Below are 57,671 nucleotides of genomic sequence, written 5' to 3' on the forward strand. Positions count from 1 at the left end.
AAAGGAGTGGGTATGCGCTGGAGTGAGGAAGGGTTCAACCATCTACTTCACCTACGTTTGGATTGGGTAAACGGAAGATTTGATGACCAACTCTTCTCCCCCCAATAACTAAATACGCCCGGTTGGATGCAGCGAGTACCATCAGTTCACTAACGGAATCCCGAGGAATATCATCGGGATCAAACACGACCGGAACCTTAATTTTACTATGTGGCGGAACTTGTACAAGCACAGGAACCCCCGACGCCGACACTTACCTGTAATCAAGCAACACGATCACAGCAAACCTAGTGCTCGTACCGGTCGGGTTGTTCAGATACATATTGAAGCGAATGCTTCCATGAGCATCTTGCTCTAGGATGGTAAACCCAGGTTCAGGTGCATCACTGTCATCCGAACCAAGAAACAGGAAGTTGCTCCAATTATCTGATTCCTCTAAAACGCAATCGATTGGCTGCGTGAAAACTACCTGCCGAGTAGCCCGTCAACTCGGCAGGTAGCGATTTGAAGCAATTCACAGCACGGATGAAATACTTTAAGAAAGTTAAGGGTTTCGCTTTTTGCTACGGCCGGCCTGGTGTGGGCAAATGACATGTATTCGTGCCTTCTCAAGCCAAATCAATGCGCAATTGTTTCATGTGGTCTATCTTGTTGTTTCTCCGATCTGATGGTGATGGACTTCAATTGCAACTTGTGTATCGGCCTTGGTCTTGCGCCGAAGAACAAGAAGGTGAACATGTTTCATAGCCTCCGGGACCATATCGTTAACCTCATATGTCATAAAAGCCAGACCCCATTCATTATTTTGGATGAGGGCCAGTTTCTGGGTGGGGCCATTTTGAATGAATTACGGATGCTCTTCAACTTCCAGATGGACTCTTAAAACTATGCCATGGTTCTTTTGTGCGGACAGCCGTTGATCCTAAACCAAATCAACCTGCAGCATGTTCACGAACCACTTCGGCAAAGGATAGTGGTACATCACAAGTTTAGGGGTTTGGAACCCGGCGAAATTGAGGAGTTTTTAACCGCTCTACTTATGTTAGGCACCACATTATTTGAGACAAAAACTGCATGATTCAAGCACATTAAATGCCATACTCGGAGTAAGACCTAAGTCGTTTAGACGCGGGTCTTTTTTTGTTTGCTGGACAAGGAATAACGAGATAGAGTGCGGAATTACTAGCAAATTGGAATCGGAGCATGGGGCACCGCGGAAAAAGACAAAAAGACGTTGGCTACGCTATCTTTTTCCGCCACAAGACCCCACTCCCCTAAGGGAGATGATACATCTTGAAAATACCAAATATAAAAGGCCAGGTCAAGTACTACGAGGATGAAAAATTCAGCCAGATACGGAACAAGAAGTGCATCTGCTGTGGTATCCCTATGTATAGGCACGGTACGTACAAGCGTTTCGCTGCTATCGGAGGGAAAAAGGTAAGAGTGCTTGTCGCGCGGTTCTATTGTCGTGTTTGCAAAAAGAAGTGTTCCGCTTTACCCAGCTTTCTTCGTGCTTACAGTATTATACCGGAAGTGGTAGTGGAATTCGTCCGAGAGCAATACCAGCGATATGGCCAATCAATTAGGTCTTTGGCGAGGGAACTGGGGTTTGCTAGAACCACGATCCGATGATTTGTGCGCGTTTAGAGTTGACCTGAATGGGACCGATGAACAGATTTAACTAACGCACCAGCCACCCATAGTCCCGTCTGCAATCAATGACATAATCCACGTATACAGTCTGATCTCTGATCTGATATAGAACTAGATACCATTTCTCCACAAACATCTTGTGGTACTTATTCGAAGGAATAAACTCCGCCTCGAAAAACGGAAAACGATCTGGCATTGTATACAAGGAACGAATGGCGTTCATAAGGTCAGTTCTCGTTTTATAGGCGGCTCTGGGACTTTTTTGTGCCAGAAAGCGAACATGGGCTGCTAACATCTGACGGGCACGGTCCGAGACAAGTATCCTATACTTAGGTTGTTTTTCCATGTTCCACCTCAGCAATAATGCTTCCTAGGTAATCATCTAGTTCGTCCGGTGTACTCCCCATACGACCCGCTAGACGATCTTCCTCAACGGCCAATAGCTCCTCCCTCAATCTTAGCATTTTCTCGCGTCTGCTAAACGCCTCTATATCCATAACCACAAGATCACCCACGCCGTTCTTCGTTAGATATACCGGTTCACCAGATGACTTACATAAAGCCGCAATTTCATTATAGTTCTGCCGGATGCTTGCGGATGGTCTAATCTGCATGGTATCAGCTCCTCATAGTAGTATTCTAACTATATTATACTCATTGTATGCCATGATATCAACCGGTACCCCACTGTACAGCTACCCCTCTTTGTCATTACTTTTACCCGTAAATCCTTTCTAATGTGCTATTCCAAAGGACGGGGGAACTGACCGCCACGGACTCTGAAATCATCCAGGGGAAAGTCTTGCGGACTACTACTACTGAAATGAATCCATAAGACTAGTATACCTCCTGTGCCTAGCAAGGTATCTGAATTGACCGGAATACGCATTTACAATACCTTATCCAAGGAAACCAAGGCCAAATATGATGAAAAGGCATTATGTGTTAGTGTCGGAAGTCCTCGTTACGGACCAGTGAGGACGCTCTTGCTGGCTGCCGGAAGGTGCGGAACTCACGGAGTCAGTGCAAACCTGGCCTAATGGTCTAGATACGCCATTAGGTCGTCTGTTTGGTGACAGCGAGTTGTCCCCTGGGCAGTGGCAGAGGGTGGCCCTTGTTCGTGGTCTATGAGGGATGCGGCGACTACGGTTCTGGATGAACCCACTGTTTCACTGGACCCACTTATGGAGGCTGAGATCTTCCGCAAGTTCATGGATATAGGTGAGGGTAAGACCACCGTGATTGTCTCGCATAGAATCGATTCGGCAAGGCTTGCCGATCAGATCATGGTGCTTACTAAGGGTTAGATCGCTGAACAGGGTACGCGTACCGAGCTTTTCCACTAAAAGGGTAAGTACGCCAAACTGTATCATTTACAGGCCAGCTGGTACGTACTAGAACCTTTGGTGCAACACCATTGAGGGCGACTAGTTTTTACGGATATTGGGCCTGTCCAATGGTTATTAGGGCAATGCTTTACTCTTGTTTGGTGCGGTGCTCGGTGGAGCGGAATTCCACCTCTTCTTACTAAGTCGCTCCTTACATGATTCTCCAATCAAAAGCATCCTAACGACCTCTCGAACTCTGCGTTGCGAACGCAGCGCTCTAATCTGCCGCACCCTGGACAGGATTTGTCATTTGGCGCCATGACATGGGCACTTTCCGGAACTTGGATAGGAGAAGTTGCCGGGGACGTGGGCAAGCTAAAGGATAGACCACTGGGAACCTGCTAGGAGGAAGCCATGTCCAAGACCATTGATGAAGGGCTAATCTCAACTCTGATCCGTCGGCTGGAGAAATTGGCCACATCCATGGAAAAGGCTAGTGTTGCTGAGTACATAGAACTGTACCGTAATCCACGACGTATCATGTATCTTAACTTCGTTGCGGGAGTTGTGCGGGGTTTTGGAATTGCAGTCGGCTTTACGGTAGTGGGAGCGGTTTTTCTCCTGTTACTTACTCGTCTTGCTTCCTTAAATCTACCAGTGATCGGAGATTATATTGCGCAGCTTACTAAGATCGTCATGGAAAGACTAGCTACAGCACCGTAAAACAGGAGGTATCTGTCATGAATCAACTATCTCATGAGGAATTGATGAAACTAAAGAGTCAATTGGTTGCCTACCAACACCAACTGCAGAACAGAATTGCGGGAATTCAAGCCGGGCTAACACAGAGTATGACCCAATCGGTGGGTGAGCTTTCTGCCTACGACCAACATACCTCGGATTTAGGAGCAGAAATGTTTGAACGGAGTAAGGATTTAGGACTAAAGGATAACCTAAACGTGCTTGCCGGAAAGGTGCAAGATGCCCTAGAGGCCATAGAAGAGGGTTCCTATGGGGTTTGTGATGGTTGCGGTCAACCGATTGATTCCGATCGGCTCCGGGCCATTCCCTATACTACCTTGTGTTATGGGTGCAGTGAGAGATTGCCCGATGGAGACAGACGTCCTGTAGAGGAGGAAGTGCTAAAACCTCCCTTCGGGAGAAGTTTCAAGGATGGACAAGACTATACTGGGTACGATGGAGAAGACGCCTGGCAAGAGCTTGCCCGGTGGGGTAATGCCAACTCGCCCCAGGATGTACCCCCAGCGGTAGATGTCAGTCAGGCCTATGTAGATGCTGACGAACTCCAAGGTATAGTGGAAGAAGTCGAAGGACTAAGCAGAAGGCCCCAGCATTGAATAAGCTAGGAATATGTGCTAAAATATTTTAGGCCTGTACTGGCTATTCCAACATTGTTTGGGCATCTTCACCGAAATTACTTTGCCGGGGGTAGGGGATATGCTATATGCGGTTATTGGGGCAATGGTAGTCATTTTGGATCAGGTGACTAAGCTTTTGGTGCAGTCCAAGATGCATGTGGGGCAGTCCATCAAAGTGCTCCACCCGGTACTATATTTTACCTATGTGAAGAATCCAGGAGCAGCCTTTGGTATTTTCCCCGCTGGCTCCTTTTTATTTGTGATTATTACCTTCGTGGTCCTTGCAGGCGTCCTTTGGTATCTATACCGAGCCCGACCTAAAGATCCGCGTCTTCTCTGGGGGATTGTTTTTTGTGCCAGCGGTGCTTTGGGAAACGTGATTGATCGTCTGCGAATTGGCAAAGTAGTAGATTTCATTGATGTCCGGATTTGGCCAATTTTCAATGTCGCAGACATGGCGATTGTTCTCGGGGTTATTCTTGTACTCCTATATACCTTAAAGCAGCCTAGCAGTAAGGCTACTGTAGAATGAACGGTGGTGAGACGGTAATTTGCACGATCTTGATCCTGCGGTAATGATTGTTTCTACTTCAGACAGCAACAAACAGCGTCTGGATATTTTTTTGACCAGGCACCCCCAAATTCCGTCTCGTTCCGTGGCACGGCGGCTGATCGATGAAGGCAAAGTGTTAGTCAACGGCGCAGTTTGCAAACCGAGTTACCGAACGAGTTACGGGGACCAGGTGGAAGTGTACATTCCCCGGGCCCGGGTGGTGGAGTTAGAGCCCCAAGATATCCCATTGGATATTATCTATGAAGATGAGGATTTGTTGCTAGTTAACAAACCAGCAGGGATGGTGGTACACCCAGCTCCGGGTAATGAGACGGGGACTTTAGTAAATGCTTTGTTGGCCCACTGCCAAGAGCTATCGCAAATAGGTGGTATAAAACGCCCAGGGATCGTACATCGTCTGGATAAAGACACCTCGGGACTCTTGATTGTGGCCAAGAACGATAGGGCCCATATGGGCCTGGCGGAGCAGATGAAGTTGCGCACAGTACGCCGTGTGTATTGGGCATTGGTGCAAGGACAGGTCAGTTTAGATCAAGGGAAGATCGAAGCACCCATTGGACGACACTTCCTTGATCGCAGGAAGATGGCAGTAAGGTATGCCGGGGGACGAAACGCGATTACATACTATTACGTTAAAGAACGATTCTGTCATTTTACCCGGATAGATGCGCAGATCATCACCGGACGGACCCACCAAATCCGCGTGCACCTGGCCTTCATCAACCATCCCATCGTGGGGGATACAAAGTACGGTGGAGGGGTGTTTAATTTGGGCCTGCAAAGGCAGGCGCTCCATGCAGCTGAACTTGAGTTTACCCATCCCTGTACGGGAAAACTGCTGCGGTTTAATGCTCCCTTACCCGAGGATCTTAAGGGTGTGATGGGGATTTTGCGCGGGCCAAGGTCAAAGGAGGAGCAAGGATGTTAAGATTTAAGAGACAAGTCTTAGATGAGAGGGAAATGGATCGGGTCTTAGATCGCATTACCCATCAGATCCTAGAGCGAAGCGGTGGGGTGGAGAATCTTGTGGTGATAGGGATTCGCACTCGGGGCGTGCCCTTAGCGAAGCGTTTAGTGCAAAAGCTGGAAGCTGTGGAGGAAAGAGAGGTTCCCTTCGGGATCCTAGACATTAACCTTTACCGTGATGATCTTTCCCTAGCATCGGCCCAGCCAGTTATTCGCACCACCGATGTGCCCTTCGATATTAATGGTAAAGTTGTAGTATTGGTGGATGATGTGCTGTTCACCGGTAGAACCGTGCGCTCAGCCCTTGATGCTCTAATTGATTTAGGTCGGCCTCGGGCAATCCAATTGGCCGTGCTTGTTGATCGGGGCCACCGGGAGCTACCGATTAGTGCTGACTTTGTAGGAAAAGAAGTACCGACTGCTAAAAATGAGGTTGTGAAGGTCTGCTTAGCCGAGATCGATGGTCAAGATGCGGTAAACTTGATGGAAAGATGCTGAAGGAGGGGTTGGTGTGGGATTACGCGGTAAGGATCTGCTCGGGTTACAACCTTTGACACCGGAGGAGATCCAGTTAATCTTAGAAACAGCCAAACCTTGCAAACAGATTCTAACCAGGGCTGTCAAGAAAACACCAGCCCTCCGAGGAAAGGTGGTCGCCAATCTGTTCTATGAACCTAGCACCCGGACTCGGAATTCCTTTGAGATGGCGGCAAAGGCCATGAGTGCCGATGTGATTAACGTGGCCGTGGCCCAAAGTAGTGTGCAAAAGGGAGAAAGCCTTCTTGACACAGCGAAAACGCTATGTGCCCTAGGAACAGACGTGATCATTTTGCGCCATTATGCGGCGGGTTCTTCCACTTTTTTGGCCCGGGAGGTGGATGTTAGTGTGATCAATGCCGGAGATGGCTGGCACGAACATCCTACCCAAGCCCTACTGGACCTATTTACGATTCAGGAACACAAGAAGCAGATTGAAGGCCTGCGGGTTCTAATCATCGGGGACATTTTACATAGTCGGGTGGCCCGATCAAATATTTGGGGGTTGTCTAAGCTGGGTGCTGATGTTTTTATAGCTGGTCCGCCCACCCTGATCCCTGCGGATATTGGAAAACTAGGTGTTAAGGTCGTCTATGATTTGGACAAGTTCTTGCCTAGTATGGATGTAGTTAACCTGCTCCGGGTACAAAAGGAGCGGCATCATCGGGTGGCCTTTCCGTCTATACGGGATTATGTCAGTACCTTTGGCCTACACCGGGAACGTCTAGATTTCTTGCGTGATGATTGCTTGATTTTGCATCCCGGACCAACTAATCTGGGGGTAGAACTGAGTCCTGTTGTGGCAGACGACCCCCGGGCAGTGATTACCGAGCAGGTTACCAATGGTGTAGCGGTACGTATGGCCCTTTTGTATTTGCTTTTGGCGGGAGGTAGAATAGATGAGCCTGTTGATTAAAAACGCCTTGGTCATTGACCCGATTACAAATCTGGATCGGGTTTTGCTAGACATTTACATTGAGGATCAACAGATTGTGCAGATTGCACCTAGGATTGAGGAAATACCCGGGATGGAGGTATATGATGCTCATGGTCTTTGGGCGGCACCGGGGCTTGTGGATATCCATGTGCATCTGCGTCAGCCCGGGCGAGAGGATAAGGAGACCGTAAGAACCGGTACCTTGGCCGCAGCGGCGGGTGGGTTTGCTGCTGTTGCCTGTATGCCTAACACTCACCCAGTTCTTGACGGGGAGACCGTCTTAGGGTTTTTGCAGCAGGTTATTCAACAAGACGCCGTGGTTGATGTATACCCGATTGGTGCTATTAGCAAGGGACTCCAAGGTGAGGAACTAGCAGAGCTTACGGAGATGGCTAAAGCCGGTGTTCGGGCCTTCTCCGATGATGGACATTGTGTTAACGATGGTTTCTTGATGCGCCAGGCGCTGGAATATGCCAAAATGCTAGATGTGCCCTTGATCTGTCATGCGGAGGATGCGAAACTAGCCGATGGTGGAGTGATGCACGAGGGGTATTGGTCTACGGTATTGGGTTTACCACCCATTAGTCCCGTTGCGGAGGAAGCCATCATTGCCCGGGACTTGCTTTTGGCAGAGAAGATCGGCGCACGATTACATATTGCCCATGTGAGCACCGCAGGCTCTGTGGACTTACTCCGCTGGGGGAAGGCGCGCGGAATCAGAGTTACTGGAGAGGTGACCCCCCATCATTTGACCTTGACCGACGAGGCGGTCAGTACCTTTGATACTAACACCAAGGTCAATCCGCCCTTACGATCTATTGAGGATGTACAGGCTGTACGTCGGGGACTGGCCGATGGGACTATTGATTGTATTGCATCGGACCACGCACCCCATACCAGAGAGGAGAAGGAGCAGGAGTACATTCATGCACCCTTCGGCCTGATTGGTCTGGAGACAACGGTACCGGTGGTGATGTCTGAACTGGTGGGTCGGGGACATTTGGCGCCGCTGCGGGCGGTTGAAGCCCTCTCGACGAAACCGGCCAGTATTTTAGGCTTGGAGCCCTTTTCCATTGCGCCGGGTAGGATTGCCAACATCACACTGATTGATCCTAACCTGGAGAAGACCGTAAAGCCCGATGAATTCTACAGCAAAAGCTGTAATACCCCCTTTGCCGACAAGAGACTAAAGGGCTGGCCCAAGGCTTTGATCTATCATGGACAGATAATTATGCGGGATGGTGTTGTGGGTGATTAGTTTCTCAGATCGTCTAGATCAGAAGATTACGGAAAAGCAAAGCCATGTGGTGGTGGGACTGGATCCCCGCTGGCACTTGATTCCTGAGTATCTTAAGCAGGAGGCAACCAAACAGTTTGGTCAAGGACCGGAAGCGATCAAGGAGGTCTTGTTCCAGTTCGGCTTGGGGATTATGGAAGCTGTGGCTGAGTATGCTGTGGCTATTAAACCCCAGTTTGCCTTTTTTGAACAGTTCGGTCCCTGGGGGATGCTCGCCTTGCAGGAGTTAGTCTTGGAGGCGGGAAAGCTCGGACTTCTGGTAATTGGTGATGGAAAGAGAAACGATATTGGTTCCACAGCAGAGGCCTATGCCAATGCCTACCTCGGGAAGGTAGACATCTTTGAACAGAAGACCCAAGTATGGTCTATGGACGCATTAACGGTTAACGCTTATCTTGGGGTAGATGGAGTACGCCCCTTTATTAATGTTGCCAAAGAACATGGTAACGGCCTATTTGTTCTGCTTAGAACCTCGAACCCCTCTGCCAGTGACTTTCAGGATCTCACCTGTGCCAAAGGAAAGGCCTATGAGGCGGTGGCAGCAAAGGTGGCAGAATGGGTGGTCGGGGAAGAAATGGGCCAATGCGGTTACAGTTTTATTGGTGTAGTGGTTGGGGCTACCTATCCTGATGATGCAAAGAGACTACGAGAGTTATTGCCCCATTGCATCTTTTTGGTGCCTGGATATGGAGCCCAGGGGGCCGGTGCTTTGGAGGTATTGCCCTGTTTTGATGAGAACGGGAAAGGTGCTGTGGTAAACTCAGCCCGGGATATCATTTTTGCTTATACGAAGCCTGCCTATGCTGAATATGGGGAGCGCAACTTTGCTGATGCGGCCCGCCAGGCAGCAAAAACTATGCGGGATGACTTACTACGGGTTGTGGGTTAAGTGGGGGATGAACTGATGCAAAGGGAATACTCAGGACTGCTTGTGGAAAATTACAAAGTGGCTGAAGACTGCCATCTGTTTACGATTGAAAGTAGAGATCTTAAAGATGCAGAACCGGGGCAGTTTATCCATGTATTGCCACGGGCAGGGCACCAAGTACCTGTATCGAGTGATCCCCTGCTACGGCGTCCAATTAGCATCTACGATATAGACGAGGAACAAAAGACCCTAAAGATCCTGTTTCGGGTGGTGGGAAGGGGAACCAAGGCTTTAAGTATGCTATCTCCTGGGGAACTCATTGATTTCCTTGGACCCATCGGTAGAGGTTTCGAACTCCCCACCACAGGGGGATGCGAACTGGCCCTTGTGGGAGGCGGAATCGGTTTGGCCCCATTATTTTTGTTGGCCCGTCGGTTGATCCAGGCCGGTCACCGGGTGCGGGCATTCTTTGGCTTTCGAAGCCAAGCCGATTGCATCGATGTAGGTCCCTTTAGTGAAATTGGCTGTGCTGTAGAGGTATTCACGGAAGATGGTTCCCTCGGTGTTCAAGGATTCCCCACGCAGGGGTTAGTCGAAGCCCTACCGGGTCTAGATGGCGTTTACGCCTGTGGTCCTGTGGGCATGTTGGCCGCGGTGGCACGATTTGCGAGGGACCTGCCTTGCCAAGTCTCCATGGAAGAACGAATGGGATGTGGGGTAGGTGCGTGCCTTGCCTGTGCCTGTAAAGTCAAAGGTCAAAAGGGCTATGTACGGGTATGTGTGGACGGTCCTGTATTTAATGCGGCCGAGATAGACTTTGATCACTTACTGGGAAAACAGCGTTGAAGGAGGGATGAACGGATGCATCCTTAAGGGGGCATCCGTTTGATTGCATGAAACCTGATTTGTCTATTCAGATCGGCGCGCTATCCTTGATTAATCCGGTAATGCCAGCATCGGGTACCTTTGGTAGTGGGCGGGAATATGGCCAATACTTCCCACTGGATCTTTTGGGGGCAATTGTGGTCAATGGGGTAACCTTAGAACCAAAGGAAGGTAATCGGCCGAGGCGGATCACCGAAACCCCCAGTGGGATGCTCAATGCTATCGGACTGCAAAATGCGGGTGTGACCTCCTTTATTGAAGAAGACCTTCCCTTTCTTAGAGAATGGGATGTACCGGTGGTTGTTAATATCTCGGGCAATACCGCAAGGGAGTATGGTCAGTTGGCCGAGATGCTCAGCGATGCAGCTGGGGTTGCGGGAATTGAAGTTAACATTTCCTGCCCCAACGTGAAGGCCGGGGGTATGGCCTTTGGCACCAGTGCCAGTATGGCAGCTGAAGTGACAGAGCTTGTGCGTAGATCCACTAAGCTGCCGGTTATTGTGAAACTATCGCCCAATGTAACCAGTGTGAAAGAGATTGCCCGAGCGGTGGAGGAAGCCGGTGCCGATGCCGTCTCTTTGATCAATACCCTCTTAGGGATGCAAATTGATCTTAAGTACCGCCGTCCAGTGCTGGGTAATACCATGGGGGGACTTTCCGGTCCGGCGGTTCGACCTATTGCAGTAAGGATGGTCTATGAGGTGTATAAAGAGCTCTCGATCCCGATTATTGGTATGGGAGGCATTGACAGTACCGAAGCAGCTCTGGAGATGATTTTGGCCGGGGCCAGTGCTGTTGCCGTTGGTACGGCGAATTTCGTAGATCCCTTCACTATGCCGAAGATTATTGCGGGTTTGGAGAAATACTTGCAAGATCACGGCATAGATAATATACGAGTGCTAATTGGTGCAGCACATCAAGAAGGGGGTTAGCAAAGTGAATCTAAAGGTATTTTTTCTTGCTTTTGGCACGCTTTTCCTAGCAGAGTTAGGGGACAAAACACAACTAGCGGTATTTACCCTTGCCGCCCAATACAAATCGCCCTGGCTCGTATTCGCCGGTGCTTCCCTAGGACTTTTGACGGTAACTCTAATTAGCACATTCATTGGGCAGACGATTGTCAGATACATTCCTGCAGCGTATATTCAATTGGCGGCAGGTATCTTGTTTGTGGTTTTGGGAGTCGGTATCCTCTTGGGTGCCGCCCGGGACATGTTCGCATAAGGGGGACTTACAGTGGGGATCGTATTCCAGATCTTTTGGATTATCATTGTCGTCTCTGCATTTTTACCGATGTTCAAGCAGCGCCGGCTGGAGAGGGCTCGGCTTACGCTGCATCGGTCCATCGAAAAGGAGCGGGGAAGTCGCCTAATTACTCTAATTCATCGTCAGGAGTCTATGAGCTTTCTGGGATTTGCCCTCCGACGGTTTATTGATATAGAGGACTCGGAGCAGATTCTGCGGGCGATTCGTTTTACCCCGGCCAATATGCCCATTGATTTAATACTACATACACCGGGCGGTTTAGTGTTGGCCTCGGAGCAAATTGCCAATGCCATCAAGCGTCACCCGGGGAAAGTAACGGTGTTTATTCCCCATTACGCCATGTCAGGGGGAGTGTTAATCGCCCTTGCTGCCGATGAAATTGTGGTGGATGAGAACGCAGTCCTTGGTCCCGTTGATCCACAAATAGGGAGTTACCCGGCAGCATCTGTGGTTAAGGTATTGGAGCAGAAGGACGTCAACAGGATTGACGATGAGACACTGATTCTCATTGACGTGGCGAAGAAGGCCCTATCCCAAGTAGAGCAAACGGTGTTTGATATCCTCAAGGATAAACTCGATGAAGGTAAGGCTAAAGAGCTAGCGGCCTTGCTTAGTCAAGGACACTGGACCCATGATTATACGTTGTCCTGCCAGAAGCTGCAGGAACTGGGCCTGAATGTCATCTGTGGGCTGCCCCGTCGTATCTATGAGCTGATGGATCTATATCCTCAGCCAGCGCAAAGAAGATCTTCGGTTGAGTACATCCCTGTCCCCTACCGGGGGGGAGAATCGGAGTCCGCTGAGGGTAACTCGGATAGTTTAAGAGTCTGGTATAAGTAATATACTTGGGTGAACGTTGGAGGGAGTAGGATGACAAAGGAAGTTTTAGTAGGGATTGTAATGGGATCCGACTCGGATCTGCCTGTGATGGCTGATGCCGCATCTTTTCTAGATGAGGTAGGGGTAGGCTATGAAATGCGGATTATCTCTGCCCATCGCACCCCGGATTTGGCCTTGGAGTATGCCAGGACTGCTGCAGAACGTGGTTTGAAGCTAATCATCGCTGGAGCGGGTAAAGCCGCCCATTTGGCGGGGGTCCTTGCAGCCTATACCCATCTACCAGTGATTGGTGTGCCAATCCTAAGCAGTACCCTGGCGGGGACTGATGCGTTGTATTCCATCGTACAGATGCCCACCGGCATTCCCGTGGCGTGCGTTGCCATTAACGGGGCAAAGAACGCGGCGATCTTAGCTTGTCAGATTCTTGGTACCGCTGATGATGTCATGGCGGCGACGGTAAAGAGGTTTAAGCGGGGGCTAGCCGATGAGGTCAGGGCCAAGGATCAGAAACTGCAAGAGCGGGGTTGGCGTGCCTACACCGAGTAAAGGGTTCTTGTAGCAGGGAATCTTTCCTGATTTGTGGAATGACTGTCCTAAAGTCTCGTTGAGGTGGTGGACTTAATGGACTCAGGAGATCTTTCCTTGTGGGTAGCCTTTGGCGCGGGAGTAGCCTCGTTTTTCTCACCCTGTGTCTTACCTTAGTACCAAGTTATCTAAGCTATTTGACCGGCTATTCAGCCGGGGAACTGGCCTACAGCAAGAAGCTTGATCAGCTCTTCACCAATGCAGTTGCTTTTGTGGTTGGGTTTAGCTTTGTCTTTACGCTCCTTGGTTTTCCCATGAGTTTCATTGGCCAGTGTTTGCTTGTTAACCTTGTGACTTTTCGTAAGGTGGCTGGGGTATTCATCGTTGTTTTTGGGTTGTATACTGCGGGGTGTTTCGGCTTCATCCCCTCCTTAAAGAGAGGCGGGCTGGCTATGTTTTAAAGGGTATGAGCATCTTCAACTCCTTTCCCCTGGGGGTGGCCTTCTCCTTTGGCTGGACTCCCTGTGTAGGTCCTATCCTTGGTTCTATTTTCATGTTTGCGGCGATGGGTGGGGCCATATCTAGAGGGGGACTTCTACCTATTCCTTTGGGCTGGCACTACCTTTCTTGGTTACGGCCCTAGGGGCTTCTTTTTTGCCACCCCATCTGCGCCGCTTTCATAAGCATCTAAGAACCGCAGAGATTGTCACGGGTGCTAGTGGGGATTTTGGTTTATACGGATTACTTTGCAATTCTATCAGCAGGATGAGAGGAAGATAGACTGTTGGAGCATGCGCTAGCGGTTAAGGGGATCGGTAAAAGCTATGAAAAGCGCCGGGTGGTGGATGATATATCCTTTGAGGTTTACCCCGGTGAGATCATGGCCTTGCTTGGACCTAACGGAGCAGGGAAGACGACGATCATCCGGATTATCATGGGCATTGTGGGCCCGGATGAGGGAGACATCGGCTTTAGTTTGGGTTCGGGGGAGCGCTCAAAAACTATTGTGAAGAGCAAGGTTGGATATATGCCCGAGGAACGGGGATTGTATCGGGAATCCAAAGTCATGGATGTTTTGGTGTTCTTAGCCGGTTTGAAAGGGGTACCGAAGAACCTAGCAAGGAAGAGGGCACAGAGTTGGTTAGCCCGCTTTGGACTTGAGGACTATGCCGATGCCAAGGTACAGGAATTATCCAAGGGTATGGCCCAACGGATCCAGTTTATCGCTACTGTGCTGCATGAACCGAGTTTGGTGGTACTAGATGAGCCTTTTTCTGGCTTAGATCCCGTGAGCCAGGACATTTTCCTGGAGGAGATCCGGCGCCTAGCCCAAGGGGGTACCGCTGTGCTCCTTTGCAGTCACCAGATGAACCTGGTGGAGGCGGTAAGTCATCGCATTTTCTTGATTAATCGAGGCCAAAAGGTTCTCTATGGTCCCTTACAGGATATTAAGGCCCAATATGGGAACTACCGGGTCAATATGGTGATAGAAGGCGATAACAGTCAGTTATTCCGGCATCCTTTGGTAGCGGAGCACGACCAGAAGGATAATCGGTTGATGTTGTTGCTGCAGGATGGTGTCGAGCCGGCTGAGTTTGTCTCAACTTTGGATCCGGACCTTCCCATTGAGGAGATGTCCATTTCCCGCATTTCCCTCCACGATATTTTCGTTAGGATCGCCAGTGGGGAGGCGGCAATATGAACGGTACCCGACAAATCATGATGTGGGAGATCATGCGGAACCTACGGAACAAGCAGTTTCTACTAGGACTGATTCTCACCCCTTTGATTATCGTTGTCTTTGCTGGGATTCCCCTGCTGATAGAGAAGCTGGAGAAGCCAGAGATCGATACCTATGTTGTTTTTGATGAACTAGGCCTTCTCGGTACCCTAGTGCAGTTGACGGAAAGCAGTAACATCGAAGTGAAGGGTTATGACGGGGAGGACTTGGCTGGCTATGCAGAGGAGATAAAGGCAAAGGGCTATTTTACCCTGACAGAGTCCTTCATCGAGACTGGTAGTGTGACAGTGCATATGGAAAAACCCCAGGGTATCGAGAAGCTACAAGCTCTATTGACTGCCCTGCTGCAAAATACCCGGATCCAGCAATCCGGAATAGACCCAAACTTGATCCAAAGATTAAGTGCTCCCTGTCAGGTGATCCCGGCTTATCCTAACGGTGATGCCGCAAAGCAGGCGCGGAACATGCTTGTATCGATGGTGCTTACGATACTGGTCGTTATCTTGATTCTCGCTACCGGTGGTATGCTTCTATATAGTGCCCTACAGGAAAAACGGGACCGGATGGCGGAGGTGGTACTATCCTCGATTAGTCCCTTGGAGCTGATGCAGGGAAAGATCCTTGGCAACTTCGTACTGGGAGTTATTCAGTTTGGTCTATGGTTACTCTTAGGTGTGGGAGTAGCCAAATTTGGCTTCCACTTCCCTGTGGAGGAGTATATCGTGTGGCAACAGCTTCCAGTACTACTTGTCTTTGGACTGCTTGGTTATCTGCTGTACGCGTCGCTTTTTGTTGGGTTGGGTGCCACCATGGAGGATGTGCAAAGTGCAGGTAGCCTGCAAGGTCTGGCCTTTGCCTTGCCTAGTATTGGAGCCATCTTTATTGGCCCAGTAATCCAAAATCCCGATGGAATGATTGCGACGATAGTAAGCTTGTTTCCCTTTACTAGTCCGTGGATTGTGATGATGCGTTCCGGTTTAACGGTGGTTCCCCTTTGGGAGCTGCTATTAAGTGCTGGGATTCTGTTGATTACCACCGTGCTCGTGATGTTCGCCGCGGCCAAGATCTTTCGTGTGGGGATGCTTATGTATGGGAAGACCGCCACTCCTAAAGAGATCTGGAAGTGGTTTAGATATGAATAGACACAGACTGCCGATACCATGGGGTTTTGCCGGAGTAGTTTTGTTTGACAAAACTAGTAGTGTTTGCTAAACTGAAGGCGCCAAAGCTGGTTAGAATTCCGGCTTCGGGAGAAGAATAACTATGAAAGTGCATCTAGGGTTCCGCCTGTTTTAGGGACTGTGACCGAGTGATGCAGGCATGCTTTTTTAATGCCACACCTTAGCGGGATAAAAACCCTGGCGGGCAGGTTTCATGGAAATAGACCGTGCCTGCCTTTTTTTATATTAATTTTGCTAAAGGCCAATCCAACATGGTGTTTGGTAGATGCTAGTACTAAGAGTTGCTCCGGGACAACCCCGGTAGCATTCCTTTGTATCACTTAAACTGATTTACCCAAGATAATGGAGTGAGGGATATGAGCAGTATTGACAATTCAAAAAAGCTAACTTACAAAGACTCCGGCGTTGATATCCATGCGGGGTATGAGACGGTACGTAGGATCAAGGTCCATGCTAAATCAACCTATGGTCCTGAAGTGCTGAATGACCTTGGCTCCTTTGGTGGTCTGTTTGCCTTTGACCAAGGCAAGTTTGAGGAGCCTGTATTGGTATCAGGTACCGATGGGGTGGGTACAAAGCTTAAGATTGCTTTTCTCATGGACAAACATGATACCGTGGGTCTTGATCTTGTAGCCTATTGTGTCAATGACATTATTTGCCATGGGGCCAAGCCGTTGTTTTTTCTCGACTATCTGGCGGTGGGCAAGCTAGCCACCGATACCGCTGAACAGATCGTCGCTGGCATTGCCGCGGGATGCCGAAAAGCAGGTTGTGCTCTCATCGGTGGGGAGACTGCGGAGATGCCCGGCTTCTATGCCCCAGGGGAATATGATCTGGCCGGGTTTGCCGTAGGTGTAGTGGATAAGAGTAAGATTATCGATGGCAGTACTGCCGAGCCTGGGGATGTACTTGTTGGCATCGGCTCTACGGGACTACAGTCCAGTGGTTTTTCCTTGGTGCGCAAAGCCCTACTAGAAAAGTTCACCGTGGATACCTTCGTACCGGAGTTCGGCAGGAGTTTGGGTGAGGAACTTCTAGAGCCCACAGGTATTTATGCTAAGCAAATAAATAAGCTAGTGGAGAAATACCCGATTAAGGGTATTGCCAATATTAGTGGGGGTGGGCTTCCGGAAAATCTGCCCAGAAGCTTGGCCGATGGGTGTGGGGTGCTCATCAAGAAGGGAAGCTGGCCTGTGTTGCCTGTATTTGATCTGCTACAGCGGGAAGGTAATATCGATGAGGATGAGATGTATAACACCTTCAACATGGGTATTGCTATGGTTTTAGTTGTTTCCGGGGAGGACGTGGACTCAGTACAACAGGATCTGAAAAAGATGGGCGAGCAGAGCTTTGTCATTGGAGAGGTTGTCCGGGGTGAGAAAACAGTTGCATTCGCCAGATAATGGAAGGATGAAGTGCATTGCTTAACTTAGGCATCCTTGCCTCGGGCCGGGGCAGCAACCTGCAAGCCATTATTGATGCCATTGAAACTAGCCAGTTACAAGCGCAGGTTAGCGTAGTGATTAGTGATCGGACCGATGCCTTGGCCTTAGAGCGGGCAGAGAAACACGGAGTTGCCACCGAGGTCATCCTCAGGGAAGACTATCCGGACAAGCAGTCTTTTGAAGAAGCATTGTATAAGTGTCTGGTGGCTCATAAGGTTGAACTTGTAGTCTTAGCGGGGTATATGCGGTTAGTGTCGGGCTGGTTTTTGGATAGATTCAAATGGCGGGTGATTAACATTCATCCTTCCCTACTTCCATCCTTTCCGGGGCTAAATGCGCAAAGACAGGCCCTTGAATATGGAGTGCGGGTCTCGGGGTGCACAGTTCACTTCGTGGATGAGGGGATGGATTCTGGCCCGATTATCCTGCAGCGGACGGTACCTGTTTTTGACGATGATACGGAGGAGACCCTTTCTACCCGCATCCTTGAACAAGAGCATATTGCCTATCCGCAGGCAATCCAATTATATGCACAAGGAAGTTTGAACATCGAAGGCAGACGGGTGCGGATCCTAGAGGATCAGGACTCCCACTAAAGATACACCTACAAAAGGAGGGAACCGCGGTCATTCGCGGGAGTTAGATGATTAAGATTAGACGAGCTTTGTTAAGCGTCTCAGATAAGACGGGACTTGCGGAGTTTGGAAGTTCACTGAGCAGACTAGGTGTTGAGCTAATCTCCACCGGTGGTACTCACAAAACACTACAAGATGCTGGTGTTAATGTGGCATACGTCTCAGAGGTAACTGGCTTTCCCGAGATCCTGGAAGGACGGGTGAAGTCGCTACACCCTAAGATCCACGCGGGAATCTTGGCCCGCAGGGACAAAGAAGAGCATCTAAAACAGTTGGATGAGCTAGGCATTGGAACCATTGATCTTGTGGTGGTCAATCTCTATCCCTTTGAAGCGACGGTGGCCAAACCCGATGTAACCATGGAAGAAGCCATTGAGAACATCGATATTGGGGGGCCAACCCTCATCCGGGCCGCCGCAAAAAATCACGCGGGGGTTGCTGTTGTGGTCGACCCTAGCGACTACGCCAAGATCATCCAGCTGCTAAAAACCGAAGGAGGACTAACCGACGAGTTTTGCAGGGATCTAGCGCTGAAGGCCTTTAGGCACACGGCCCGCTATGATGCACTGATCGCCAGATTCTTAGGGCAGGATGCAGCGTTTCCTGAGACCTTGACCCTTCCTTGGGATAAGGTGGCAGACCTGCGTTATGGTGAGAACCCCCACCAGAAAGCGGCATTCTATCAAGAACCGGGTCATGGACCATATACCCTAGCTGCGGCAAAACAGCTTCATGGGAAAGAGCTGTCCTTTAACAATATCAATGACACCAATGGGGCCTTGGAATTACTGAAGGAGTTCACAAATCCCACGGTGGTGGCCAGCAAACATACAAATCCCTGTGGGGTAGCCTCGGCAGATGATTTGGCCACAGCTTTTCGGTTAGCCTACGAAGGTGATCCGGTGTCCATTTTCGGTGGGATTATTGCTGTTAATCGGGTGGTGGATGCCGAAACGGCAAAGCAGATGAGTGAGATCTTCTTAGAAGTTGTCGTCGCCCCAGGCTTCACGGCAGAAGCTTTAGAGATCCTCACCGTGAAGCCCAATATTCGCCTGCTACAAATTGAGGGATTAGACGAAGCCTGTGGAGCTAAGCAGAAACCTTGGTGGGACTACAAACGGGTGGCCGGGGGGCTTTTGGTACAGGCAGTGGACCTTGGAGATTTGGACCCGGACAAACTACAGGTTGTTACTAAAGTGACACCAACCCCACAACAGCTTGAGTCTATGTTATTCGGTTGGAAGGTAGTAAAACATGTAAAGTCCAATGCGATTGTCCTCGCCTCAGGCACACGGACGGTGGGGGTAGGGGCCGGGCAGATGAACCGAATCACCGCTGCAGAGCTTGCCATTGCGGGGGCCACAGATAAAGCCCAAGGCGGTGTGATTGCTTCCGATGCCTTTTTCCCCTTTGATGATGTGGTAAAGGCCGTGGCTAAGGCGGGCGTCAAAGCGATCATCCAGCCCGGTGGTTCGGTGCGGGATCAGGATTCCATTGATGCGGCTAACGAGCACGGTATTGCGATGGTCTTTACAGGAGTTAGGCATTTTAAGCACTAATACTGGTGGGAGTGACGGTAATTGAAGGTATTGGTAATCGGCAGTGGTGGCAGGGAGCACGCCTTAGTCTGGGCTATGTCCAAAAGCCCTAAGGTCAAGACGATTTACTGTTACCCTGGAAATGCCGGAATCGCACATCTAGCAGAGTGTCCAAAACTACCGTCAAGCAAGGTAGGCTCCATTGCTGATTGGGCGCAGGCTGAGCAGATTGACTTGACCGTTGTGGGACCGGAAGCTTACCTAGCCCAGGGGATCGTGGATGAGTTCGAAGGACGAGGGCTACGCATCTTCGGACCAAGTAAGAGAGCTGCCCAACTGGAATCAAGCAAGGTCTTTGCTAAAGAGCTCATGAGAAAATACGGTATTCCCACCGCGGATTACCGGGTTTTTTCGGATCTAGAAAAGGCCTTGGATTATGTAACAAGCGCCACCCTGCCTATTGTAATCAAGGCCGATGGTTTAGCTGCTGGAAAGGGTGTAATTGTTGCTGCTACCCGGGAGGTTGCCCAAGGGGCCCTGCTGGATTTGATGGCGGATAAGGTTTTTGGCCAGGCGGGAGAGCAGGTGGTCATTGAGGAGTTCCTTCAAGGGGAAGAGGCTAGTCTCCTAGCCTTTACCGATGGTAAGACCATTATTCCCATGGTTTCTGCCCAGGACCATAAGCAGATCTATGAGGGGGGACAAGGTCCCAATACTGGGGGCATGGGGGCCTACTCCCCAACACCGGTACTGAACGAGGCCTTGATCCAAGAAGTCTACAACCAGATCCTAGTGCCTACGGTGGCGGGCCTAAGGAAAGAAGGGATCCTTTATAAAGGAGTTATCTATGCTGGCCTGATGGTCCATCAAGGAAAGGCCAAGGTGGTGGAGTTTAATTGCCGCTTCGGGGATCCCGAGGCCCAGGTGGTGCTGACGAGATTGCTTACGGATCTAGTTGATGTGATGGATGCGGTAATCGATGAGTGCCTAGAGGAGATTGAGCTTCGCTGGGATCAGCGGGCTGCGGTTTGTGTTATTCTCGCTTCTGGAGGCTATCCGGGCGAGTATCGGAAGGGATATCCCATCAGTGGACTTGCCGATGTTGAAGGAATGCAGGATGTATATGTGTTCCACAGCGGTACTAGGTTTGAAGATGAAGACATGGTCACCGATGGGGGGCGGGTCCTCGGGGTAACGGCTTTGGATTTGGATGTGTCTGAGGCGATCAAAAGGACTTACGCCGCGGTGGAGCAGATCCAGTTTAAGGACGCGTATTACCGCAAAGACATTGCTAGTCGTGCTTTGGAATCTTTGGATTAACATTGATTGTACGGTAGTTTTCGTAGATAACAAAGCCTGGCCGTGCACCACTTGGTTTTCTGACGTATTTCACGAAGGTATAGTCCACGGGGATGTTTTGCCCTTGGCGGGCCTTACTAAAGTACGCGGCGATTTGGGCGGCATATACGAGCACATGTTCCGGGATCTCCGTCAGATCACCCATTTTACGCTCCGCGCGGATGATCACATGGGATCCTGGAATTTGCTTGGTATGGAGCCAAATATCATGGGGACGGGCCAGCTTTAAAGTTAGCTGGTCATTCTCCTTATTGTTCCGACCCACCTGGATGAGGACGCTATCTGGTCCCCGGAAGATGAGGGGTTGGGATCTTTTTCCCTCACGGCTCTTCTGGGAGGGTGTGGCAATGTATCCTTGCTCCATCAACTCGGCCTTAATTCGCTCAAGATCCTCCACTGTCTCTCCAAGTTCAATGTGGGTTTGTACCGTTAGCAGGTAATCTATCTCCTCGCGAACACTCTCTAGGTGTTCCTCGGTGATCTTTCTTCCCCTTTTCGCCTTTTGGTACATGCGGAAGTATTGTTCGGCCATGGCCGCCGGAGTAAACTTTGGATCCAATTCAATGGCGACTTCCCTTTGATTTGGATCATAATAGTCTGTGACTTTAATTATTGTTTGTCCCCGTTTGACTAGATGCAAATTGGCGGTAAGTAGTTCCCCTAGTTTACGAAACTCATCGGCATTTTCTGCCCGGGCTAAGGCATCGTTTAGATCAACTACTTTTCGCTGGCAATTTTTCAACTGGTTGGAGATTACCGACATCAACTGGGTTTGTAGCTGGGCGCATCTTCTTAGGTCTGCTTTTATCCGGAAATAGTCACTAACTAAGGCACTTGGACTCGTGTATGACTTCTTTGTTGTATGGGCTAGATGGTGAATTCGTGTTGCCGCGATGTCCAGTGGCTTTCCATCTTGATCCATAATCATTGTGGGGGAGAAGTGGCCCCCCGCTATTGCTTTTCCGAAAGATTCCAGCTCCTGGTGCAACCGCGTAATCATCGATTCATCAAGGGTATGGGCCGGAAGACTGGGACTAATCTCGCTCCGATAAAGAATTTCGGCGATAAGTAAGGGACTCAACCCCAATAATCCTTGCAGGAGCGCGTTATCAATTTGTTTGGAGCTATCTAAGCTGCTAGTTAGCTCCTGCTTACTTAATGGATAAAAAGGTCTTCTCTTTGCGGCTGGTGGTTGAATATATCGCAGGCCCGGTAGTACCTGCCGGTACCGGCTCATTCGCTCGGTTACGGGCTTTAAGACTGCCAAGATCTCCCTGGTCCTTGTATCGACCGCAATGAGGTTGCTGTGACGTCCCATGATCTCCGCCACCAGATCGATGGTTCCTTCTTCTGTCTCGACGCGCAGATGAAAAAGACGATCCCAATCTGGTTGCTTTGTGTCCACTATCTGCCCACCGATAAGTATTTTGCGAAGGGCAAGGCCAAAGGCATAGATCGACTGTTCAAAGGGCTGTTGGACCAGATGGAGGCGTGCATCAGTTGGTTCTGTGGAGAACAATAGCTGATACTCCTCATCGGGTCGCCGCAGGCCAAGGACCACCGTTGTCGGATCCGGTTGATAGATCCTGGCAATGCGCGCTCCTAAAATTGAAGGTGTAATCTCATGGCTAATTGCTGCTAGCATAACTCCATCAAAGGGCATAGGGATCCTTCCTTGTAGATCAATTATACTATCTAGAATAACATATTTTGCGAAACGCAACTAATGGAAAGCGAAAAAACGCGGATGCCTCAGGGGAGCATAACGCGCTACGGGGGCGGTAGAAACCGCCCCCGTAGCCATTGGTTCGGAGATTAGTAGGGTGTAAGTTGCCAGTCACTAAAGACGGCTTTTCCGGTTTTGGTTGCCGCATGGGATGTTGAAGCTGGGCCGACCAACACCTTTTCTGGTAGGTCGATATCCACAGTACCCAACGTGACCCAGACTTTCCCGTCGAAGGACATTTGGCCTGTGACAGTGAATTCCCTGCGGATTAATTTCAAGTACACCGGCTCTCCATTAGTCCAAGAGACGCTCTTGACCTGGGTGGCATAGTCGCCTACCCCTTGCCGTTCTTGCATTACCAGACCATTCTTACCCGTACCTAGCACAGTGACGTTGGCTGATTCTGCGGTGGCCTCACTACGCAGCATGATACCTGATTTGGACCAGGGATCTGTATCCGGCGCGGAGTGGAGGCACAGGACTGCTTCGAAATCGCCTGCAACTTCCTGGTAGACAAATCCGAAGCCATCTCTGTATGACCAGATGTCGGCTCCTGCGGCCTCAATGACGAGCTTACCATCCTTTTGCACCACGGCTGACCCAGGTATTGCGGTGTTAAGGTCTTGACTTATCCAGTCTTGACCTTGCCATTTCACTTCCCTGCGCACAGGTCCCTGGGCAGTTGATGCAAGGGTGCGATTCATGGCGGCGATGGCCTCAGACCAAGTAGGACCAACAGGTGCGCCTTGATCGAAGATCTTTGTATACGCATCTTTAAAGGCCCTTTCACTGACCATCGGATCTGAGTAAATTACCTCTGGATGGGCGTAGGCCCCTGCGTCAGTGAAGACAAAAGTATTAATGTCATACACATCCATGTTTAGCACCCGCATGAGATCTAGGTACTCCGGTGCCACATCACGATGGGCCGGTGCTAAGGCCAGGTACTTGGCCTTGATTTCATTGGCCATTGGACCAGCGAGGAACTTCAACAGGGCGTATGCTTCTTCGGGATGCTTTGTATTCTTGTTGATCCCGTATCCGTCGTTGGTAGCTAAGGTGGAGCGCTCCCCTGAGGGACCAATGGGCATGGGGAACAGGTTCCACTCAAAGGAGACCTTTGGTCGCCCGTCCTTTTGTAGCCCGAGGAAGCTAACTAGGCTCCAGGACCCATCTTCCATAATGGCGGCTTGGCTTTGGAGCCAGCTTGTTGGGGCATTGGGCGGTGCCATTACTTGGGATTCCCAACGAAGACCCTGCAGGAATTCTAAAGCCTCGATTGCTTGGGGATTATCCAGGGTACTTACTGTTTTCTCCTCGTTCCCATAAAAGTCTGTACCAGCGGCCTTCATCCAATAATGAATTCGATCAGTTGCGGTCATCCATTTGGTGAATCCCCACACATCGGTGACTCCATCACCGTCAATATCTTGGGTTAGTTTCTTGGCAATTGCTTCAAAATCTTCCCAGTCCATTGTGCTTTGATCGGCCCGCGGCTCGGGATTATGGATCCCATGAGCAGCGAACATATCCGCATTGTAGTACATGGCGATGGTTCCTAAGTACTGGGGAAGCCCGAATAGCTGTTCTTGATGCTTGAACGCCTCAAACTGTGGTGGCCAATAGCATTGCTCTACTTCCTCGTAAATGCCATCCTTTTCTAGTAATGGTTTTAGGTCGACGAACCCGCCTTGCCTCCCTAAGTTGATAAAGGCATGTCCCATCCCATTGACGATATCCGGTCCCTTTCCGCCGATGATCATTACCGTCATTTGCTCCATACTTCCTGTCCGGAAGACTAGATCAACATAAGGGTACTCCTTCTGGAATTCCTGGGTTAGGATCTCCGTCCATGGGGTGGTCCCATAGTCTTGTACTACGTTCACATTGGGATTACGTCCTGCTGTAAGGACGACTTCAAGGGTAATCCGTTCTTGCTCTGCATTTATGTGCGTAGGTAAGAGGATTACCGATAGCATACATACAAAGACTAACCAGCGACGAATACCTCTAAAATGCATAATGACTACTCCTCCTTTAGATTGATAGACCCCAACCAGGGAAGGCTCTCCAGGTTTGCGATACTGCTTTTGATGACAACCCTCCTTCATATTCGACTGCAACCTGATCTGTCCCAGGCGTTTATATTCCTGTGTTCTGTAACTGATCTGTTCTAAGTGGCGGCGATTGTATAACAAAGAGTTTGTGCACCAAAACAATTGGCTGGGCTGTACGACGATGCTCTCGCGGTTTGATGGGCGTTGTTCAGCTTGACATTCATAAAGAATTTATTAATCGATGATTACATAAACATACTTCGCCAAAGGTTCACGTTTTCCTGCAGTAATCGAAAGTTAATTGGTTCGAAAAAGAAGGCAGACGAACTAATCGAAGTGATGTGGCTGGTCATGTCATGATTGGTGAGGTTATCAAGTACGGGGATATGTGGGAGCCAAAGACTGGCTGCGTTGAGTAAGTGTGGTACATGATAAACTGTGGTAGCATAGAAAATCAAGAACATGCACGTGTGGCAGCATAGCCCAAGCTACATAGGATGGAGTTTTGGGAAGCAAAGCATCCGGTTCTAGATGGTTCTAGGGTCTCTTCTATTTCCAAAAACAGATGAGGCGATACGGCATGGTAGCGATGAGAAGTTCAGCAGGAATATAGGGGTTTCATAGCCAACGTAGATAATGAAACGGAAATTTCTTCGTGCGACGCGGAGGTGGTGGTTTTTCGGCTATGGAGTTGCGGACAGATGCATACCACGCCACCAAAGAAAAGGCTGCTTTAGAAATATGTGGAGGCGGTTTTGACTATACACGATGTTCAAAGAACAGTCGTTTAGGGCCTGGGGCGTATTTTTTCGATGACATTGACCGTGCGATCCGGTATACTAAGAATGCAAGCCACTTACGCGACCATCGGTGTTCGGTGCTCTCGTGTGTGATCCGTTGTTCGCCGGAACATTTACTGGACTTGACCAAAATAGCACAGCGGAACGAACTAAAAAGAGTCGTGGCTGTTATAGTCAAGAAAACACCTGAATTGAACAATAAACAAGCGGAATCGGTAGCGGTGCAGATGGTTTCAGAATCGCAAGGGGTTGGAGTGGTCAAAATGATCATGCCCTCAGGATGGAACAGGATATAATAAACTAGGGTATATGAACGATGAGTATTTGATTTACTGTGTGAAGAGACCGGGATTTATTTTCGACGTTCGTGTGGCGAGATGTCACTCCGAGCTTGAGGGAGCGTAAAGGTATCAAGTTAAAAGGTGGAGGTGGGGAGAAGTGTTAACCCGTGAAATTGCTGATCGGTTGATCGAGCAATTTGAAAACATGTCAGAGGCGGATAGAGATGCTCTATTTGAGAGGGCCGGAGTACGATTTTTGGCCGATGACATCCAGGATCTCGTAGAGGAATATGAGCAAGAAGTCTGCTACTACAACCGCCTTTCTTCGTACCGGTTTGATTTTGCTGATGGGTTGAGTGCAAAAGGTATTTTTTTTACTGGTGTTGATGCCGCATGACGGGTCTAGATAAGATTAAGCGCGTGTTTGAATTCCGGTCCTATACAATTGAACAACTAGAGCTTTCGATAGACCCGGAGAGAATGTTTCGTAAGGACGAGGAAATTGAGCTTAGGACGTTTTTGGGGAGATCACAAGTCCTAAGCGGCAGCGGGGATACGGGTGTTGTCCGTCTCTTCTGTCGAATCCAATCGGATTTTCAAGATGAAGATACTCCTACGCTTTTGCTCAGCTTGACACTTCAAGGTCTTTTTGGATTTAATGACGAAGAGGAACTGCCTGTAGAGGTCAAAAAGGAATTGCTCGACAGGAACGCTGTTAGTGTACTGTTTCCTTATCTGCGCTCGACTATCAGCAGCGTCACACAGGCTGCAGGCATTCAGCCAATTGTTTTGCCTATCATCAATCCCGCTACAATAGATGAAGTTAGCCATAGTCCAACCGACAGTGTACAATCTGCTTCGGACAGCGAATAGGTGGATGCGGTTTCGCCGGGTACAGGCCCCGGAATCTTCTGGGGCTTCTTCTACGTTCAAAAGTAGATGCTTTTGGTCCAGGTACATACCCGATCTGACTTTGCTGGGGTCTTGGATTGGGTACTTGCCATCCTTGCCTCATGGAAGTAGGACTGGTAAAATAGGATGAGGAACTGGCTTTGATCTTAGGCTAGACCGAATGAGAATGGGGTGGCTAGATTGAAGAAGAAGTTACTGATTGGCATACTGGTGGTTTTGGTCCTTTTTACCTATATAACTCCCCTTAGTGCAAGGATAGATAGCATTGAGGAATATGTAAAGACAATCCTGGACACCTATACACTTTGGTTAGTCCATCTTGGTATAGATAACCTAGAGGTTGCCTCAGGCCAATTGGAGCAGGCTACCTCCAGTTACCCCGATGGCGCCCATCAGCACTTGCTCCTAGCCACGTCATACCTTGGTCAGGGCAAGGCGAAAGACGCGATCTCAGCCTACCAAAAGGTTGTAGATATGGGTCCTGAGTATTACTGGGTAAAGGCTCTTATTGGTGAGGTTTATTTGAAGCAGGAAGACTACGATCAGGCTGAAGAACTTTTCCTTGAAGTGATCGCAGAGGATGAGAACTCGGCCCTTGCCCTAAAGGGTTTGGGTCTTTGCAGCCAGCATCGGCAGGAAGATGAAACTGCGATGGAGTATTACGAGCGGAGCTTGGAGATTGCTCCCAATGCTCCCGAAGTATATCTGGAATTGGCGTTGTTGAAAATCAAGGCGAATGAGCAGGAAGAAGCTCTGACGATTCTAGAGACCGGCAGGCTTTTCAATCTTGATGATCCTCGGATTCATTACTATCTTGGTATGCTGTATGAGGAAAAGGGAGATTTAGAGGCTGCTTCCCATGAGTATTACCGGGCGGTGCAGTTAGATCCCCAAAACGATCCAGCGGCAAAGCGCCTTGAGAATATGCCCAATTAAGGGTTGCTTAGGACGACCCGTCGGTTCCCATGGAACTGACGGGTCTTTTTTATGGCCCCAGTGAATATTGATTAACTTGAGGTTAGTTTTATCTTGTCCTGGGGAGTTGTGCTATGACGGATAAATGGTATCAGGGTTCTATAGGCGAGGTACTGCAAAAGCTTGATACAGACGCGGGGCGGGGACTGAGCCAGAAAAAAGCCGATGAACGGCTGGCCAAGCATGGTCCTAATCACCTGCGGCAATTGAAGAAGATATCGCCCCTTGGTCTTTTCTTGTCCCAGTTTCAGGATTTCATGGTGGTTATTCTCCTATGTGCCATGCTCATATCTATTCTCCTCGATGAAATGGCCGATGCGTGGGCGATTATCGCCATTGTACTTCTAAACGGATTTCTGGGCTTCATCCAAGAATACCGGGCAGAGAGATCCCTGGAGGCACTGCGCAGACTAACTGCACCTCGCACCAAGGTGTTCCGGGACGGCTCCGTGCAGCAGATACCCGCGGAACTATTGGTACCCGGAGATATTATTCTCCTAAACAGTGGCGACCGGATACCGGCCGACTGTCGTCTGGTTGAGTCTTTTTCCCTGTATACCGATGAGTCTGCTTTAACCGGGGAATCCCTCCCCATATCCAAGGACTACCAATGGATTGGAACGGGGGAGACGCCCTTAGGTGATCGCAAAAACAGTCTCTATATGGGTACTGTGGTGACCGCTGGTCGGGGTGTGGCGGTGGTTACCGAAACAGGCATGTCAAGTGAAGTAGGAAGGATTGCTGCTATGCTGCAGGATGCTGGTCGGCTTGCGACACCGTTGGAGGTAAGACTTGCTCAGTTGGGACGTTGGTTAGTTGCCGCTTGCCTTCTTCTTGTGGTAGTGGTATTTGCCAGTGGGGTTTGGCGGGGTATACCGGTACTAGAGATGTTTATGATTGCCGTAAGTCTGGCTGTGGCCGCCATTCCCGAGGGACTTCCTGCTGTGGTGACCATTGCCCTGGCCTTAGGGGTACAAAGGATGAGTCGCCGGGCCGCGATTATCCGCAGATTACCTGCGGTGGAAACCTTAGGCTGTACCGACATCATCTGTTCAGATAAGACCGGAACCCTTACGGAAAACAGAATGCAGGTGCAACGTCTTTGGATTGGAGGAGCAGTTCACAAAGGGCAAGGACTGCTAGACCTTGGCATACCCCAGGAGGGCACCGACCTATTCTGGGCATTGCGTGTTTGCGGTTTGTGCAATAGTGCGAATATAGAACACAGGGCATCCTTTACCGGTGGGTTAGTTGTGCAAGGGGATCCCACCGAAGCGGCTCTGGTCCAGTTGTCTCATCTCTTGACTAAAGAGGTGGATAAACATCACCGGGAATACCTTCTCCTAGGTGAGCTGCCCTTTAGCTCGGAGCGGAAACGCATGACGGTACTCTATAGTCTTAAAGGCGAAGGGGTGGGCCTAACCAAGGGCGCCTGGGAGGTTATTTTAGCCCGTAGCCGATACATTCATTGGGGAAGGGAGCGGATCCCCCTAACGGCGCTAAGCAGGCAAAGGATTTCCGAAATTGCCGAGGAAATGGCCCGGGATGCCCTGCGGGTAATGGCCTTAGCCTACAAGAAGGCAGATGGGTTAAAGGATATAGAAGAGGGTCTAACCTTTGTAGGACTTGTTGGACTTTATGATCCCCCCCGGCGCGAGGTAAAAGCAGCGATTAGAAAGGCGGAACAAGCGGGGATACGGACGATTATGGTTACCGGCGACCACAAGACCACGGCTACGGCCATTGGAGTTGAGTTAGGTCTCGTCCAAAAGACAGCATCGGTGCTGACTGGTCATGAGTTGGATCGGCTCACGGATCGAGAGTTGATTATGCACCTTCAGCACGTAAGTGTATTTAGCCGTGTGTCACCGGAACACAAACTGCGGATTGTGCGCTGTCTAAAATCCATGGGGCATATTGTGGCTATGACCGGTGATGGGGTGAACGATGCTCCCGCGGTTGCCGAGGCAGATGTGGGTATTGCCATGGGTCAAGGAGGGACCGACGTGACTAAGGAAGCATCGGACATGGTGCTTGCTGATGATAACTACGCCACAATCATCCATGCTATTGAAGAAGGACGGGGAGTCTACACTAACATAAGAAAGTTTGTCGGGTACCTACTTACCTGTAATGTTGGTGAAGTCCTCACGATGCTGGTGGCAACCTTGTTGAAACTGCCCTTACCCTTAGTTGCAGTGCAGATCCTGTGGATGAACTTAGTGACCGACGGACTCCCCGCGGTGGCTTTGGGTATGGATCCACCTGGGGAAGACGTAATGAGAAAAAAACCCCGGCGGATCAATGAACACATCCTATCGGGTGGTATGGCCCGGAGGATCTTCGGTCGGGGTAGTCTCCTTGGGCTATCCACCGTTGGGGTCTTTGCCATTGGCCTATGGCTTTATCCGGGGAATATGGCCCGCGCCCGTAGTCTGGCCTTCTGTACCATTGTGTTGGCCCAGTTGCTCCACGCCTTTGAATGTAGTACCTATGGTGCTGGTCCCCGGGGTATCGTGGCTAATCCGTTGTTGGTTAGTGCGGTAAGTGTGAGTATCCTTATGCAGTTTGCCGTAGTCTATGTTCCCCTGCTGCGTAACTTGTTCCGTACCGTGGTGCTCTCACCCATGGACTGGGGGCTGATTCTACTGTTCGCCGGTTGGCCGTTGGTTCTTAACTGGACACTGAGGTTGCTGCGAAACCTTGCTTCCCCAAGGGTTAGCTGGCTACGTACTTGAGTTTGCTGCTAGGTTTACATTTTATCACCTTTATAGTAGAATATTGATGAAATCGAGGGGATTATTTTGGCGCTCTTCAGTATGACAGGCTACGGCAATGTTGATACTGCCGATGCCAAGGTACAAGTGCGCATGGTAAATCATCGCTATCTGGATATTGTTGTAAAGATGCCCAGTTATCTCCTGTGTTTGGAGGAACGGGTTAAACAAACGGTGCGAGAATTTGTCCAGCGCGGTCGTGTCGAGATTGATATAGAGATCAAGGGAACAGCTCAAATCTCAAAGAATGTGTTGGTGGATTTGGCTTTGTGCCGCAGCTATGCCGCGGCTGCAAACCAGATTTGTGAACAGATAGGCGCCACCGGTGTCCTTGATATCAATACGTTATTGGGTCTGCCAGAGGTGTTCAGATTTGAGGAGAGTTTCTGTCCAGAACAGGCTTGGGATGTGATCCAAAAGCCCCTGACCGAGGCAATGGCCCAAGGGGTTCTTATGCGCTCCCGGGAAGGAGAGCGCTTAGTTATTGATCTCCAAGGTCATCTAGATATGATTCAGAAAATATTGGAAAGTATCAAGGGCGCAACGCAAAATCTAACGGAGCAATATCGTAGCAAATTACAGACTAGGATTGGGGAATTGCTCGGCCCTAAACTGCCCGATGATCTGATGCAGCGACTGGCCGCTGAGGTGGTCTTTTTAGCAGAACGCGCTGATATTAGTGAGGAGATAGCGCGGATCGAAAGCCACTTAAGCCAGTTTAGGCACAGTATGGACAAGGAGAGAGTGCAGGGTACCAAATTGGATTTTTTGGCCCAAGAGTTGCTTAGAGAGTTTAATACCATTGGAGCAAAGGCAACAGACTCGCATATAACGGGACTGGTGGTCGAAGCAAAGACGGTAGTGGGCAAAATAAGAGAACAGGTACAGAATGTAGAATAACTGTATATTCCTTTGCTAAGAGGGAGGGTTACCCATGAGTCTTCCCCGATTGACCCCGGAAGAGAAGCGGCGGGCCTTAGAAAAGGCGCGTTGGATACGAAGCGAACGGGCAAAACTAAAGGTTCAGCTGAAGAAAGGAACCGTAAGCCTGGCAGAAGTCCTGGAGAAAGACGATGATGCGGTAGTTGCTGGAATGAGAGTGAGGCATCTATTAGAGTCATTGCCCCGGGTCGGCAAGATCACCAGCGAGAGGATTATGCAAGAAGTTGGTATTAATGGAACAAGAAGGGTTAGGGGATTAGGTGTTCGACAACGGAGTGAACTATTAAGGAAACTAGGTTAGTGACCTATTCAGGAGGTTTGAATCTTGGCTTTGGAACTGGTGAATATTGGATTTGGGAATATCGTAAGTGCAAATCGGATAGTGGCTATTGTCTCTCCGGAATCAGCGCCCATTAAGAGACTAATACAAGATGCCCGGGAACGGGCCATGCTGATCGATGCTACCTACGGTCGTCGCACCCGCGCTGTGATCATTACAGATAGCGATCACGTAATTCTATCCGCGGTGCAACCAGAGACTGTCGCCCATCGTGTTGGGGGAAAGGAAGCCCCTTTAATTGAAGACAAGGATGGTCAACTGAAGTGAGTAAAGGCACATTATTAGTGGTTTCAGGACCCTCCGGTGTAGGGAAGAACACTGTCCTAGAGGAGTTTTGCCGAAGACATCCTTCGGTCATCTACTCTATTTCTGCAACAACACGTACTCCCCGGGCCCATGAGGTCGAGGGGAAGGATTATTACTTTCTTACCACCGAGGAGTTTGAGGAGAGAATTAGACGGGACGGTTTCCTAGAGTGGGCTGAGTTTTGTGGTAAGCTCTACGGGACTCCTGCGGATTTTGTGCATGAGCAGCTCTTTAATGGTCATGATCTGGTCATGGATATTGAGATCCAAGGGGCACTACAGGTTAAACAGCGTTTGCCCCAGGCGGTGCTGGTATTTCTTCTACCTCCGAGTCTTGAGGAACTGCGGAAAAGGATTGAAGGTCGAGGAACCGAAGATGAGCGTAGTGTAACTGCTCGGTTGGATGTGGCCATCCAGGAATTGAAAACGGTAGAACGGTATGACTACGCGGTAGTAAACAATGATGTGGGACAAGCGGCAGATGAGTTGTGGAGTATTCTTGTGGCCACAAAGGCAAGAATAAAGGGTAACTATCGTACCGTGTTAGGACAATATTGGCAGAGTATTCCATTTTAGTTTGGGGTTTACAAAGGCACATCTAATTATGATAGGAGGGAAGGTGCCGCCATCCTAAGCGAAAGCGGGGACTGGTCTGGCACGACCTTATGAATCAACCATCAATAGATCGATTGCTAGGTAGAGTAGATAGTCGGTATACTGCAGTAGTAGCTGCGGCAAAAAGGGCGCGACAGTTATCTGAAGGAGCGGAACCATTAGCTGATGTACAGACTAATAAGCCTGTCACAGTTGCTCTTTATGAACTGGGTTCTGGTACTGTTAGGTACGAACGGATCCGTAAAAGTTGAAGCAGCATGCACAAAACGAGTATTGGACAGCTGTGATCTTCTGTGACTTAGAGGTGAGACTATGCCCGGGTATGCGCAAGTCATCGTAGATGTACGAGTGCGACGGGTGGACCGTTGTTTTTGCTACAGCATTCCCAAGAAGCTGAAAAATCACCTGCGCCCAGGGCACCAGGTGCTAGTTCCTTTCAATAATCGACAAGTTATTGGTTATGTGATTGCTCTTGCGGATCAAGCCGAGGTCCCGGGGGTAAAACCCATCCTACGAATTTGTACACAAGACCCAGTTCTGACTTCAGAGATGCTAACCCTGGCCCAGTGGATGGCCGACTACTACGGCTGTCTCCTCGTGGATGCCCTGCAGTGCTTCATTCCTCCGGGAATGCGTCATCTTGGTCAAACCTCAGGGCATCGCTACCTGAAGACCTTTGAGATCAAGGTAGCGGGAGAGGAACTAAGGCAAGCCAAGGAAATGGTCCGGCGAGCTCCACGGCAACAGGAGGTCTTAAGCTACTTTGAAAAGACATGTCTATCACAGCGATGTGAGGGGAATTGTCCCTGTGAGAAGGTGACCCTCTCCTTCTTGAGACAAAAGGGGTTATCCTATCACGCCCTTAGGGCCTTAGAGGACAAGGGTTACCTAGCCAGTGGACAGATTGTACTCTATCGGGATCCCTTAGCGGAAGTCACCAAGCAAGGAAGTAGCACACCCCTAGCTCTAACCCCGGACCAACAGAGGGTCTTCGAGCAAATTAAAGACCAAATTCGCCGGCAGACGGGCGGTGTGTATCTTTTGCACGGGGTAACGGGAAGTGGTAAGACCGAGGTATATATGCAGCTTATTGACGAAGTCCGGTCCCATGATCAATCAGTGATCTTACTTGTCCCGGAGATCTCCATGACTCCCCAGATGCTGGGACTATTCAAAAGCAGATTTGCCGACGATGTTGCTGTTTTGCACAGTCGGTTGTCCGATGGAGAACGTTTTGATGAGTGGCAACGTATTGCCTCCGGTGAGGCTGGTATTGTGATTGGTGCTCGTTCGGCGGTTTTTGCTCCGGTACGAAATCTCGGTTTGCTAATCCTTGATGAGGAACATGAGACCACGTACAAGCAGGCTGAGGGGCAACCGCCTTATCATACCCGGGATGTGGCGATAAAGCGGGCGGAGCTTAATCGGGCAGTGGTGTTGTTAGGCAGTGCTACCCCCTCTTTGGAATCCTACTATATGGCCGAGCAGAAAGTATATAACTTAGTGACATTACCAAGACGGATCAACAACCTTCCCCTACCGCAGGTAGACATAATCGATATGCGAGAGGAATTAAAGGCAAAAAACCGTTCCATGTTTAGTCGCACCCTCCAGCAGGGGATCAGAACAGCCCTAGCTCGTAGGGAACAGGTGATCCTGTTTATTAACCGCCGAGGAACCCTAGGTTTTATTCTATGCCGGGAATGCGGTCATGTGTTGCACTGTGAAAATTGCGCTGTTTCCCTAACGTACCATGAGGATATCAACCGGTTGTGCTGTCATTACTGTGGACTGGAACGGGAGATACCAACCACATGCCCTGAGTGCGGCAGCAGGAGTTTAAGGGGTTTTGGGGCGGGGACTCAGCGTGTGGAGCGGCAACTGGCCAATCTTTTTCCTCAAGCCCGCATCGCCCGCATGGACGGAGATACCACCCGCAGAAAGGGAGCCTTTGGACGTATCCTAGGGGACTTCCGTAACCATGATTTGGATGTCCTTATTGGCACACAAATGGTGGCCAAGGGGTTAGATTTTCCCCAAGTAACCTTGGTGGGAGTGATGGCCGCGGACCTCACGTTGAATATCCCGGATTACCGGGCGGCGGAGCGTACCTTTCAGCTTCTGACCCAGGTAGCCGGTCGGGCCGGCCGGGGCACGCGGCCCGGTCGGGTAATCGTGCAGACATATAATCCCGAACATTACAGTATCAAGGCCGCACAACATCATGATTACGTTGGGTTTTACAAACAAGAAATTGCCTTTCGCTCTAAGGTAAACTACCCACCAGTAGCCAATCTAGTTCGGCTTGTGTTTTCTGCGGAAGATGAGGAAGCAGTAGTTAAAGCAGCAAAGGAACATCTGATTGCGATGCAGCAAGGCCAGGACTACCATAATCAGGCGGTGGGTGTTTTGGGACCGGTGCCCTGTCCGCTAAGTCGACTGCAAGGCCGCTATCGCTGGCAGATTATGGTGAAGGGACCCGAACTGGCTACTTTACGAAAGGCGGCTCTTATTGATAGAATAAGAAAGGTGGCACCGGATGTAGCTGTTTTTGTTGATATCAATCCGGTTTCCATGTATTAATCCAAAACTAAGGGGGCGTCGGGCATCTAGGTATGCCCAAGTGGAAATGGCACAACTGGAAGTAGTAGTGGAGGGCGATTCGGTCCTTCGTCAAACCGCCCAGCCGGTTAAACGGGTGACGAAGAGATTGGTTACCCTGATCAAGGATATGGGAGAGACCATGTATGCAGCCAATGGGGTTGGCCTTGCCGCTCCCCAGGTTGGTGAATCAATTAGGGTAATTGTGGTTGATCCTGGGGATGGACTGATCGCGGTGGTGAATCCTGTGATTACCGCTGGCAGTGGGGAAGATATTGAGGTTGAAGGATGCCTGAGTATTCCTGGAGTGAGCGGGTATGTACAACGCTTTGCCCGTGTTGAGGTTGATGGATTGAATGAAAAGGGCAGGCCAATCAGGATTCAGGCCGATGGTTTGTTAGCGAGGATCTTACAGCATGAGATTGATCACTTAGATGGCATACTCTTCATTGATAAAGCCACCTGCCTGTCCCAAGACTAGGCAAAAGGAAGGAGCCTGGATGTGCGTTTTGTTTTCATGGGAACACCGGACTTTTCTGTTCCTACTCTAAAGACCTTGGCCAAGAGGCACGAGGTGGTTTTGGTTGTAACTCAGCCTGATCGACCCCGGGATCGGGGCCAACGGGTCAAACCATCACCGGTAAAGGCAGTAGCAAAAAAACTGCAGATACCGGTGGTCCAGCCTGAGCGGGTTAGTGATCCTGAGTTTATTGCCAAGCTTGCAGCTTACGATGTTGATGCCATCATTGTTGTGGCCTTCGGACAGAAGATTCCGGAGGAAATCCTGCAAATGGGGAAATATGGTTGTATCAATGTCCATGCTTCGCTGCTACCAAAGTATCGGGGGGCAGCGCCAATTCAGTGGGCCATCCTCAAGGGTGAGACGACCACCGGGGTGACTGTCATGCAAATGGATACCGGTTGGGATACGGGGGATATTCTCATGCAACGGGAGATCGTTTTATCTCCAGAGGAAACTGGAGGAACGTTACATGATCGGCTGGCAGCTTTGGGGGCAACGGCCTTAATTGAGGCTCTCGCAGGTTTAGCTAAGGGGGACCTTACGCCAAGGCCCCAGAATGATCAGCTGGCAACTGTGGCTCCGAAGCTAACCAAGGAAAGGGGACGTATCCAGTGGGACAGGCCAGCCGATGAAATTGAACGGTTAGTCCGTGCTATGAATCCTTGGCCCCTTGCCTATTGTACTCATCGGGACCTACGTTTGCGTGTTTGGCGGGCCGGAGTTGATGCTACTAGTCACCGGGCACAGCCAGGAGCTGTTTTGCGTATTGATCCCCAAAAAGGGATAGCAGTTGCCTGTGGGTATGCTATGGTATGGTTAGAAGAGGTACAACCCCAAGCCCGTAGACGCATGGGCGCACAGGACTACGTAAATGGTTATGGTATTACTATTGGAGAGGTCTTAGGCAATGGGTAAAACCAGCTCTTACCAAGATAGCCCACGGTTGATTGTTGGGCTCCTTGCCGCAGCATTTGGGTTTGTGGTATTATTGACCTGGTTAATCCTTTATCTGCCAAACCTTGGGGACCAGCTGGTCGTGGTGTTTTCTGCCCTTAAGATTGGCTTAGGTGTAATGCTTATAGTCTTATTGATTGGGATCATCGCCTTAGTGTGGATGCTAAGGAAACACCGCTTCTTGGCGATATTTGATGCCCCCATCCAGTGGACCTTGCGGGTCCTATTGCCGGTTGCCATGTTCTTAGGAAGACTTCTAAAGGTTCCTAAGGATCTCATTCGCCGCTCTTACATCGGGGTTCACAACCGACTAACCCAGATTCGCAAACAGATAGGTGTTGTACCGGATCGGCTATTGGTTCTAGTACCTGCCTGTTTGCAGCGGTTTGAATGTAGGATGAAGGTAACCGGTCGGGTGGAAAACTGTCAGAAATGCGGCGCTTGTCCCATCGGAGACCTGTTAGCTTTGCGCGAACGACTTGGATTTCAACTTGTTGTTAGTGCCGGAGGGACCCAGGCGAGAAGGGCAGTAGTGGAGTATCAGCCCGAGGCGGTGGTAGCAGTGGCCTGTGAAAGGGATTTGGTGAGCGGGATATGCGATGTTGATCCTCGGCTAAATGTCCTTGGGATTATTAACCAAAGACCCAAGGGCCCTTGCTTTGAGACCGAGGTTGATTTGAGACAGCTGGAAAATGCTGTGTTGAGTTTACTTGCCCCAAGATAAGGTAAGGATAGGAAGAGGAGGAGAAGACATGTATATTCTGCAGTACTATGCGACATGGATTGTATTGCTTCCTGCGCTAGTTTTAGCAATGTATGCCCAGCTGAAGGTGCAAAGCACTTTTTCCAGGTATTTACGGCATCCAGCATACATTGGCAAAAGTGGCGCCCAGGTAGCGAGGGAGCTTTTAGATCGGAACAACCTATCCGATGTACGGGTAGAGAGGACCGGTCGTACCCTAGGAGATCACTATGATCCCAGGGTACGGGTGCTTCGGTTGTCCCCCGAAGTATATGAGGGTCGTTCAATTGCTGCTCTTGGTGTAGCCGCCCATGAGACCGGTCATGCCTTGCAGCACGCAGCCAACTATTTACCTCTGGGATTGCGAAACAGCATCTTCCCTGTGGCTAGCTTTGGTTCTCAGCTGGCTCTGCCCTTGTTCTTCGTAGGATTACTCTTCCAGGGTGCCGGGCTAGGTTGGTTAACGGACCTGGGTATTTTGCTGTTCATGACGGCGATCTTATTCCAGTTGGTGACTTTGCCCGTCGAGTTTAATGCCAGTAGAAGAGCCATGGCTCTTCTATCACAGGGTGGGTATATTACCCGCGCGGAGGCGGGAAAAACAAAAGAGATCCTCAGTGCAGCGGCCTTGACCTATGTGGCAGCAGTTGCCGTTTCCATTGGCCAACTACTAAGATTGCTACTAATCCGGGGCCAACGACGGGACTGATTTTATGGGTAAGGGTCCTAGCACTAATGTCTCCCCCGCAAGACAGGTTGCCCTTGCTGTTTTGATGGAGGTTGAAGGAAAAAGAGCCTATGCTACCTTGGCTCTAAATGAGAAGCTGCCCGGTCTTACCAAGAAAGACCGGGCGCTAGCTACTGAGATCGTATGTGGCACCCTACGGAACAGAAGCCTACTAGATTGGCACATTAGACAGGTGGCCGATCGTCCTCTAGAGACGATGTCCCCTCCAGTTCGCAATATACTACGCCTAAGCACCTACCAGATCCTGTTTCTGGATTCCATAGGTGACTATGCCATTGTGGACGAGGCTGTGCGGCTGACTAAGTCCTCCTCCCGCAAAGCAGCGGGGTTTGTCAATGGGGTGCTGCGTAACCTCCTACGTAAACTACCAGGGTTTTCCTTGCCCTGTTTGGCAGACGATCCGGTGGCGTATGTCTCGATCAAGTATTCCCATCCGGCGTGGCTGGTGGAAAGATGGATTGCCAACTTCGGAATCCAGCATACCATTGCCTATTGCCAAGCCAATAACGAGACTCCTCCTACTGTGATTAGGACCAATACACTAAAGATCTCCCGGGAAGAGTTATTTACTTCCTTGGGAAAAGCAGGAATAAACGGTTGGTTTACAGAATATGTACCGGAAAGCATCGTCGTGGAAAAAACCGGGTCGCCCGAGGCTTTACCGGGTTACCATGAAGGTTGGTTTTTCATTCAGGATGAGAGTTCTATGATTGCGGCCCACTGTATGGATCCGAAACCCACAGATGTGGTCTATGACCTATGTAGCGCTCCTGGAGGGAAAGCCACCCATTTGGCTCAGTTGATGGGAAATCATGGGGAGATATTGGCCGTGGACATCCATGAGCATCGGCTGAAGCTAATCGAGGAGAATGCTAGGCGACTTGGTATCACTAACATAGAGACCGTCCTCAGTCCCGCAGAGAAGCTACCGGAGGAATTTTTCGGCAAGGCACAGCGGGTGCTAGTGGATGCTCCTTGTTCGGGGTTGGGGGTTTTACGCCGAAGGGTTGACGCCCGTTGGCATAAGAGCGAAGCGGATATAGTAGATTTACAACAGATTCAGCGGAGTATTTTGAGTCGGGCAGCTAGTTTAGTAGCTCCTGGAGGTATCCTAGTATACACAACATGTACCCTGGAACCGGAGGAGACCCTGGATAATGTAGCTTGGTTTCTGTCTAGTTTTCCAGATTATTTCCCTGGGGGTACTCTATCCTCTAGGTTTAGTCGTTTTGCGCCCTCCCGTCTGTATCGGGTCTTATCCATACAACGAGAGGTACAGCGATGTATCGCCGCCCTAGCGCCCCATTTGGATGGAACAGATGGCTTTTTCATTGCGCAGTTTGAGAAGAAGCAATAAGAAGGGGTGGGAGGATGTGTTAAGAGTTCTCATAGTTGATAATAATGCAGACTTATGCCAACAGCTAGAAGAATATCTCGCACAGTCGCCAGACATTGAACCCTGTGGTGTGGCCTATGATGGGGAGATGGCCCTTGAGTTAATCCAAGAACTCGAACCCGATGTGGTACTTTTGGATCTAACTATGCCTAAACTAGATGGTATAGGTGTGATGGAAGGTCTGTCTAATTTAGACTTAGATACGTATCCGGATGTCATTGTGTTGACAGCCTTTGCCCGGGATGAAATGGTGGAGCGGATGACCGAACTGGGCGCGAAATATTTCATTGTGAAGCCAATTAACCTGAGTATCCTAGCTGAACGGATCCGGCAATTCGGGGCGTCTGACAACTCGAACCAAATGGGGGGAAGGTTGCCAAATAGTACCGCCTCACCCCTAGGTACAATTCGGCGTTCAGAGGCGATGCTTACAGATCTGCTGCACCAGATCGGGCTACCGTCTCATTTCAAAGGACATGTGTATCTAAGAGAAGCGGTGTTAATGGTTATGGATAACCCTGCCTTACTTGGAGGGCTGACGAAACAGGTTTACCCGGTGATTGCAGAGCGTCATAGTACTACGCCATCGGGGGTTGAATCTGCGATCCGAAATGCTCTTGTCACGGCATGGAATAGGGGTAACCGTGAGTTTCTGGTGACTCTGATGGGAATACATATGACCAACAACGGAGAGGCCCAAATGCCCACTAATTCCGTTCTTATAGCAAAGCTTGCGGATCGATTACGCCTAGCTAAGTAGTCTGTGAACGGGTGCTTAGGCTTAGTCTCGGTAGCACAAACACCAAGAGTAGAAAGACGAGAAGCATCCGGGGTAGGGAATAAAGCAAGCTCCAGCCGTAAGCCCTAAGCGCAATAGTTGGACCATATTCGAAGAACAAATCAAGGTTATTCAGCCCAGCAATAAGGGTTAGCTTATCCTCGGTGAGTATGACTGACTGGATGAATTGGTATTGAGCAAAGCTCTGTGCGAAGGAAGTCAAGATTACCACAAGACAGGCAGGACCCAAATTGCTGGGCTGTCTGTGTGCAAAAAATAGTCGAAAGATGAAGATACTAAGGGGTGATGCGCCAAGAGTTAGCGCGATGGCCCAAAGGTTGTCAAATAATCCGATATTGAACAACACGATGCGCAGGAACGGTGTTAGTACCAAAGGGAAGAGGAAGAGGGGGGCTGTCAGAAACAGTGAGGCTACTCTACTTCCCACGGGCTTAATGACGTTGAGAGAATAGCCAGCCATAGCTCCCAGTAACAGCTGAAGCCCGGCGACTACCCCTCCGACTAAAAGACCGTTTGTGGTCCATCTACGAAAGGGAAGTCCTAGGGAGGATGGACCTTCGGAAAACTGCTGCGCAATTAGCAAAGCCAACGTGGGCACAAGTAACAGTACCACTACGATTAAGGGAATATAGACCGCCCATGTGGGTTGTGTGCTGTTTTTCCGATGGAGGGTGCTACTTGGAGCGAGCAGTGGTTGTTGTTGCTCCATGATCCACCACACAACAATACCTAAAATGAGTAAAGGGATAGCGAGAACTACACCAGCGGCAGCGGCTAATTCCTGGGCGGTCACGCCCCCTTGGAGATTGGTGTTGATAAACGCAGCGATGGTTTGGTCTAATACCAAATGGCTGGTTACCAAGCCAAAGGCTAGGAAGAAGATAATGCTCAAAGCAAAGGCCGATGGTTGACTGGCATATTTAAAGGTATTGTTCTCCGTTAGGCTGGTAATGACGTATCCAAGTAATATGGCTAAGGGCAGGATGAAAAGTCCATCAAGGACGATCCCCTTAAGTAAAGCCAGGGGACCGGGGCCGAAAATTCCAAGATTTATGTTTCGGCTTAATAGAAATATATACGATCCTTGGAAAATACCATAGAAAAGACCTGCTGAACCAAGGAGGGTAACTAGGCTTAAGGATAACTTGTACAGGTTTGACTGATTGCGATATGAGGCACTACTGTGACCTAACCAAAGGCCAAGACCTGTAAAAACCAACTTGCCAAGGACAACGAAGACTGTTATTTTAAGGGAATGGTTAAAGGTCCCATCGGCAAAGAGGGTTTGGAAATGAGCTAGACCCACGTACGTGCTTCTTGCTCCGGCTAAGTCGATAGCAGACATGCTCATCCGCACTAGTCCAACCAAGGGCATCCAGCTAAAAAAGCCGATGGCAACACAGGCGGGAAGCAGGAGAAGCCAGCCTAATAGGCTGCTGAATAATCGTGTAGTGAAACGACCTTCATTAACCATGGTAACCCTCCCGGAAAGAAAGAAAGCACCGTCAAATTCGGTGCTAGATTAAGAATGGTCGGGGTGGCGAGATTTGAACTCGCGGCCTCATCGTCCCGAACGATGCGCGCTAGCCAAGCTGCGCTACACCCCGGCATTTAGGAAAAAATAACGTCACAGAGATTATACTTTATGATAAAATATATGTCAATAGACGGGGTTGGGGTTTTACCCGACCTTGGTATAGTTTGGTAGCAATTCTGGGATAATAGTTCATATAAAGAAGGTGCAACATTGACCGATCTGATACCTTTAAAGGATCTATCAGTAGGAGCATTGGAAAGTCTACTAGAGGATTGGGGGTATCCCAAATATAGGGCCCGTCAGCTGATGAGGTGGATGTACCAGGAAAGAGAATCGGATTTTGCAAACATGACGGATTTGCCGTTGGAGTTACGCCAGCAGCTGAAAAAGGAGGCAGAGGCCAAACCGTTAAGGGCGCGGCAGAAACGGAAGTCAAAGGACGGCACGATCAAATTTCTCCTTGAGGCCAATGACGGTCAAAAGATCGAGACTGTCCTAATTCCCGCGGAAGAGCAGAAGCGGACCACGGTGTGCATTTCCAGCCAGGTAGGTTGTGCTATGGGTTGTTCAATTTGTGCAACGGGGAAGATGGGCTTTTCCAGGAATCTATCCTGTGGTGAGATTATAGAACAGGTTATTTTAGCTGAGCAGTATGCAAAGCAGTCAGTAACAAATATTGTGTTTATGGGGATGGGCGAACCTTTGGCCAACTATGAGGCAGTGCTCGAAGCTATTTTCGCCATGATTGATCCCGAACGACTGGCATTAGGGAGCAGACGGATCACGGTGTCGACCTGTGGGTTAGTGCCGCAAATGCGCAGGTTGGCCGATGAAAAGTTGCAGATTGGGTTGGCGATCTCCCTCCATGCGCCGGAGGATGGGCTGCGGGATCAGCTGGTACCAATCAACAAAAAGCACCCGATCAAAGAGGTCTTAGAGGCGGCATCTTACTATGTAAGCAAGACCAACCGTAGGGTTACTTTTGAATATGCGTTGATCGATGGGGTGAACGACAGCACAGTGCACGCAAGTAAATTGGGCGAGTTGTTGGTAGGTTTACTGTGCCATGTTAACCTCATTCCAGTGAACCCTGCCAACGGGTTTTCCCGATCTTCGGAGGAGGCAGTTCTCTCCTTCCAGGAAGTGGTTAGAAATGCGGGAATACCGGTTACCGTACGCTCTGAACGTGGGGTTGACATCAGTGCTGCCTGTGGGCAGCTGGCCATTGCCGCAGCGAGAGTGGAAAGGTGAGCAAACATGTCCATGATTGAACGGGTGGAGACAGCACTAAAAACGTTCATGCATCGCCTATTCGGCACACGACTGCAAGGACCGTATATCCCTATTCAAATTGGTAAGGAGCTTTCTTTGGTGATGCAAAGACAGAGAAAGGTTAGTGTTAGCCGCATATATGTGCCGAATCGATATGACGTCAGACTACATTCTGCGGACTTTGTGCATATAGAGCCGATCAAGCAGACCCTCGCCGAGGAAATGTGTCAGCATTTAGCGGGAATAGCCCAGCGGGAAGGATTACACTTCTTGTCCCTGCCGCAGGTTAGCTTTATACAGGAGGAGCAGCTTAAACCAGGTCATATCCATATCGAGACCTTCTTTGATGATGTGGAGTCTGGCTCAACAAGAAGGATTCCTGAGCTTGATGATACTTTGACCGATGAAGGGGAAGTGGATGAGGTAACGCGGATTTACGAGGGCGAATCCAGACCTTTCTTAGTATGTCTTTCCGGTGCTAAAGAGGATGTGCGCTATGGGTTGCCAAATCAGGGCAGATTTACCATTGGGCGTGAGCTAGACAATGATCTGGTGTTGGATGATCCTTGTGTCTCCCGCAAACACGCCCTGATTACCGTACATGGGGATCAGGTTACCTTGAAGGATTTAGGAAGTAGGAATGGTACTTACCTTAACGACGTACGAATTGAGGAGGGCGACCTCACTCATGGTAGCAGGATCGTGATTGGTAACACGTTGCTGCGGTTTTCGGCAGGAGAGTAGGATGTACCTATTAATCTGGTTAGGACGTTTGGTTTTTCTTTATCTACTTTACCGGTTTCTATCGCAGTTCCTTCGAGTTTTGTCGAGGGATAATGGTGACTTAGGCCTAGTTTTTGTCAGAGGCGAACCGGCTTTGCCTCCGGTGGTATGTCGCAGGATCCTCCCAGAGAACGGGGAGCAGATGTCCTGTGAACAGAAGCAGGAGGTCGTTCCCGGAGAGTACCTACAGGCAGATACAATTAGTATGGGACGGGCGCCCTTAAATGATGTGCAACTGCGGGAAGCTGAAATCGCCTTGTTCCATCTGCGCATTGAGAAACAAGAGGGATTCATAATCAGGAAAATAGATCGGAACCCCATATATCTCAACGGAGATCCGGTGGAAGAGGACGCTGTTCTTTCGTTAGGAGATGTGCTTAGTATAGGAAGTTATCTTTTTGTGGTGGTGAAGGGTTTTGCGCATACGCGTAGGGGCTAGGACCGATACTGGGCTGATGAGGTCCAATAACGAGGACGGGTACTTGGTGCGGGAATGGTTGTTTGCTGTGGCTGATGGAATGGGAGGTCACAGTGCAGGTGAGGTAGCTAGTTATCAAGCGTTACTTGGGCTCTCTGAGCTATGCAAGACTGATGGTATTCCCGGGGATGAAGGGGTTCTTGAGAATCATCTTCGTCAGGTCTTTGAGCGGGTTAATCAAGATGTACATAACCAAGCACGGGCTTGTCCAGGATGTGACGGTATGGGGACTACCTTGACGGCCATGGGGCTGACAGAACGAGGCTATGCCTATGCCCATGTAGGGGACAGTCGATTGTACTTGTTTCGTGATGGTCTGCTAACACAGGTCACTTCTGATCATTCCCTAGTTGCGGAACTTGTGCGCAACGGTACGCTATCTAGGGCGGAAGCCTATGATCACCCCTTAAGCAATGTGCTCAGCCGGGCCATTGGCGTTGAGCCTGAGGTTAAGGTGGAAACTGGTCAGGGAGAGATCTATCCAGGGGATGTCTTTCTGCTTTGCACCGATGGGATCGCCGGACCTGTAGAGGACCGATGGGTATCGTCGCTCTTATCCGAGGAACTATCTCCACAGAGTAAGGCGGAGAAACTAGTAGAACGTGCCCTAGAACTAGGGAGCACGGATAACGTCACCGCCGTGGTAGTGCAGGTGGATAAGGACAAAGGATAAGGGAGCCTACTGTCTCTTGTATCAAAAGCATAGAAACTAAAGGTGGACGGGACCTAGGATGATAAAGATCCATGGAAAACTATTTGTCGACGCTATTTTAGTGGGAAGTCTGGGCATGTTTTCTGTGTGGCTGTTGCAGCCATTTAATCCTTGGTTCTTTCTGCTTTATATCGGTCCTACAGCAGTTGGGTTTTGCATGCTGTATGGGCGCCAGGATCGGATTGATCCGTTGTTGTTTGCTCCGGCGGTCTTATTATGTGGAGTGGGACTAACCATGGTTGCGCGATTGGCTCCGGGACTGTTATGGCGACAGCTTGTGGCGTACCTAGTCGGGTTGTGCAGCTATCTGCTTCTTAGCATCTGGGGAGGTAGGATTCGGTGGGAACGGTTCGGATACTTGTGGGGCCTTCTGGGAGCTTTGCTGCTTTTAGGTACCTCGCTATTTGGTGTTCGGGTGGGCGGCAGTCGTGCCTGGATCCGCTTTCTTGGATTTAGCTTCCAACCGATAGAGCTTTTCAAATTACTGTTGATCTTGTTTTTAGTTGCTTCTTTAACCGAGGAGAGTACCAGCATAGTCCTGCGCGAACGACGGGGCTTATTCGCCCATATGAGCCTGTGGGGGCCTTCGCTTTTGCTGTGGCTCCTGGGGGTACTTGCCCTAGGTATACAGCGGGATCTAGGTGGGATGATTTTGCTATCGGGGATCTTTTGGGGGACCATATATGTGGCGGAGGGTCGCCTAGCTACCGTACTAATTGGGTTACTCTTGGGGTTAGGTGGTTTTACATTATCTTATTGCTTGTTTCCCCATGTACAATCACGCCTGGGAAACTGGCTTGACCTGTGGCGCGGTGACCAAGTGTATCATCAACTGCAACAGGGACTCTTCGCGGCTGCTTCCGGTGGGTTTACGGGAACGGGCCTGGGCCTGGGACACCCTTACCTAATTCCCCAGGTACATACAGATTTTCCCCTGATGGCCATTTGGGAAGAACTGGGTTTACTAGGTGCTGTAGGTATTCTGGGTTTGTATATGCTCATGGTGGTCTATTTGTTTAAGAAGGCCATTAATTCATATTGTCTTCGGCACCGATTGCTCTGTGCCGGGGTAGCTGTGATGATTGGCTTGCAGGTGTTACTAATTGCCGGGGGAAATCTAGGCCTGGTGCCCTTAACCGGCATTACCTTGCCCTTTATCAGCTACGGAGGTAGCTCAGTGATTGTCCTTTGGTCGGCCCTTGGTTTGACCGGGGCGATACCAAGACTAAGGAGGCAGTGCCGATTAGAAGTCTGAATAATCTTCTGAAGCTGTTTACGGGATGCTTCCTACTGATGATTCTAGCTGGGGGGTTCTTCCAAGTGCTCTGGGCCCCTTCCTTGGCAACGTCGGTGGGCAATCCTCGGGTACAGTTGGCCCGGGAACAGATTCTTCGGGGAGGTATTTTCGATTATTCTGGGCGTGCCCTGGCACTGCCCGGTGACCACCAGATGCGTTACGTAGGCCCTATTTCCTTGGCTGCCATTGTTGGGTACAGTGATCTCATTTTGGGACAGAGCGGCTTAGAGAAAGCCTATGATCGGGTCTTACTAGGACTGGATGGACTATCGTTCTACCTTTACCAGTGGCGGGTTCATCAAGGTCAGAGTCATTACGGGGGTCACATCATTACGACGATTGATTACGCGATGCAGCGGATTGCCGAAGAGGCCTTGGGCCAAAGGAAGGGTGCGGTGGTGATACTAGAGCCTAAAAGTGGTGCTATTAGAGCTTTGGTCTCCTTCCCGAGTTTTGATCCAAATCGGGTCTATGAAAAATGGTCGTTCCTCAGGGATGACAAAGACGCACCTCTACTACATCGAGCAGTCCAAGGGCTTTATCCTCCTGGTTCGGTTTTTAAGATGCTGATCTTGGCTGCCGCCTTGGAGGAAGGAGGAGTGCGGCTGGATACCACGTATATAGATCAAGGGGAGTTCAGGGTGGAGGGTTATCGACTAACAAATGCCTATACCACCCAACCGGGGCCGATTACTCTTATGCAGGCCTTTGCTAATTCCTCGAATGTGATCTTTGCACAATTGGCCTTGGAACTAGGAGAAAACAAGTTATTTGACTATGTAGACAGGTTTGGTTTTGGTAACCTGCAGGGTCTACGGGTTGCCACCTCCCCGGCGAGGATCTTTCCGCCGGGTTCCAAAGCTGAGCTTGTGCAATTTGCCATTGGACAAGGTAACCAGTTGGTTACCCCTTTGGACATTGCGGTACTGACGGCGACAATTGCCACCGGTGGCCTACAATTCAAAGCCTTCTTGGTGCAAGAACTGGTTGATTCGTTTGGCGGAAGAAGACAACATGTAAAAGCTATGCCAGAACGGGTACTGAGTAGCTTCACCTCATACCAAGTTACACGGGCGATGCTCGGGGTGGTTGAGAATGGTACTGGAACAAGGGCCCAAGTCAAGGGAGTAAGTATTGCTGGAAAAACCGGAAGTGCTGAGAACCCCCATGGGAAACCCCACGCGTGGTTTACCTGTTTTGCACCAGCGGATGATCCGCAACTGGTTGTTACAGTCATTGTGGAGAATGCCGGGTCCGGTGGCCAGGTGGCTGCACCCATCGCCCAGGAGATCCTTGGGAGACTACTAGGTGGGGGATGAGGAATATTCCTGTTTGTTGTATAATGTTGAAGGTAAGGGGTGGATGAATTGCTGGGAAGAGTCCTTGCTGACCGATACGAAATCGTTCAAGAAGTTGGATCCGGCGGAATGGCCGTGGTATACCTGGGCCAAGATCGCCTGCTCTGTCGACCTGTGGCTATTAAGATTCTACGGGACGTCCATGCCAAAGATGAGGATTTCGTCCGTCGTTTTCGCCTCGAGGCCCAAGCGGCAGCCAGTCTTTCCCATCCTAATGTGGTTAATATGTACGATGTTGGCGAGGAAAATGGTATTTACTACATCGTGATGGAATACCTGAATGGGACGGATCTTAAGACTCTGATTAGACAGTATGGGCAGTTTTCCGTTGGCCAGGGACTCTGGGTAGCGGCAGAGATAGCAAAGGCGTTGGAGCATGCTCATTCCCATAAGATCGTGCATAGGGACATTAAACCCCATAACATAATTCTGACTAATGATGGTCGGATTAAGGTAACCGATTTTGGTATTGCCCGGGCCGTGAGTAGCTCTACCTTGACCCAAACAGGTTTTGTTCTCGGCTCTGTTCACTATTCATCCCCCGAGCAGGTCAGTGGTGGTCAGATTAGTGGGGCATCGGATCTGTATTCCTTGGGTGTGGTAATGTACGAAATGTTCACCGGTAGATTACCCTTTGGGGGCGAAACCCCGGTGAGTATTGCTCTGAAACATCTGCGAGATCAGCCACCGTCCCTTAGAGAGTTGCGTGGGGATCTACCCGATGGAGTGGCATTGATTGTTGAGACGGCTATGGCAAAGGAGCCCAAAGATCGATATCCCAGTGCAGCAAGATTGTTACAGGCGATTCAAAAGACCGGGATGATGTCTTTGGGGTTTGCCTCGGAAGAAGCGCCGGAGCAGACGGCATTAATGGAAACAACGAAGGTCCTCGCCAGTGTAAATGGGGAGGAACTAGAACCGACGGAGATGGTACCCGTTCAGCAAAAGAAAAAACGTTCTACAGGAGCTAGGTTTTTGACTGTTGTTGCAGTGCTCTTGGCCATAGGTGGGCTATCATGGGTAGGCTTGTTGCAGGCCCGAAAGATGATCTTCCCACCGGATTTGCCGGTTCCTGAGGTTTCCGGCCGTTCCCTAGAGGAGGCCAGTGAGATATTATCGGAGATGGGGTTTAAACCCAGTGTCGATGGACGAGTCTTTAGTCATGATGTGCCCGAAGGATGGGTAGTATCACAGAACCCCGTTGAAGGAAGAATCGTGAAGAAATGGCGAACAGTTGAACTGATTGTCAGTAAGGGCCCCCAGATGGTAGAGGTGCCAAATATTGTCGGATATTCTTTGCGGGATGCCGCATTGATGTTAGATGAACAAGGTCTAAAGCTAGGTGTTCCCGAGGAGGAGATCAATGAACAGGCCGCAATAGATGAAGTCCTATTCCAGGAGCCGTCATCGGGCAGTGTTCCTGTAGGAAGTAGTATTAATGTAGTTATCGCCGTTCGGCAGAAGTCTACGGTTCTTTTGGTCCCTGATATCCGAGGATCATATCTGGACCAGGCGCAAAAGGACCTTGCAGAGTACGGGTTGTCCATTGGAAAAAGTTTTCCTGATTTCTCTGACGAAATCCCCCAAGGGATGATCATCGATCAGAACCCCCGACCCCAGGCTTCAGTACAAAAAGGGACCGCCATCGATGTAGTCTACAGTAACGGACCAAGGAATAGGCAAGAACCTAGGGAAGATGAAACAGGTGTTGGTACTCCACCAGTTCCACCTGTAGGTGAGCTTGAACCCGGGGAGGATACAGATGCCCAAACGCCACCGGAAGCACCAAATGATGGGCAAAAGAGGGCGACAATATCCATTAGGGTACCCGATGGGCCGCCCCAGGAGGTCTTGATTTTGGTGGTCGATGATATTCGGGTGGGGATTAAGCAAGTGATGCAGGCCATGGTGGATGGGGGCGAGACGATTACCCGGGTGGTGGTTGGGTATGGTCCTGAAGTAAGGGTGCAAGTCTATTTGGGTGGTTGGTTAATCGAAGAGGAATACCTAAGGTAACTAGCGTTGGTATACCTGTGTGATGGGGAGGCACACGATGCAAAAAGGCATTGTGATAAGGGCTATTGGTGGCTACTACTTTGTGCAAACGGAGCAAGGGCAAGTGTATCAGTGTTTGCTTCGGGGGAAGCTCAAACGGCAACACCAACGGATCCTGGTGGGTGATTGGGTGCATGCGCGGCCTACTTCCTCGTCCGAAGGGGTGATTGAGGAGGTTTTACCGCGGCGGCTGGAACTGTCTCGTCCACCGGTGGCCAATCTTGATATTTTGGTTGTTGTCAATTCTGTGGTCCATCCAAGTGTGAATTTAGTTCTTCTAGATCGGATCCTACTAGCTGCACGGCAACAAGGGCTGAGGTGTATTCTCTGCTGGAATAAGGTAGATCTAGAACAGGAAGATCCACAGTTATCGGGGTATATTCAGGCTTACTTGCAGCAAGGGTATGATTGTGTTAGAACCAGTGCGCTTACCGGAGAAGGAATAGACAGATTGATTGAGCTTCTATCGGGATCTATGGCTGTTTTGACTGGTGATTCGGGAGTTGGAAAATCTGCCTTGCTCAATCGAGTACTAGGCCAAACGGTTCAGGAAGAAGGTGACATTAGCCAACGGCTGAAGCGGGGTCGTCATACCACTAGGGAGGTTGTATTGTATCCCTTGGGTAATGGCGGGTTTATTGCCGATACACCGGGCTTTACTAGGATGCCGTTGGTTGGTGTTGAACCAGTTGTTTTAGAAGATTTCTTTTTCCGAGAGTATTTTTCCGGTTGTTACTACTCCGATTGCCGTCATCGAAATGAACCTGAATGCGCGGTAAAGGAAGCAGTTGCCAAAGGGGATATTCCGTCTTGGCGTTACGATAATTATCTGTTCCTTTTGGATGAGCTTGTTGACAGCCAAGAAGGGCAGTGGAAATGAGGTAGAAACCTTGGTGAAAATAGCGCCTTCAATCTTGGCGGCTGATTTCGCCCATTTGGCGGAGGATGTTGCCAAGATTAGCAATGCAGATATGCTCCATGTGGATATTATGGACGGTTCCTTTGTTCCTAATTTGACGATTGGCCCACCGGTGGTATCTGCCTTACGAAAGACTACGGACTTGGCCTTTGACTGTCATCTGATGGTCAGTAACTGTGATGTATTGTTAGAGCCCCTCGCTGCAGCGGGAGCTGACTATGTTACTGTCCATGCCGAGGCCTGTGTCCATTTGCACCGTACGTTGATGTATATTAAGAAACTAGGGATGGGTTGTGGTGTTGCTCTTAACCCCTCAACACCGTTAACGAGTATCGAGTGGGTGTTGGATTTACTTGATCTGGTCCTGATTATGACTGTCAACCCCGGTTTTGGCGGACAGAGCTTTATAACCCGTTCAGTGGAGAAGATTGCACGGCTCCAGGAGGAAATAAAGGTTCGAGGTCTGAAAACCCTGATTGCGGTGGATGGGGGAATCAACTTAGAGACGGCACCGGTAGTACATAGGGCCGGAGCAGACGTTCTGATCGCTGGTTCTTACGTTTTTTCTAGCCCTGATCCAGCGCTGGCGGTAGAACAATTACGGGCGGTGACGGATAAAGTGGGTAAATAGATACTGGATTTACCCAGTAGACAATACGAATCCAGGAGCATTTACTTCTTAACGTCCCGAAAGGGGCGTTTTCTTCATGCAATCTGGTACAGCAGAGCTAAACCCCAGATTAAGTATTTGCATACAGGGTGTAGAGGGGGTATAATAGGGTCGGACGTTGGACAGACTCACCTAATATACGGGCAGCCGTCCCAAGGGAGGGGAGGTGATATGGGGTCTTTTGGTGACAAGGGTCAGGCGGCAGCCGAATTTGCACTGCTGGCTGCCGCGTTGGCTACGGCATTGCTGCTAGTTAATCAACAGTTTACCCAAGCTCTCAATTTGTACTTTCAGAAGTTGTTTTATTTGCTTCAGCTTTCTTAGCCTTGCGTATTTGAGCTGCGGGGTGAAAGGGGTGATGAATCGGTAGATAACCCAGCAGTATCAAGGAGGAGGTGTTCATGCTTGCAGAAAAACGTAAGGCGGTTGTTCCAAGACGAAACAGGGCAAAGCATGGCCGAATATGGTCTGCTTACCGCTCTGATTGCCGTTGTCACCATTGCAGCGGTAAAGGCAATTGGTACAAGCATTAGTACCAAGTTCAATACACTAGCACAAGAAATTTCAGGTACACCATAATATCTAACTCCCAGTTGGAGTGGGAGGCTTTCCGGCATAAACATGGATTGATTGCGTAGATTTGCAGGGAGAAGGCCAGGGGAATCCCTGGCCCATCCTTTTTGGAGGGGTTTTATGGTCCCGAAGATCATTAACACTAGCTTGATATTGGGGCTGCTCTATAGCAGTTATACGGACTATCGGACGAACCGAATTTATAATATCGTTACCATACCCTTAATTGGGTTCGGTTTTGCAGCAAACAGCATTTACTATGGGTTCACTGGTTTGGTTTCTTCTTTGCTAGGATGTTTACTGTCTTCAGCACCCCTCTTCATTGCTTTTCTGCTAGGTGGTCTCGGTGGCGGTGATGTGAAACTAATGGCGGCCGTTGGTGCGTTAAAGGGCATAGACTTCGGTATTCTGGCCTTGTTTTTCACCGTGACCGTAGGGGCATTGTGGGCGTTAGTTCTTTTAGCCAAACATGGGGAATTGGGTTCCTTGATCCAGCGGCTTGTAACAGGAAGGTTAACAGACTGCTCGTCCAAGCTCACCCTTCCCTATGGAATAGCTATTACCTGTGGCTCTTTGCTGGCCCTGGGAGTATCTTGGCTATGAAAGAGGCCAGACAAAGGAGGGGAAAACATGATAGACCTTAGTTGTGACCGGGGTCAAGTTCTACTGGAGGCGGCGATTGTGTTACCCTTGCTATTGCTAGTCACGACAGGGATTATTTACCTGGCCATTGTGTTTAACGACGGGTTAGTTCATCGTTATATTACTTTTGATGCCGTTCGTGAGGCTGCTGTTGCGGGGGGTGTTGAGTTTTATGCACAGAACTTATACACAGCCCATAGTTTGCTTATGTTTCGGGGCGGTGCCCAACTGGACTTTGCGGTGGAGAACAACCAGGTAGCTGGCCAAGGGACTCTCTACCGATACTTGCAGTTTCCTGTTTTCCTACGCAAGGTTCCCGCTGCTTTGTTCCGTACCAAGTATCGGTTAACATGTAGTCCCAGAACTAACTAAGGGGTCATCTACTAACGGGCTATTTCCCATCCTGAGAGCAAGTACCCTGGGCACACAAAGCGAAGGTGCAGGTTCTTTGCCCGGTAGATTAACATCATGGATTCCTCTTTTGACGATGGGTATGACCTCTATTCCATCTAAAATATAGTCAGCATTTATGCTATCGCGCTAAGGAGGTGATGGGCCTATTGTTTGATTCCGCCGGAAGGTGGAATCGTGGCCCAGTTTGTATGAGTAAATTACATCGAAGGGAGAAGCAGGCACTAACCCAAAACCGAAAGTCATCTGTGTTCCCCCAGTGTCAAAGCGGTCAAGCGGGCATTATGGTTGCTTTGATTCTAGCTGTGGCTGTGCTGTGTGCTGCAGCTGTTTCCCACACCGGGGAGCTGACCTTGGCCAAAATGCAAGCACAGATTGCAGCGGATGCAGGCGCACAAACCGCGGCGGCAGTTCTAGCCGATGGATTGAATACCGTGGCAATTACCAATGTCATTTTGGTGGGAGGAACCCTTTTGGTGCCGATCACCGAGGGATTAAGCGGTGCATTAGCACGGGGTGCCCATGTGGCCCAGCAAGTTGCGGTCAACACAACACCCGCGCTTAGTATTACCCTTGGAGAAACTGCTGCCTTTAATAGCGGAGCCGATTTTGCCGTCCCAACGGTGCTACCGGAGATGCATCTACAACGGGCGGCATTGGGATACGAGGATCTGCTATCATACCAGGATAAAAACGTTCGACATGTCGGCTTTGCAGCCATGAAGGAACCGAAAAGTATTGCCAGTGGTTTTGCGGGTAACTTGGTGGATAAATGGAAGAAGGCATCAATGATTTCCTACGCCAAAGGCGTAGTGATTTGGGATGGCTTCGGTTTGGAGATGATCCGGTCCTTTATACCCGCTTACGAAGCAGGCTTGACGACTAATCTTTAGAAAGTGAGGACTCTGGATGGATAGTGAAAGGGGACAAGCTTTGCTAGAAATGGCTGTGCTCCTACCCCTGCTGTTGGGTCTTTTCTTTGCCATCGCCCAAGTTGGGCTATTGTACAACACTAAGCAACTAATGTATATGGCGGCCCACCATGGCGCGTTGGTAGCAGCCTCAGGTGGTGATGGAGTATTTGAGGCCAGGGACTTGCTGCTAGAAAACGGCATTCATGAAAACCGGATTAGTCGGGTTGAAGAGCAACGGAATGGGAACCTAGTTACCTTGACTATCCAGTGTTCAGTTCCTCCGCTATTTGGACTTGAACCCTTCGGACAAAGAGAACACATCCTTACCGCACAGGTAACCATGGGCCAACAACTCATCCCCCGTATTCCGGGGGATGGTTGATGGGACAATCCAGGAAGTCTTCTACCTGTAAATTATGTTTTAGGAGAGTGAGAACTTGCAGTATTTACGGGTCTTCGCAGTGGTCGGTATGGTCTTGGGCCTCCCATCGACTGTCTGTGCCCAATCATACATATATGCCGATGCCGAGACTACAATCTCCTGGCTGACCAAAACCATTGAGTCGCCCCAGGAGCTCAGTGATATCCTACATTGGCTTTTTCATCGGTTTAGCTCGGATGATGTGTTGCTATCTCTGTGCCCCGTTAATGCTTCCTTGGAACTTCAGATATTGGCAAAGACCTCAGCATCATCGGTCTCATTGGAAGTCCCCCTGCCGGCGGATAGTAGGTTGCTTGCCATTTTACGTTCTGTGGGGCAGGGATACCTAGTTGAGACCATGGCCTTCTATACCCCTTGGTCACCTAGCAAAGTGGCTGAGTTTTACCAGATGGGACTGGTCGAATCCGGATGGAGTCCGGTGTACAACCTGCGTCACACTGATGGAATGATCCCTAGGAGAGTCTTATCCTTTGTGAAGGGATCAGAGGGGAGGTACATCATGATTGATGAGGGTATTGATCCTTTAACTTTCGTACAGCTAGTTTGCTACCGAGTAGTGACCAGTCAGTATGATGCGGTATTCAAAGGAGGGATGAGTCATGCACAATAAGCGTCGTTTCCTGATTGCCTTGGCACTGGCGATCTTGGCGGCATTGTTTGCCGTTCGACACTTGCAGGCAGTTGAAACGCGGAAAATACTAGGCAACCAATCCGGTCGAGCGATCGTGACCGTAAAACCAGTATCCAAGGGGACTAAGATCACGCCGGATGTGATAGCCTATCTACCCATAGCCGAGGAGTTGATTCCTGCAAACGCGTTCATTGATGTAGAGACAATCCTGGGACGAACAACAGCAAGGGATCTACCCAAAGGAAGCCTGTTGCTAGAAGAACACTTGATTACGGGGCGAACCCTAGCACAACGCTTAGCTGGTTCCTTGTATGGTTTTACTCTATCTGTGGATGAGCGAAATGCCATCGCTGGTTTGCTACGTCCAGGAGACTATGTGGATGTAATCAGTGTCCTTGCTGGGCGCGCCCTTACTGGAGCAGCAAGTGTCACCGTATTACGCCAGGTTCCGGTCATGGCTGTTAACGGTGTCCTAGGAGGGGATAGTCTGACATCGGGAACCGGACGAACAACGGTCACCCTTGGCCTTTCTTTGCACGAGGCCCAGACGTTGGCCTTATTCGAAGAGTATAGCACATTGAGGTTGATCCTGTGTTCCGAACTAGGGGATGGCGGCACAGGTTCAGTAGAACCAACTGAATTGGAGCAGGTTCTATCCCAACAGGGTATCAACCTCAGGGATGAATTTTCTACCGACACAACGGACTGGAACAGTCTATTACAGGGAATTAGTTGGCCTGGTACTTCCACCATAGTTGATGGTTCACTAGGTACCGGTGGAGAGGTCATCCGGGGAACTACTGTGGAAAGACGAGATCTTAACTAGAAATGACTGGAAGGAGTAGATAGATGCGCAAACTAATACAGGCAATCATCGTTGGTTTACTGGTGGTGGGTTTGGTCAGTCTTTGCAGTGGTGAAGTCATTAGTGTCGCAGAGCATTGCTCCCTTGTGATACCAGGTAGTAGGTTAGAACGGGTAGCTGTGGGAAATCCCCGGGTGGCTGATGTGCAGCTGATCAGTTCCACCGAGTTTTTGGTTAATGGCAAGAGCCCCGGGAGAACTAACATCTTAGTGTGGGACGAGGATGAAGTAAGAGAGTATACCGTGTATGTGACCACAAATGATGAGCAACTCCCGGAGGAATGGTTTGAGGAAGTCGGTCAACAACTCCATCGATGGGGAATCGATCTAAGAAAAGTCGGCCCGGTGGCGATACTGGAGGGGGAGACGGCAACCGCAGCACAGCTAGCCGCTGCCGAGCATATTACAAGCCGACTTTTTGATGATGTGGCCAGTCTAGTAAGGTTGTCTACAGATGAGACTCCTGTATTTGACGACTACAGCCAGATCCAGTTAATCACTTATATTGTTGAGCTAAGCGAAGGGTCCCTGCGAACCCTGGGTATCGATTGGCAAAGGACCATTGCCTCTGATGAGTTTGGTTTGCTTAATCTAGCTAGTGTTGCTCAATTAAGTGCATTGATCAACAAGATCGAAATGATGGAGCAGACCGGCAAGGCTTCAATACTTGCCAATCCTGTTCTGCTGGTAACCAGCGGGAAACCAGCGCGTTTTCTGGCCGGGGGGCAAGTGCCTATCCCCGTCGAAAGCGGCGAGAACCTACAGATTCAATGGAAGGAATACGGGGTTTCGGTCCAGGTTACAGCCAGGATAGAGGAGGATACGATTGTGATCAAGATTGAGCCGGAGGTGAGCTCCCTTGATTGGGCCAATGCGGTAAACACCAAGGGTGGTACCATACCTGCCTTGCGTACCCGGAGCTTGTATACCGAAGTGCGAATGCTTCCCCATGAAACCCTAGTGTTAGGCGGTCTTTTCATTCAGGAAGAAGCTAAAAGTCACGATAAGGTACCTTTGCTAGGAAGCTTGCCGTTGCTTGGTGGACTGTTTAGGACATCCTCCATTGAAAAAAGAAACACGGAACTAGTAATCCTGCTCTCAGCATTTCCAAAAACGAAAGGTCTAGGGAGAGTGAGCAGTCTTGACTAGAGATAAACCACTGATTTTCGCTGTGACGGGGGCCAAAGGCGGGGTAGGTTGCACTCATCTTGCCACCCAGTTGGCACAATCCTTTGCTTTGGCTGGCAAGAGCACTGTGATCTGTGATCTAAACTGGCGGACGGGAGGGGATGTTCATCTATTTCTTGGTACCCCGATAGAAACCTCTGTCTACGACTGGCTGCAGACCAAACAGACCGGGAGACGCTCTAGCATCAGTGCCTACTTACAGCTTCATGAAAGTGGGTTGCAGGTTCTGGCAACACCATCCTTCGGCATGAAAATCGGGTACGGACAGGATGTATGTGAGCTTGCTTCCGCTTTGACTCCCTTAGCTGAAGTGGTCGTATTTGATTGTGGTACGGCGCTAGATGAAGTCACGATGTCTGCGATGGATGCTGCGGATGTCGTCTTGTTAGCAACTACCGGTGATGTTGTTGCTTTGGAGAATCTGCTAAACCGGATTGAACGCTTACGGGAGTTGCAGTACGTGCAGGATCGGTTT

The 57,671-nt window shown here is 49.9% G+C and carries 61 protein-coding genes, 1 tRNA gene and 1 pseudogene; 57 read left to right on the forward strand and 6 right to left on the reverse strand.

Annotated elements, in window-relative coordinates; translation table 11 throughout:
• Positions 1–1,684: 1,684 nt before the first annotated feature.
• Both M0Q40_01850 and M0Q40_01855 read right to left on the reverse strand, forming a co-directional pair.
• On the reverse strand, positions 1,685–2,002 hold the full coding sequence (locus M0Q40_01850; protein ID MCK9221365.1) for a type II toxin-antitoxin system RelE/ParE family toxin: 318 nt from the start codon (positions 2,000–2,002) through the stop codon (positions 1,685–1,687).
• Positions 1,986–2,270, reverse strand: coding sequence for a type II toxin-antitoxin system Phd/YefM family antitoxin (locus tag M0Q40_01855; GenBank protein ID MCK9221366.1), 285 nt, complete (start codon positions 2,268–2,270; stop codon positions 1,986–1,988). Before M0Q40_01855 ends, M0Q40_01850 begins: the two co-directional genes overlap by 17 nt.
• Before the next feature lie 483 nt (positions 2,271–2,753).
• Here M0Q40_01855 and M0Q40_01860 point away from each other — a divergent pair, with 483 nt between their 5' ends.
• The 21 genes from M0Q40_01860 to purD all read left to right on the forward strand — a co-directional run bounded on the left by M0Q40_01860 (position 2,754) and on the right by purD (position 20,918).
• Positions 2,754–2,963 (forward strand): hypothetical protein, encoded by a 210-nt coding sequence (locus M0Q40_01860; GenBank protein MCK9221367.1) that lies wholly within the window; start codon positions 2,754–2,756, stop codon positions 2,961–2,963.
• A 435-nt stretch (positions 2,964–3,398) separates the two neighbouring features.
• A complete protein-coding gene (locus tag M0Q40_01865) occupies positions 3,399–3,707 on the forward strand; it encodes a DUF5665 domain-containing protein (GenBank protein ID MCK9221368.1) in 309 nt (102 codons plus the stop codon).
• Between the two features lie 17 nt (positions 3,708–3,724).
• The gene (locus M0Q40_01870) at positions 3,725–4,342 is read left to right on the forward strand and encodes a TraR/DksA C4-type zinc finger protein (GenBank protein MCK9221369.1); all 618 of its coding nucleotides are present in this window, start codon (positions 3,725–3,727) and stop codon (positions 4,340–4,342) included.
• A 100-nt stretch (positions 4,343–4,442) separates the two neighbouring features.
• Positions 4,443–4,895: a signal peptidase II gene (gene lspA, locus M0Q40_01875; GenBank protein MCK9221370.1), complete on the forward strand. Its 453-nt coding sequence runs from the start codon at positions 4,443–4,445 to the stop codon at positions 4,893–4,895.
• Positions 4,896–4,914: 19 nt separating this feature from the next.
• Positions 4,915–5,865 (forward strand): RluA family pseudouridine synthase, encoded by a 951-nt coding sequence (locus tag M0Q40_01880; GenBank protein ID MCK9221371.1) that lies wholly within the window; start codon positions 4,915–4,917, stop codon positions 5,863–5,865.
• The gene (gene pyrR, locus M0Q40_01885) at positions 5,859–6,401 is read left to right on the forward strand and encodes a bifunctional pyr operon transcriptional regulator/uracil phosphoribosyltransferase PyrR (protein ID MCK9221372.1); all 543 of its coding nucleotides are present in this window, start codon (positions 5,859–5,861) and stop codon (positions 6,399–6,401) included. Before M0Q40_01880 ends, pyrR begins: the two co-directional genes overlap by 7 nt.
• A gap of 13 nt (positions 6,402–6,414) precedes the next feature.
• Positions 6,415–7,356 (forward strand): aspartate carbamoyltransferase catalytic subunit, encoded by a 942-nt coding sequence (locus M0Q40_01890; protein ID MCK9221373.1) that lies wholly within the window; start codon positions 6,415–6,417, stop codon positions 7,354–7,356.
• Complete coding sequence (locus M0Q40_01895) at positions 7,340–8,635, forward strand: dihydroorotase (GenBank protein MCK9221374.1); 1,296 nt, start codon at positions 7,340–7,342, stop codon at positions 8,633–8,635. Before M0Q40_01890 ends, M0Q40_01895 begins: the two co-directional genes overlap by 17 nt.
• Positions 8,628–9,563 carry an orotidine-5'-phosphate decarboxylase gene (gene pyrF / locus M0Q40_01900; GenBank protein ID MCK9221375.1) on the forward strand — a complete coding sequence of 312 codons (936 nt, stop codon included), beginning with the start codon at positions 8,628–8,630 and terminating at the stop codon, positions 9,561–9,563. Before M0Q40_01895 ends, pyrF begins: the two co-directional genes overlap by 8 nt.
• A gap of 15 nt (positions 9,564–9,578) precedes the next feature.
• Positions 9,579–10,388 carry a dihydroorotate dehydrogenase electron transfer subunit gene (locus tag M0Q40_01905; protein MCK9221376.1) on the forward strand — a complete coding sequence of 270 codons (810 nt, stop codon included), beginning with the start codon at positions 9,579–9,581 and terminating at the stop codon, positions 10,386–10,388.
• Between the two features lie 47 nt (positions 10,389–10,435).
• Complete coding sequence (locus tag M0Q40_01910; protein MCK9221377.1) at positions 10,436–11,359, forward strand: dihydroorotate dehydrogenase; 924 nt, start codon at positions 10,436–10,438, stop codon at positions 11,357–11,359.
• Between the two features lie 4 nt (positions 11,360–11,363).
• Positions 11,364–11,651 carry a TMEM165/GDT1 family protein gene (locus M0Q40_01915; protein MCK9221378.1) on the forward strand — a complete coding sequence of 96 codons (288 nt, stop codon included), beginning with the start codon at positions 11,364–11,366 and terminating at the stop codon, positions 11,649–11,651.
• A 12-nt stretch (positions 11,652–11,663) separates the two neighbouring features.
• On the forward strand, positions 11,664–12,533 hold the full coding sequence (locus M0Q40_01920) for an ATP-dependent Clp protease proteolytic subunit (protein MCK9221379.1): 870 nt from the start codon (positions 11,664–11,666) through the stop codon (positions 12,531–12,533).
• Positions 12,534–12,563: 30 nt separating this feature from the next.
• On the forward strand, positions 12,564–13,079 hold the full coding sequence (gene purE / locus M0Q40_01925) for a 5-(carboxyamino)imidazole ribonucleotide mutase (GenBank protein ID MCK9221380.1): 516 nt from the start codon (positions 12,564–12,566) through the stop codon (positions 13,077–13,079).
• A gap of 98 nt (positions 13,080–13,177) precedes the next feature.
• Positions 13,178–13,519, forward strand: coding sequence for a cytochrome c biogenesis protein CcdA (locus M0Q40_01930; protein MCK9221381.1), 342 nt, complete (start codon positions 13,178–13,180; stop codon positions 13,517–13,519).
• Positions 13,520–13,842: 323 nt separating this feature from the next.
• The gene (locus tag M0Q40_01935; protein ID MCK9221382.1) at positions 13,843–14,760 is read left to right on the forward strand and encodes an ATP-binding cassette domain-containing protein; all 918 of its coding nucleotides are present in this window, start codon (positions 13,843–13,845) and stop codon (positions 14,758–14,760) included.
• On the forward strand, positions 14,757–15,941 hold the full coding sequence (locus tag M0Q40_01940) for an ABC transporter permease (protein ID MCK9221383.1): 1,185 nt from the start codon (positions 14,757–14,759) through the stop codon (positions 15,939–15,941). Before M0Q40_01935 ends, M0Q40_01940 begins: the two co-directional genes overlap by 4 nt.
• A 395-nt stretch (positions 15,942–16,336) precedes the next feature.
• Entirely contained in the window at positions 16,337–17,383 is a 1,047-nt protein-coding gene (purM, locus tag M0Q40_01945) for a phosphoribosylformylglycinamidine cyclo-ligase (protein MCK9221384.1), read from the forward strand.
• Between the two features lie 17 nt (positions 17,384–17,400).
• The gene (gene purN, locus M0Q40_01950) at positions 17,401–18,021 is read left to right on the forward strand and encodes a phosphoribosylglycinamide formyltransferase (GenBank protein MCK9221385.1); all 621 of its coding nucleotides are present in this window, start codon (positions 17,401–17,403) and stop codon (positions 18,019–18,021) included.
• A gap of 47 nt (positions 18,022–18,068) precedes the next feature.
• Complete coding sequence (gene purH, locus M0Q40_01955) at positions 18,069–19,619, forward strand: bifunctional phosphoribosylaminoimidazolecarboxamide formyltransferase/IMP cyclohydrolase (GenBank protein MCK9221386.1); 1,551 nt, start codon at positions 18,069–18,071, stop codon at positions 19,617–19,619.
• Positions 19,620–19,640: 21 nt separating this feature from the next.
• Positions 19,641–20,918 (forward strand): phosphoribosylamine--glycine ligase, encoded by a 1,278-nt coding sequence (gene purD, locus M0Q40_01960; protein ID MCK9221387.1) that lies wholly within the window; start codon positions 19,641–19,643, stop codon positions 20,916–20,918.
• Here the strand turns inward: purD and M0Q40_01965 are convergent.
• Together M0Q40_01965 and M0Q40_01970 are read right to left on the reverse strand one after the other, a co-directional pair.
• Positions 20,890–22,620, reverse strand: coding sequence for an NFACT family protein (locus M0Q40_01965; protein ID MCK9221388.1), 1,731 nt, complete (start codon positions 22,618–22,620; stop codon positions 20,890–20,892). The genes purD and M0Q40_01965 overlap by 29 nt on opposite strands.
• 152 nt (positions 22,621–22,772) lie before the next feature.
• A complete protein-coding gene (locus M0Q40_01970) occupies positions 22,773–24,704 on the reverse strand; it encodes an extracellular solute-binding protein (protein ID MCK9221389.1) in 1,932 nt (643 codons plus the stop codon).
• A gap of 721 nt (positions 24,705–25,425) precedes the next feature.
• Here M0Q40_01970 and M0Q40_01975 point away from each other — a divergent pair.
• The 17 genes from M0Q40_01975 (at position 25,426) to spo0A (ending at position 40,411) form a co-directional block, all read left to right on the forward strand.
• On the forward strand, positions 25,426–25,836 hold the full coding sequence (locus M0Q40_01975; protein ID MCK9221390.1) for a hypothetical protein: 411 nt from the start codon (positions 25,426–25,428) through the stop codon (positions 25,834–25,836).
• 142 nt (positions 25,837–25,978) lie between these two features.
• Positions 25,979–26,218, forward strand: a complete 240-nt coding sequence (locus M0Q40_01980) for a hypothetical protein (GenBank protein ID MCK9221391.1) — start codon at positions 25,979–25,981, stop codon at positions 26,216–26,218.
• Complete coding sequence (locus M0Q40_01985) at positions 26,215–26,694, forward strand: protein-export chaperone SecB (protein MCK9221392.1); 480 nt, start codon at positions 26,215–26,217, stop codon at positions 26,692–26,694. Before M0Q40_01980 ends, M0Q40_01985 begins: the two co-directional genes overlap by 4 nt.
• Before the next feature lie 219 nt (positions 26,695–26,913).
• Entirely contained in the window at positions 26,914–27,669 is a 756-nt protein-coding gene (locus M0Q40_01990) for a tetratricopeptide repeat protein (protein ID MCK9221393.1), read from the forward strand.
• A 113-nt stretch (positions 27,670–27,782) separates the two neighbouring features.
• Positions 27,783–30,446, forward strand: a complete 2,664-nt coding sequence (locus tag M0Q40_01995; GenBank protein ID MCK9221394.1) for a cation-translocating P-type ATPase — start codon at positions 27,783–27,785, stop codon at positions 30,444–30,446.
• Between the two features lie 66 nt (positions 30,447–30,512).
• Positions 30,513–31,385, forward strand: coding sequence for a YicC family protein (locus tag M0Q40_02000; GenBank protein MCK9221395.1), 873 nt, complete (start codon positions 30,513–30,515; stop codon positions 31,383–31,385).
• 34 nt (positions 31,386–31,419) lie between these two features.
• Entirely contained in the window at positions 31,420–31,728 is a 309-nt protein-coding gene (locus M0Q40_02005) for an integration host factor (GenBank protein MCK9221396.1), read from the forward strand.
• 24 nt (positions 31,729–31,752) lie between these two features.
• Complete coding sequence (locus M0Q40_02010; GenBank protein ID MCK9221397.1) at positions 31,753–32,034, forward strand: DUF370 domain-containing protein; 282 nt, start codon at positions 31,753–31,755, stop codon at positions 32,032–32,034.
• The gene (gmk, locus tag M0Q40_02015) at positions 32,031–32,648 is read left to right on the forward strand and encodes a guanylate kinase (protein ID MCK9221398.1); all 618 of its coding nucleotides are present in this window, start codon (positions 32,031–32,033) and stop codon (positions 32,646–32,648) included. Before M0Q40_02010 ends, gmk begins: the two co-directional genes overlap by 4 nt.
• An 89-nt stretch (positions 32,649–32,737) precedes the next feature.
• Positions 32,738–32,938 carry a DNA-directed RNA polymerase subunit omega gene (rpoZ, locus tag M0Q40_02020; protein ID MCK9221399.1) on the forward strand — a complete coding sequence of 67 codons (201 nt, stop codon included), beginning with the start codon at positions 32,738–32,740 and terminating at the stop codon, positions 32,936–32,938.
• A gap of 61 nt (positions 32,939–32,999) precedes the next feature.
• The gene (gene priA, locus M0Q40_02025) at positions 33,000–35,270 is read left to right on the forward strand and encodes a primosomal protein N' (GenBank protein MCK9221400.1); all 2,271 of its coding nucleotides are present in this window, start codon (positions 33,000–33,002) and stop codon (positions 35,268–35,270) included.
• Between the two features lie 46 nt (positions 35,271–35,316).
• Complete coding sequence (gene def, locus M0Q40_02030) at positions 35,317–35,769, forward strand: peptide deformylase (protein ID MCK9221401.1); 453 nt, start codon at positions 35,317–35,319, stop codon at positions 35,767–35,769.
• Between the two features lie 21 nt (positions 35,770–35,790).
• Positions 35,791–36,726 carry a methionyl-tRNA formyltransferase gene (gene fmt / locus M0Q40_02035; GenBank protein MCK9221402.1) on the forward strand — a complete coding sequence of 312 codons (936 nt, stop codon included), beginning with the start codon at positions 35,791–35,793 and terminating at the stop codon, positions 36,724–36,726.
• The gene (locus M0Q40_02040; protein ID MCK9221403.1) at positions 36,719–37,489 is read left to right on the forward strand and encodes a DUF116 domain-containing protein; all 771 of its coding nucleotides are present in this window, start codon (positions 36,719–36,721) and stop codon (positions 37,487–37,489) included. The genes fmt and M0Q40_02040 overlap by 8 nt, the downstream gene beginning before the upstream one ends.
• Before the next feature lie 28 nt (positions 37,490–37,517).
• The gene (locus tag M0Q40_02045) at positions 37,518–38,216 is read left to right on the forward strand and encodes a zinc metallopeptidase (GenBank protein MCK9221404.1); all 699 of its coding nucleotides are present in this window, start codon (positions 37,518–37,520) and stop codon (positions 38,214–38,216) included.
• 4 nt (positions 38,217–38,220) lie between these two features.
• Positions 38,221–39,612: a 16S rRNA (cytosine(967)-C(5))-methyltransferase RsmB gene (rsmB, locus tag M0Q40_02050; GenBank protein MCK9221405.1), complete on the forward strand. Its 1,392-nt coding sequence runs from the start codon at positions 38,221–38,223 to the stop codon at positions 39,610–39,612.
• A gap of 16 nt (positions 39,613–39,628) precedes the next feature.
• Positions 39,629–40,411, forward strand: a complete 783-nt coding sequence (gene spo0A, locus M0Q40_02055) for a sporulation transcription factor Spo0A (GenBank protein MCK9221406.1) — start codon at positions 39,629–39,631, stop codon at positions 40,409–40,411.
• On the opposite strand, the gene M0Q40_02060 is transcribed toward spo0A, so the two are convergent.
• Both M0Q40_02060 and M0Q40_02065 read right to left on the reverse strand, forming a co-directional pair.
• Positions 40,404–41,924, reverse strand: a complete 1,521-nt coding sequence (locus tag M0Q40_02060; GenBank protein MCK9221407.1) for a hypothetical protein — start codon at positions 41,922–41,924, stop codon at positions 40,404–40,406. The two genes, spo0A and M0Q40_02060, sit on opposite strands and share 8 nt — an antisense overlap.
• A gap of 55 nt (positions 41,925–41,979) precedes the next feature.
• A tRNA-Pro gene (locus tag M0Q40_02065) sits at positions 41,980–42,057 on the reverse strand.
• A gap of 140 nt (positions 42,058–42,197) precedes the next feature.
• Here M0Q40_02065 and rlmN point away from each other — a divergent pair.
• From rlmN to M0Q40_02160, 19 genes and pseudogenes are all read left to right on the forward strand, one after another.
• On the forward strand, positions 42,198–43,238 hold the full coding sequence (rlmN, locus tag M0Q40_02070) for a 23S rRNA (adenine(2503)-C(2))-methyltransferase RlmN (protein ID MCK9221408.1): 1,041 nt from the start codon (positions 42,198–42,200) through the stop codon (positions 43,236–43,238).
• Between the two features lie 6 nt (positions 43,239–43,244).
• Positions 43,245–44,003, forward strand: coding sequence for a DUF3662 and FHA domain-containing protein (locus M0Q40_02075; protein MCK9221409.1), 759 nt, complete (start codon positions 43,245–43,247; stop codon positions 44,001–44,003).
• 1 nt (position 44,004) lies between these two features.
• Positions 44,005–44,481 carry an FHA domain-containing protein gene (locus M0Q40_02080; GenBank protein MCK9221410.1) on the forward strand — a complete coding sequence of 159 codons (477 nt, stop codon included), beginning with the start codon at positions 44,005–44,007 and terminating at the stop codon, positions 44,479–44,481.
• A complete protein-coding gene (locus M0Q40_02085) occupies positions 44,459–45,193 on the forward strand; it encodes a Stp1/IreP family PP2C-type Ser/Thr phosphatase (protein MCK9221411.1) in 735 nt (244 codons plus the stop codon). The genes M0Q40_02080 and M0Q40_02085 overlap by 23 nt, the downstream gene beginning before the upstream one ends.
• A 58-nt stretch (positions 45,194–45,251) precedes the next feature.
• Complete coding sequence (locus tag M0Q40_02090) at positions 45,252–46,487, forward strand: FtsW/RodA/SpoVE family cell cycle protein (protein ID MCK9221412.1); 1,236 nt, start codon at positions 45,252–45,254, stop codon at positions 46,485–46,487.
• Entirely contained in the window at positions 46,469–47,848 is a 1,380-nt protein-coding gene (locus M0Q40_02095; protein MCK9221413.1) for a penicillin-binding transpeptidase domain-containing protein, read from the forward strand. The genes M0Q40_02090 and M0Q40_02095 overlap by 19 nt, the downstream gene beginning before the upstream one ends.
• 48 nt (positions 47,849–47,896) lie before the next feature.
• Complete coding sequence (gene pknB / locus M0Q40_02100; protein MCK9221414.1) at positions 47,897–49,903, forward strand: Stk1 family PASTA domain-containing Ser/Thr kinase; 2,007 nt, start codon at positions 47,897–47,899, stop codon at positions 49,901–49,903.
• A gap of 37 nt (positions 49,904–49,940) precedes the next feature.
• On the forward strand, positions 49,941–50,822 hold the full coding sequence (rsgA, locus tag M0Q40_02105; protein MCK9221415.1) for a ribosome small subunit-dependent GTPase A: 882 nt from the start codon (positions 49,941–49,943) through the stop codon (positions 50,820–50,822).
• 10 nt (positions 50,823–50,832) lie between these two features.
• Complete coding sequence (gene rpe, locus M0Q40_02110; GenBank protein MCK9221416.1) at positions 50,833–51,492, forward strand: ribulose-phosphate 3-epimerase; 660 nt, start codon at positions 50,833–50,835, stop codon at positions 51,490–51,492.
• Positions 51,493–51,702: 210 nt separating this feature from the next.
• On the forward strand, positions 51,703–51,855 hold the full coding sequence (locus M0Q40_02115; GenBank protein ID MCK9221417.1) for a hypothetical protein: 153 nt from the start codon (positions 51,703–51,705) through the stop codon (positions 51,853–51,855).
• A gap of 81 nt (positions 51,856–51,936) precedes the next feature.
• Positions 51,937–52,110 carry a Flp family type IVb pilin gene (locus tag M0Q40_02120; GenBank protein MCK9221418.1) on the forward strand — a complete coding sequence of 58 codons (174 nt, stop codon included), beginning with the start codon at positions 51,937–51,939 and terminating at the stop codon, positions 52,108–52,110.
• A gap of 114 nt (positions 52,111–52,224) precedes the next feature.
• On the forward strand, positions 52,225–52,707 hold the full coding sequence (locus M0Q40_02125) for an A24 family peptidase (GenBank protein ID MCK9221419.1): 483 nt from the start codon (positions 52,225–52,227) through the stop codon (positions 52,705–52,707).
• Between the two features lie 27 nt (positions 52,708–52,734).
• The gene (locus M0Q40_02130; GenBank protein MCK9221420.1) at positions 52,735–53,118 is read left to right on the forward strand and encodes a pilus assembly protein; all 384 of its coding nucleotides are present in this window, start codon (positions 52,735–52,737) and stop codon (positions 53,116–53,118) included.
• 230 nt (positions 53,119–53,348) lie between these two features.
• Positions 53,349–54,050 carry a hypothetical protein gene (locus M0Q40_02135; protein MCK9221421.1) on the forward strand — a complete coding sequence of 234 codons (702 nt, stop codon included), beginning with the start codon at positions 53,349–53,351 and terminating at the stop codon, positions 54,048–54,050.
• 16 nt (positions 54,051–54,066) lie between these two features.
• Positions 54,067–54,453, forward strand: coding sequence for a pilus assembly protein (locus tag M0Q40_02140; protein MCK9221422.1), 387 nt, complete (start codon positions 54,067–54,069; stop codon positions 54,451–54,453).
• Positions 54,454–54,508: 55 nt separating this feature from the next.
• Positions 54,509–55,123: a hypothetical protein gene (locus M0Q40_02145; GenBank protein MCK9221423.1), complete on the forward strand. Its 615-nt coding sequence runs from the start codon at positions 54,509–54,511 to the stop codon at positions 55,121–55,123.
• Positions 55,113–55,970 (forward strand): Flp pilus assembly protein CpaB, encoded by an 858-nt coding sequence (gene cpaB, locus M0Q40_02150; GenBank protein MCK9221424.1) that lies wholly within the window; start codon positions 55,113–55,115, stop codon positions 55,968–55,970. Before M0Q40_02145 ends, cpaB begins: the two co-directional genes overlap by 11 nt.
• Positions 55,971–55,993: 23 nt before the next feature.
• A complete protein-coding gene (locus M0Q40_02155; protein MCK9221425.1) occupies positions 55,994–57,157 on the forward strand; it encodes a pilus assembly protein N-terminal domain-containing protein in 1,164 nt (387 codons plus the stop codon).
• Positions 57,158–57,179: 22 nt separating this feature from the next.
• A pseudogene (locus tag M0Q40_02160) lies at positions 57,180–57,587 on the forward strand (hypothetical protein).
• Positions 57,588–57,671: the final 84 nt, after the last annotated feature.

Source organism: Limnochordia bacterium, assembly GCA_023230925.1.
Taxonomy (GTDB): domain Bacteria; phylum Bacillota; class Limnochordia; order DUMW01; family DUMW01; genus JALNWK01.

Bases quoted from the DNA above. Each gene is read 5' to 3' on its own strand.
- M0Q40_01850 (MCK9221365.1), bottom strand. From the start codon at position 2,002: ATGGAAAAACAACCTAAGTATAGGATACTTGTCTCGGACCGTGCCCGT.
- M0Q40_01855 (MCK9221366.1), bottom strand. From the start codon at position 2,270: ATGCAGATTAGACCATCCGCAAGCATCCGGCAGAACTATAATGAAATT.
- M0Q40_01865 (MCK9221368.1), top strand. From the start codon at position 3,399: ATGTCCAAGACCATTGATGAAGGGCTAATCTCAACTCTGATCCGTCGG.
- M0Q40_01870 (MCK9221369.1), top strand. From the start codon at position 3,725: ATGAATCAACTATCTCATGAGGAATTGATGAAACTAAAGAGTCAATTG.
- lspA (MCK9221370.1), top strand. From the start codon at position 4,443: ATGCTATATGCGGTTATTGGGGCAATGGTAGTCATTTTGGATCAGGTG.
- pyrR (MCK9221372.1), top strand. From the start codon at position 5,859: ATGTTAAGATTTAAGAGACAAGTCTTAGATGAGAGGGAAATGGATCGG.
- M0Q40_01895 (MCK9221374.1), top strand. From the start codon at position 7,340: ATGAGCCTGTTGATTAAAAACGCCTTGGTCATTGACCCGATTACAAAT.
- M0Q40_01905 (MCK9221376.1), top strand. From the start codon at position 9,579: ATGCAAAGGGAATACTCAGGACTGCTTGTGGAAAATTACAAAGTGGCT.
- M0Q40_01910 (MCK9221377.1), top strand. From the start codon at position 10,436: ATGAAACCTGATTTGTCTATTCAGATCGGCGCGCTATCCTTGATTAAT.
- purE (MCK9221380.1), top strand. From the start codon at position 12,564: ATGACAAAGGAAGTTTTAGTAGGGATTGTAATGGGATCCGACTCGGAT.
- M0Q40_01940 (MCK9221383.1), top strand. From the start codon at position 14,757: ATGAACGGTACCCGACAAATCATGATGTGGGAGATCATGCGGAACCTA.
- purM (MCK9221384.1), top strand. From the start codon at position 16,337: ATGAGCAGTATTGACAATTCAAAAAAGCTAACTTACAAAGACTCCGGC.
- purH (MCK9221386.1), top strand. From the start codon at position 18,069: ATGATTAAGATTAGACGAGCTTTGTTAAGCGTCTCAGATAAGACGGGA.
- M0Q40_01965 (MCK9221388.1), bottom strand. From the start codon at position 22,620: ATGCCCTTTGATGGAGTTATGCTAGCAGCAATTAGCCATGAGATTACA.
- M0Q40_01970 (MCK9221389.1), bottom strand. From the start codon at position 24,704: ATGCATTTTAGAGGTATTCGTCGCTGGTTAGTCTTTGTATGTATGCTA.
- M0Q40_01975 (MCK9221390.1), top strand. From the start codon at position 25,426: ATGGAGTTGCGGACAGATGCATACCACGCCACCAAAGAAAAGGCTGCT.
- M0Q40_01985 (MCK9221392.1), top strand. From the start codon at position 26,215: ATGACGGGTCTAGATAAGATTAAGCGCGTGTTTGAATTCCGGTCCTAT.
- M0Q40_01995 (MCK9221394.1), top strand. From the start codon at position 27,783: ATGACGGATAAATGGTATCAGGGTTCTATAGGCGAGGTACTGCAAAAG.
- M0Q40_02005 (MCK9221396.1), top strand. From the start codon at position 31,420: ATGAGTCTTCCCCGATTGACCCCGGAAGAGAAGCGGCGGGCCTTAGAA.
- rpoZ (MCK9221399.1), top strand. From the start codon at position 32,738: ATGAATCAACCATCAATAGATCGATTGCTAGGTAGAGTAGATAGTCGG.
- priA (MCK9221400.1), top strand. From the start codon at position 33,000: ATGCCCGGGTATGCGCAAGTCATCGTAGATGTACGAGTGCGACGGGTG.
- def (MCK9221401.1), top strand. From the start codon at position 35,317: ATGGCACAACTGGAAGTAGTAGTGGAGGGCGATTCGGTCCTTCGTCAA.
- M0Q40_02040 (MCK9221403.1), top strand. From the start codon at position 36,719: ATGGGTAAAACCAGCTCTTACCAAGATAGCCCACGGTTGATTGTTGGG.
- M0Q40_02045 (MCK9221404.1), top strand. From the start codon at position 37,518: ATGTATATTCTGCAGTACTATGCGACATGGATTGTATTGCTTCCTGCG.
- rsmB (MCK9221405.1), top strand. From the start codon at position 38,221: ATGGGTAAGGGTCCTAGCACTAATGTCTCCCCCGCAAGACAGGTTGCC.
- M0Q40_02060 (MCK9221407.1), bottom strand. From the start codon at position 41,924: ATGGTTAATGAAGGTCGTTTCACTACACGATTATTCAGCAGCCTATTA.
- M0Q40_02075 (MCK9221409.1), top strand. From the start codon at position 43,245: ATGTCCATGATTGAACGGGTGGAGACAGCACTAAAAACGTTCATGCAT.
- M0Q40_02080 (MCK9221410.1), top strand. From the start codon at position 44,005: ATGTACCTATTAATCTGGTTAGGACGTTTGGTTTTTCTTTATCTACTT.
- M0Q40_02090 (MCK9221412.1), top strand. From the start codon at position 45,252: ATGATAAAGATCCATGGAAAACTATTTGTCGACGCTATTTTAGTGGGA.
- rsgA (MCK9221415.1), top strand. From the start codon at position 49,941: ATGCAAAAAGGCATTGTGATAAGGGCTATTGGTGGCTACTACTTTGTG.
- M0Q40_02115 (MCK9221417.1), top strand. From the start codon at position 51,703: ATGGGGTCTTTTGGTGACAAGGGTCAGGCGGCAGCCGAATTTGCACTG.
- M0Q40_02125 (MCK9221419.1), top strand. From the start codon at position 52,225: ATGGTCCCGAAGATCATTAACACTAGCTTGATATTGGGGCTGCTCTAT.
- M0Q40_02130 (MCK9221420.1), top strand. From the start codon at position 52,735: ATGATAGACCTTAGTTGTGACCGGGGTCAAGTTCTACTGGAGGCGGCG.
- M0Q40_02135 (MCK9221421.1), top strand. From the start codon at position 53,349: ATGAGTAAATTACATCGAAGGGAGAAGCAGGCACTAACCCAAAACCGA.
- M0Q40_02140 (MCK9221422.1), top strand. From the start codon at position 54,067: ATGGATAGTGAAAGGGGACAAGCTTTGCTAGAAATGGCTGTGCTCCTA.
- cpaB (MCK9221424.1), top strand. From the start codon at position 55,113: ATGCACAATAAGCGTCGTTTCCTGATTGCCTTGGCACTGGCGATCTTG.
- M0Q40_02155 (MCK9221425.1), top strand. From the start codon at position 55,994: ATGCGCAAACTAATACAGGCAATCATCGTTGGTTTACTGGTGGTGGGT.